The 55917-nt window shown below is 72.0% G+C and carries 49 protein-coding genes and 2 pseudogenes (2 of these 51 running past the window's edge); 22 read left to right on the top strand and 29 right to left on the bottom strand.

Annotated elements, in window-relative coordinates; all coding sequences use genetic code 11:
• A protein-coding gene (locus tag IEJ02_RS08260) for a DUF6010 family protein (RefSeq protein WP_317985764.1) crosses the window boundary here: on the bottom strand, positions 1-275 show its 5' portion. The gene continues 181 nt to the left of window position 1, outside the view; only the first 275 of its 456 coding nucleotides appear in the window; it begins with the start codon at positions 273-275; the stop codon falls past the left edge of the window.
• 282 nt (positions 276-557) lie between these two features.
• Here IEJ02_RS08260 and IEJ02_RS08265 point away from each other — a divergent pair, with 282 nt between their 5' ends.
• Positions 558-1295, top strand: coding sequence for a class I SAM-dependent methyltransferase (locus IEJ02_RS08265; RefSeq protein WP_191064137.1), 738 nt, complete (start codon positions 558-560; stop codon positions 1293-1295).
• Positions 1296-1485: 190 nt separating this feature from the next.
• On the opposite strand, the gene IEJ02_RS08270 is transcribed toward IEJ02_RS08265, so the two are convergent.
• Positions 1486-2232 (bottom strand): SDR family NAD(P)-dependent oxidoreductase, encoded by a 747-nt coding sequence (locus tag IEJ02_RS08270; protein WP_191064138.1) that lies wholly within the window; start codon positions 2230-2232, stop codon positions 1486-1488.
• On the bottom strand, positions 2229-2546 hold the full coding sequence (locus IEJ02_RS08275; RefSeq protein ID WP_137976510.1) for a hypothetical protein: 318 nt from the start codon (positions 2544-2546) through the stop codon (positions 2229-2231). The genes IEJ02_RS08270 and IEJ02_RS08275 overlap by 4 nt, the downstream gene beginning before the upstream one ends.
• Before the next feature lie 70 nt (positions 2547-2616).
• Here IEJ02_RS08275 and IEJ02_RS08280 point away from each other — a divergent pair, with 70 nt between their 5' ends.
• Both IEJ02_RS08280 and IEJ02_RS08285 read left to right on the top strand, forming a co-directional pair.
• Positions 2617-3516, top strand: a complete 900-nt coding sequence (locus IEJ02_RS08280) for a LysR family transcriptional regulator (RefSeq protein ID WP_191064139.1) — start codon at positions 2617-2619, stop codon at positions 3514-3516.
• 36 nt (positions 3517-3552) lie between these two features.
• Positions 3553-4407: a hypothetical protein gene (locus IEJ02_RS08285; RefSeq protein WP_191064140.1), complete on the top strand. Its 855-nt coding sequence runs from the start codon at positions 3553-3555 to the stop codon at positions 4405-4407.
• 147 nt (positions 4408-4554) lie between these two features.
• On the opposite strand, the gene IEJ02_RS08290 is transcribed toward IEJ02_RS08285, so the two are convergent.
• Positions 4555-6201 carry a glycoside hydrolase family 43 protein gene (locus tag IEJ02_RS08290; protein ID WP_370467008.1) on the bottom strand — a complete coding sequence of 549 codons (1647 nt, stop codon included), beginning with the start codon at positions 6199-6201 and terminating at the stop codon, positions 4555-4557.
• Positions 6202-6557: 356 nt separating this feature from the next.
• On the opposite strand from IEJ02_RS08290, the pseudogene IEJ02_RS08295 reads away from it, so the two are divergent.
• Positions 6558-7619, top strand: a pseudogene (locus tag IEJ02_RS08295) (pectate lyase family protein); the annotation flags it as partial.
• A 19-nt stretch (positions 7620-7638) separates the two neighbouring features.
• Here IEJ02_RS08295 and IEJ02_RS08300 read toward each other — a convergent pair.
• The gene (locus IEJ02_RS08300) at positions 7639-8850 is read right to left on the bottom strand and encodes an FAD-dependent monooxygenase (protein WP_191064142.1); all 1212 of its coding nucleotides are present in this window, start codon (positions 8848-8850) and stop codon (positions 7639-7641) included.
• On the opposite strand from IEJ02_RS08300, the gene IEJ02_RS08305 reads away from it, so the two are divergent.
• Complete coding sequence (locus IEJ02_RS08305) at positions 8849-9301, top strand: MarR family winged helix-turn-helix transcriptional regulator (RefSeq protein ID WP_191064143.1); 453 nt, start codon at positions 8849-8851, stop codon at positions 9299-9301. The two genes, IEJ02_RS08300 and IEJ02_RS08305, sit on opposite strands and share 2 nt — an antisense overlap.
• A gap of 49 nt (positions 9302-9350) precedes the next feature.
• Here IEJ02_RS08305 and IEJ02_RS08310 read toward each other — a convergent pair whose 3' ends face one another.
• Positions 9351-10856 (bottom strand): FAD-dependent monooxygenase, encoded by a 1506-nt coding sequence (locus tag IEJ02_RS08310; RefSeq protein WP_191064144.1) that lies wholly within the window; start codon positions 10854-10856, stop codon positions 9351-9353.
• 107 nt (positions 10857-10963) lie between these two features.
• On the opposite strand from IEJ02_RS08310, the gene IEJ02_RS08315 reads away from it, so the two are divergent.
• On the top strand, positions 10964-11665 hold the full coding sequence (locus tag IEJ02_RS08315) for a TetR/AcrR family transcriptional regulator C-terminal domain-containing protein (RefSeq protein ID WP_191064145.1): 702 nt from the start codon (positions 10964-10966) through the stop codon (positions 11663-11665).
• A gap of 12 nt (positions 11666-11677) precedes the next feature.
• On the opposite strand, the gene IEJ02_RS08320 is transcribed toward IEJ02_RS08315, so the two are convergent.
• From IEJ02_RS08320 to IEJ02_RS08340, 5 genes are all read right to left on the bottom strand, one after another.
• Positions 11678-12151 carry an SRPBCC domain-containing protein gene (locus tag IEJ02_RS08320; protein ID WP_191064146.1) on the bottom strand — a complete coding sequence of 158 codons (474 nt, stop codon included), beginning with the start codon at positions 12149-12151 and terminating at the stop codon, positions 11678-11680.
• Between the two features lie 165 nt (positions 12152-12316).
• On the bottom strand, positions 12317-13063 hold the full coding sequence (locus tag IEJ02_RS08325) for a succinate dehydrogenase/fumarate reductase iron-sulfur subunit (protein ID WP_137976501.1): 747 nt from the start codon (positions 13061-13063) through the stop codon (positions 12317-12319).
• Positions 13060-15018, bottom strand: a complete 1959-nt coding sequence (locus tag IEJ02_RS08330) for a fumarate reductase/succinate dehydrogenase flavoprotein subunit (RefSeq protein WP_191064147.1) — start codon at positions 15016-15018, stop codon at positions 13060-13062. The genes IEJ02_RS08325 and IEJ02_RS08330 overlap by 4 nt, the downstream gene beginning before the upstream one ends.
• Positions 15019-15020: 2 nt before the next feature.
• Positions 15021-15749: a succinate dehydrogenase gene (locus IEJ02_RS08335; protein WP_223863572.1), complete on the bottom strand. Its 729-nt coding sequence runs from the start codon at positions 15747-15749 to the stop codon at positions 15021-15023.
• A gap of 135 nt (positions 15750-15884) precedes the next feature.
• Positions 15885-16466, bottom strand: coding sequence for a TetR/AcrR family transcriptional regulator (locus IEJ02_RS08340; RefSeq protein ID WP_191064148.1), 582 nt, complete (start codon positions 16464-16466; stop codon positions 15885-15887).
• A gap of 242 nt (positions 16467-16708) precedes the next feature.
• Between IEJ02_RS08340 and IEJ02_RS08345 the strand changes: the two genes are divergently transcribed.
• From IEJ02_RS08345 to IEJ02_RS08355, 3 genes are all read left to right on the top strand, one after another.
• Complete coding sequence (locus IEJ02_RS08345) at positions 16709-18535, top strand: flavin-containing monooxygenase (protein ID WP_191064149.1); 1827 nt, start codon at positions 16709-16711, stop codon at positions 18533-18535.
• Positions 18536-18571: 36 nt separating this feature from the next.
• Positions 18572-20179 (top strand): NHL repeat-containing protein, encoded by a 1608-nt coding sequence (locus tag IEJ02_RS08350; protein WP_191064150.1) that lies wholly within the window; start codon positions 18572-18574, stop codon positions 20177-20179.
• Between the two features lie 131 nt (positions 20180-20310).
• Positions 20311-22776 (top strand): Orn/Lys/Arg family decarboxylase, encoded by a 2466-nt coding sequence (locus IEJ02_RS08355; RefSeq protein ID WP_191064151.1) that lies wholly within the window; start codon positions 20311-20313, stop codon positions 22774-22776.
• A gap of 49 nt (positions 22777-22825) precedes the next feature.
• Here the strand turns inward: IEJ02_RS08355 and IEJ02_RS08360 are convergent, their stop codons facing one another.
• A complete protein-coding gene (locus IEJ02_RS08360) occupies positions 22826-23788 on the bottom strand; it encodes a zinc-dependent alcohol dehydrogenase (protein WP_191064152.1) in 963 nt (320 codons plus the stop codon).
• 437 nt (positions 23789-24225) lie between these two features.
• Between IEJ02_RS08360 and IEJ02_RS08365 the strand changes: the two genes are divergently transcribed.
• Both IEJ02_RS08365 and IEJ02_RS50730 read left to right on the top strand, forming a co-directional pair.
• Entirely contained in the window at positions 24226-24381 is a 156-nt protein-coding gene (locus IEJ02_RS08365) for a hypothetical protein (RefSeq protein ID WP_191064153.1), read from the top strand.
• Between the two features lie 58 nt (positions 24382-24439).
• Positions 24440-24802, top strand: a pseudogene (locus IEJ02_RS50730) (LLM class flavin-dependent oxidoreductase); the annotation flags it as partial.
• A gap of 147 nt (positions 24803-24949) precedes the next feature.
• Here IEJ02_RS50730 and IEJ02_RS08375 read toward each other — a convergent pair.
• From IEJ02_RS08375 to IEJ02_RS08395, 5 genes are all read right to left on the bottom strand, one after another.
• A complete protein-coding gene (locus IEJ02_RS08375; RefSeq protein ID WP_137976495.1) occupies positions 24950-25648 on the bottom strand; it encodes an alpha-ketoglutarate-dependent dioxygenase AlkB family protein in 699 nt (232 codons plus the stop codon).
• Between the two features lie 39 nt (positions 25649-25687).
• On the bottom strand, positions 25688-26416 hold the full coding sequence (locus IEJ02_RS08380; protein ID WP_191064154.1) for a 2OG-Fe(II) oxygenase: 729 nt from the start codon (positions 26414-26416) through the stop codon (positions 25688-25690).
• A gap of 74 nt (positions 26417-26490) precedes the next feature.
• The gene (locus IEJ02_RS08385; RefSeq protein ID WP_191064155.1) at positions 26491-26997 is read right to left on the bottom strand and encodes a methylated-DNA--[protein]-cysteine S-methyltransferase; all 507 of its coding nucleotides are present in this window, start codon (positions 26995-26997) and stop codon (positions 26491-26493) included.
• Between the two features lie 354 nt (positions 26998-27351).
• The gene (locus IEJ02_RS08390; protein WP_191064156.1) at positions 27352-27972 is read right to left on the bottom strand and encodes a hypothetical protein; all 621 of its coding nucleotides are present in this window, start codon (positions 27970-27972) and stop codon (positions 27352-27354) included.
• Positions 27973-28109: 137 nt separating this feature from the next.
• Entirely contained in the window at positions 28110-30785 is a 2676-nt protein-coding gene (locus IEJ02_RS08395) for a SpoIIE family protein phosphatase (RefSeq protein ID WP_191064157.1), read from the bottom strand.
• A 182-nt stretch (positions 30786-30967) separates the two neighbouring features.
• On the opposite strand from IEJ02_RS08395, the gene IEJ02_RS08400 reads away from it, so the two are divergent.
• Complete coding sequence (locus tag IEJ02_RS08400) at positions 30968-31891, top strand: S1 family peptidase (protein ID WP_191064158.1); 924 nt, start codon at positions 30968-30970, stop codon at positions 31889-31891.
• Between the two features lie 174 nt (positions 31892-32065).
• Here IEJ02_RS08400 and IEJ02_RS08405 read toward each other — a convergent pair whose 3' ends face one another.
• Complete coding sequence (locus IEJ02_RS08405) at positions 32066-33106, bottom strand: NAD(P)/FAD-dependent oxidoreductase (RefSeq protein ID WP_317985765.1); 1041 nt, start codon at positions 33104-33106, stop codon at positions 32066-32068.
• Between the two features lie 304 nt (positions 33107-33410).
• On the opposite strand from IEJ02_RS08405, the gene IEJ02_RS08410 reads away from it, so the two are divergent.
• Together IEJ02_RS08410 and IEJ02_RS08415 are read left to right on the top strand one after the other, a co-directional pair.
• The gene (locus IEJ02_RS08410; protein ID WP_191064160.1) at positions 33411-34106 is read left to right on the top strand and encodes a hypothetical protein; all 696 of its coding nucleotides are present in this window, start codon (positions 33411-33413) and stop codon (positions 34104-34106) included.
• Between the two features lie 237 nt (positions 34107-34343).
• Entirely contained in the window at positions 34344-35012 is a 669-nt protein-coding gene (locus tag IEJ02_RS08415) for a sigma-70 family RNA polymerase sigma factor (protein ID WP_223863573.1), read from the top strand.
• Positions 35013-35128: 116 nt separating this feature from the next.
• Here IEJ02_RS08415 and IEJ02_RS50340 read toward each other — a convergent pair whose 3' ends face one another.
• The 5 genes from IEJ02_RS50340 to IEJ02_RS08435 all read right to left on the bottom strand — a co-directional run bounded on the left by IEJ02_RS50340 (position 35129) and on the right by IEJ02_RS08435 (position 38993).
• Positions 35129-35344 (bottom strand): hypothetical protein, encoded by a 216-nt coding sequence (locus IEJ02_RS50340; RefSeq protein WP_317985756.1) that lies wholly within the window; start codon positions 35342-35344, stop codon positions 35129-35131.
• 14 nt (positions 35345-35358) lie between these two features.
• Entirely contained in the window at positions 35359-35637 is a 279-nt protein-coding gene (locus tag IEJ02_RS50345; protein ID WP_317985757.1) for a hypothetical protein, read from the bottom strand.
• A gap of 210 nt (positions 35638-35847) precedes the next feature.
• Entirely contained in the window at positions 35848-36531 is a 684-nt protein-coding gene (locus IEJ02_RS08425; protein WP_223863574.1) for an HAD-IA family hydrolase, read from the bottom strand.
• A gap of 174 nt (positions 36532-36705) precedes the next feature.
• Complete coding sequence (locus tag IEJ02_RS08430) at positions 36706-37830, bottom strand: Gfo/Idh/MocA family protein (RefSeq protein ID WP_191064161.1); 1125 nt, start codon at positions 37828-37830, stop codon at positions 36706-36708.
• Complete coding sequence (locus tag IEJ02_RS08435; RefSeq protein WP_191064162.1) at positions 37827-38993, bottom strand: DegT/DnrJ/EryC1/StrS family aminotransferase; 1167 nt, start codon at positions 38991-38993, stop codon at positions 37827-37829. Before IEJ02_RS08435 ends, IEJ02_RS08430 begins: the two co-directional genes overlap by 4 nt.
• Positions 38994-39220: 227 nt before the next feature.
• Here IEJ02_RS08435 and IEJ02_RS08440 point away from each other — a divergent pair, with 227 nt between their 5' ends.
• From IEJ02_RS08440 to IEJ02_RS08450, 3 genes are all read left to right on the top strand, one after another.
• The gene (locus IEJ02_RS08440; RefSeq protein WP_137976488.1) at positions 39221-39655 is read left to right on the top strand and encodes a type II 3-dehydroquinate dehydratase; all 435 of its coding nucleotides are present in this window, start codon (positions 39221-39223) and stop codon (positions 39653-39655) included.
• Positions 39656-39731: 76 nt separating this feature from the next.
• Positions 39732-40625 carry an ROK family protein gene (locus IEJ02_RS08445; protein WP_317985758.1) on the top strand — a complete coding sequence of 298 codons (894 nt, stop codon included), beginning with the start codon at positions 39732-39734 and terminating at the stop codon, positions 40623-40625.
• Between the two features lie 53 nt (positions 40626-40678).
• Positions 40679-41503 (top strand): MerR family transcriptional regulator, encoded by an 825-nt coding sequence (locus tag IEJ02_RS08450; RefSeq protein ID WP_191064163.1) that lies wholly within the window; start codon positions 40679-40681, stop codon positions 41501-41503.
• Between the two features lie 132 nt (positions 41504-41635).
• On the opposite strand, the gene IEJ02_RS08455 is transcribed toward IEJ02_RS08450, so the two are convergent.
• The 4 genes from IEJ02_RS08455 to IEJ02_RS08470 are packed head-to-tail and all read right to left on the bottom strand — an operon-like array spanning position 41636 to position 46106.
• Entirely contained in the window at positions 41636-43057 is a 1422-nt protein-coding gene (locus IEJ02_RS08455; RefSeq protein ID WP_191064164.1) for a hypothetical protein, read from the bottom strand.
• Between the two features lie 43 nt (positions 43058-43100).
• The gene (locus IEJ02_RS08460; protein ID WP_191064165.1) at positions 43101-44627 is read right to left on the bottom strand and encodes a hypothetical protein; all 1527 of its coding nucleotides are present in this window, start codon (positions 44625-44627) and stop codon (positions 43101-43103) included.
• Positions 44602-45423 carry a hypothetical protein gene (locus IEJ02_RS08465; RefSeq protein ID WP_191064166.1) on the bottom strand — a complete coding sequence of 274 codons (822 nt, stop codon included), beginning with the start codon at positions 45421-45423 and terminating at the stop codon, positions 44602-44604. The genes IEJ02_RS08460 and IEJ02_RS08465 overlap by 26 nt, the downstream gene beginning before the upstream one ends.
• A complete protein-coding gene (locus IEJ02_RS08470) occupies positions 45420-46106 on the bottom strand; it encodes a hypothetical protein (protein WP_191064167.1) in 687 nt (228 codons plus the stop codon). Before IEJ02_RS08470 ends, IEJ02_RS08465 begins: the two co-directional genes overlap by 4 nt.
• Positions 46107-46440: 334 nt before the next feature.
• On the opposite strand from IEJ02_RS08470, the gene IEJ02_RS08475 reads away from it, so the two are divergent.
• Positions 46441-47148, top strand: a complete 708-nt coding sequence (locus tag IEJ02_RS08475; RefSeq protein WP_191064168.1) for a 4Fe-4S cluster-binding domain-containing protein — start codon at positions 46441-46443, stop codon at positions 47146-47148.
• A gap of 406 nt (positions 47149-47554) precedes the next feature.
• Here IEJ02_RS08475 and IEJ02_RS08480 read toward each other — a convergent pair whose 3' ends face one another.
• Complete coding sequence (locus IEJ02_RS08480) at positions 47555-48712, bottom strand: macro domain-containing protein (protein WP_223863577.1); 1158 nt, start codon at positions 48710-48712, stop codon at positions 47555-47557.
• Between the two features lie 242 nt (positions 48713-48954).
• Between IEJ02_RS08480 and IEJ02_RS08485 the strand changes: the two genes are divergently transcribed.
• From IEJ02_RS08485 to IEJ02_RS08500, 4 genes are read left to right on the top strand one after another with little or no spacing between them, the layout of a single operon-like run.
• A complete protein-coding gene (locus IEJ02_RS08485; protein WP_191064170.1) occupies positions 48955-51432 on the top strand; it encodes a protein kinase domain-containing protein in 2478 nt (825 codons plus the stop codon).
• Positions 51429-53069 (top strand): hypothetical protein, encoded by a 1641-nt coding sequence (locus tag IEJ02_RS08490; protein ID WP_191064171.1) that lies wholly within the window; start codon positions 51429-51431, stop codon positions 53067-53069. The genes IEJ02_RS08485 and IEJ02_RS08490 overlap by 4 nt, the downstream gene beginning before the upstream one ends.
• Before the next feature lie 2 nt (positions 53070-53071).
• On the top strand, positions 53072-55168 hold the full coding sequence (locus tag IEJ02_RS08495) for an AAA family ATPase (RefSeq protein ID WP_191064172.1): 2097 nt from the start codon (positions 53072-53074) through the stop codon (positions 55166-55168).
• On the top strand, positions 55165-55794 hold the full coding sequence (locus tag IEJ02_RS08500; RefSeq protein WP_191064173.1) for an FHA domain-containing protein: 630 nt from the start codon (positions 55165-55167) through the stop codon (positions 55792-55794). Before IEJ02_RS08495 ends, IEJ02_RS08500 begins: the two co-directional genes overlap by 4 nt.
• A gap of 54 nt (positions 55795-55848) precedes the next feature.
• On the opposite strand, the gene IEJ02_RS08505 is transcribed toward IEJ02_RS08500, so the two are convergent.
• Positions 55849-55917, bottom strand: the 3' portion of a protein-coding gene (locus IEJ02_RS08505; protein ID WP_223863578.1) for an RES family NAD+ phosphorylase. The gene runs 558 nt beyond the window's last position; only the last 69 of its 627 coding nucleotides appear in the window; its start codon lies off the right edge, out of view; its stop codon occupies positions 55849-55851.

A 55917-nucleotide genomic window follows, 5' to 3' on the forward strand; every position in this document is an offset into this window, starting at 1 on the left:
ATGGGGTTGCCCTTGATGTGATGCACGATGTCCCACGCGGTGTGCAGCAGCCAGCCGACGCCGATGAAGGTCCACGACTCCAGACCACGGTAGGCCACGTAGGTGGCGACCACGGTGAAGGCGAACTCCCAGCCGTCCAGGCCGCCGCCGCTGAGGTAGGCGGCGCCCGCCCCGCCGACCATGATCGCGTTGAAGCGCCGGCGGTGGGGTTCGCGGATCAGGGACATCAGCAGCGCGTAGAGGAGGCCGATGAAGACCGGAGCGATGTATTGGATCATTGCGGAAGAACTTCCTGCGGGTGACGGAACGTTGGCCGCCCGGCACGGCGAAACGCACCGTCCGCGCCACCTCCACGGACGGCTCGGTGGCGCGACCGGGAACCGGCGCGGCGACGGTTCACCACGCTAGATCCGCCCCCGGCCGCCCCACAGGGCCATTCCCGACACGTTCCAACGGATAATCGCCGGGCGGGCCGGATCATCGCCGGAACCGGGCCATCGCCGTGGCCACGGCCTCCGCCCGGCCGCCCTGCCCCGGTGGGCTCTATGCTGAGCGCGATGTCCGCACCTCAGGGCCAGGGCCCCACCTTCCGTGAACTCGTCGTCCAGGCGCTGTCCTCCGTCGAGCACGGCTACGATCTGCTGGCCCCGAAGTTCGACCACACCGCGTACCGGACCCCGGCCTCGGTGCTGACGTCCGTGACCGGCGCCCTGCGCCCGCTCGGGCCCTTCGACACCGGCCTCGACGTGTGCTGCGGAACCGGCGCGGGCATGGGCGTGTTGCGGCAGGTGTGCCGGGAGCGGATCACCGGCGTCGACTTCAGCGCGGGCATGCTGGCCGTGGCCCGGGACCGTACGCGGGCGGTGCCGGACGCCCCGCGCACGGACTGGGTACGCGCCGACGCGCGCGCCCTTCCGTTCGGGCCGGTCTTCGACCTGGCGGTGAGCTTCGGGGCGTTCGGCCACTTCCTGCCGCGGGAGCGGCCCGGGCTCTTCGCCCAGGTCCACTCCGTGCTCCGCCCGGGCGGCCGGTTCGCCTTCCCGATCGTGGCACCGGCCCGCCCGGGGTCCCGCCCGTACTGGTCACTCCTGGCGTTCGACACCGCGATGCGGGTGCGCAACGCGGTGTGGCGGCCGCGGTTCGTGATGTACTACCGGACTTTCCGGCTCGGGGATGTGTGGAAGGAGCTGATCGGGGCCGGGTTCGAGGTCGAGCTGCGTCCGCTGGAGGACCTCGGCCGCCGGGCGGAGGGCAGTCCGCGCTGCCGGCTGGTGGTGGCCACCCGGCCGGTGTGAGCGGGCCGCACGCCATGGAGCCGTTGCCCGGCAGGACGTCCAGGCCGTGCAGAACCGTTGCCCGGCACGATGTCCACGCCGCGCGCCAGGTGTCGTCCGGCACGGCGTCCAGGCCCTGCGCGACGCGCGGGAACGCCTCGGTGGCCATGTGCTCCTCGACCCCGACGGCTCCGACGGCCCCGACGACCCCCTACGCCCGCCGCCCGCCGTCGACCGACAGCGCGATCCCGGTGACGTAGGACGCCGCGTCCGAGCAGAGCCAGACCGCCGCGGCCGCGGCCTCCTGCGGGGTGGCCAGCCGGCCGAGCGGTGTGATGGCCTCCTGCATGGCGAGCATGTCGGTGCCGGCCACCACCCTTTCGAACCCGGGAGTGCGGGTCGGGCCGGGGCAGACGGCGTTGACCCGGATGTCGCGCGGCGCGTAGTCGACCGCGGCGACCTTGGTGAGCCCGACGATGCCGTGTTTGGCGGCCACGTAGGCGGGAGCGGTCGGGATCGCGTACAGGCCTCCGTTGGAGGCGATGTTGACGATCGCGCCGCCGCCTTCGAGCAGGGGCAGCTCGTACTTCATGCACAGGAAGGTGCCGGCCAGGTTGACGTGGACCACGCGCTCGAACTCGTCCAGGGGCATCTGGTCGAGCTGCCGGTGGTGCGAGGCCAGGCCGGCGTTGTTGACGGCGAAATCGAGCCCACCGTAGGCCGCGACCGTGCGCTCGACGGCCGCCCGGACGGAGTGTTCGTCGGCGATGTCGACGGGAACGGACAGTGCCTTCCCGCCGTCCTTCCTGATCATCTCGGTGGTCTCGGTCGCCGTGCTCTCGTCGATGTCGAGCACGGCGACCGCGGCGCCGGCCCGGGCGAACTCCAGCGCGGCCGCGCGGCCGATCCCACTGCCGGCGCCGGTGACCAGACCCACCTTTCCGGTCATGTCGCTCATACCAGCGGCTCGTGGTTCGCCCAGGCGACCTTGTACGGGTGCCGCGCCTGCCAGTGTTCGATGACCTCGTGCATGCCGGGCGCGGTGAACGCCTTCGCCAGCGCCTCGGTGTCGGCCACGGCCACTTGCACGATCGCGGTCGCGATCAGCGCCGGAATGGCCTCCTCGCCGGGGATGGGAAGGTGGCGCCGGGTCACGACCGACCGCACGAGACCGGAGTCGAGCATGACGCGTTCGATGTCCGTGAGGTATTGGTCGAGTTCGGTGTCGGGCAGCGGCTGATCGAAGGAAACGATCATCGTGTGGTAGATCATGCCTCGATTCTTGGGGGCGCACTCCACCGGTGTCCAAGACCGGTTGGGAATCCGGCGATAACCTGGAGGCATGATCGAACTGGAGACCCGCGAGCTCGAGTACTTCCTGGCGGTCGCCGACGAGCTGCACTTCGGCCGGGCCGCCGTCCGGCTCTCGATCGCCCAGCCGGCGCTGTCGAAGGCGATCCGGCGGATCGAGACCCGGCTCGGTGTCCCGCTGTTCCTCCGCTCCAGCCGGCGCGTCGAGCTCACTCCGGCCGGGGAGGCGTTGCGGGAGCACGGGCGGCATGCGCTCAACGCGGTCGGTGCCGCCGTCCGGAACGCCCGGCGCGCTGGAGACACCCAGGCACAGCTGCGGCTCGTGCTCAAGCCCGGTGGCGACGCCGGCCTGCTGTCCGGGATCCTGGCCGAGTACGCCCACACGCCCGACGCACGCCGGGTGGACATCCTGTTCAGCGGCCCCGCCGACCGCTCCGACATCCTGCGCGACGGCCGGGCCGACGTCGGCCTGCTCTATGCGCCGTTCGACGATCTCGACGGCCTGGCCCACGAGACGTTGCACACCGAGGACCGCGTGGTCATCGTCCCATCCGGGCACCGACTGGCCGGGCGCGCCGCGGTGCACATGTCCGACCTGGAGGGTGAGACGCTGCCGCCCTGGAAAGGGGTCCCCGGGGGCGACGGCACCGGGCCTGACGTCGCCGACGCGGTCCAGCTGCTGCACATGATCAGGGTGCGCCGGATGATCGGGGTGCTGCCCCGCTCGCTGGTCGAACCGGTCCCGGCCGACCTGGTCTGCGTCCCGGTGGCCGACGCGCCGCCCAGCCGCCTCGTGCTCGCCTGGAACGAGCGGGACCGCCGGCCGCTGGTCGCGTCGTTCGTGGCCGCCGCGCTCACCGCCCATGTCCGTACCGACACTTCCCGAGGGCCACACACGACGGCAACCGATGCGGCCGTGGCGACGACCTGAGGCTGACAACCCGTCAGCTACTCAAGGGAGTTCACAGTGCGCTCATTCCTCGCGCGCCTGGCCACCGTGCTGGCCGCCTTGGCCGCGCTGGTCGCCGCGCCCGGTGTCGCGACGGCCGCCCCGTCGCGGGTCGCCGACGACTGGAACCCGCCCGCGCACCTCGTCCAGCCGCTGGGCGAGGTGTGGAACCACGTCGAGTCGACCTATCCGGACCTCTACGGCTTCCGCAACTACGGCTGGGACCAGGTCATGGCCAACAGGGGAAGCGTCAACTACTGCGTCCGCTGGGAGTCGGACGCCCCGGTCAGCGCCGCGCTGCGCGACCAGATCCACGCCGCGCTGAAGAAGCAGTTCGCCAAGTGGATGGCGGCCATGGTGGAGAACGGCAAGGGCCACAACGCCTGGCCGTACACCAACGTGCCGGTCAACATCGTCGGCTGGGCGGTGAAGAACCGCTCGACGCTCCAGTGGACCGACAACTCGGTCGACATCTACGCCGGGAACCTCGACAGTGGCGGCGCCCCGCAGTGTTCCCCCGACTGCGGCCGCTTCTTCCACCAGGACGGCGACTACTCGCGCTGTCCCGGCGGTGCGGCCCGCCACTATGACCAGTCGCTGTGGCTGACGAAGGGGTTCCAGGGCGGGGCCGGCGGGGACTGGGGCCAGCGCGTGGGGCAGGAGTACTTCACCGGTGCGCTGGACCAGGAGAACATCCACATCTACCTGCATGAAGTCGGCCACACCTTCGGGCTCGACGACTTCTACGACTGGAGCCCGACCGGCCAGTGCTGCTTCCTCATGAAGGCGGGAAGCGCCACGCAGATCACGGAGTTCGACAAGTGGATGCTCCGTGACTTCTGGCGCCACCTGAAGAGCCGCTACGGCCTCTGAGCGCTTCCCCTGCCCGGCCGGGCAGGGGAAGTAGGCCCGCATGGTGTTCCTCCCGGCTTCCGCGGGGCGCCCTCCTGGGTGCCCCTTCCGGCAGACAGGGCACCACAATCCGCGGGGACTGGTTCCGAAGCGCCCGTCATCGGCGATCTACGAGGAAATCGGACCCACCCGGAACCAGTCGAACTCCGCCACGCCACCCGTGCGTCCGTCCGCCACGCCACCCGTGCCGTCGGCCGCCACATCGTCCATGCCCCCGGCCCCCACGCCACCCGTGCCGCCGGTCGCCGGACCGGTGGCGAAGAGTCCCAGCGTCGCCCCGATCCACTTGCCCGCCGTCGCCGGGAACGGCGCCCCGAGCGGCCTGAACCCCCGCCCGTCCACATCGGCCGCGAACTGGCACACCGCGCCCGGCCGCACACTCACCCGCAGCCGTACGGCCGAGCGCCCCCTCCGCGGCGGCACCGGCGCGACGGCGTCCACCTCGGTGGCGTCCTGCGCCGCCGTACGGCATACGAGGACGATCCGGTCACCGTCGTGGCACAGGCCCACCCAGGCGTAGGTCTCACCCAGGACCACCAGCCCGGCCCGGGACCCCGCCGTCGCGGTGGACAGGCTCATCGAGGTCGTCGCGGTGAACGACTCGGCGGGCAGCCGCTGGCCCAGCACGTTGGGCAGCAGCCGGAGGTCATGGGCGACCGGGCTCGGCCGGCAGACCAGCGCGAGCCGGCTCGGGAAGCGGCGCAGCGACCACCACGCCGGATCGGCGTTCGCCTGCCACATCCACTGCTTCCCCAGCTCCGCTCCGGTGAACTCGTCGCTGGTGGCGGGCGCGGTCACCTCCGTCGGCCCCTTCACCCGCGGCTTGGTGTGCACCAGCACCGGCGCGCCCCGGCCGCTGCCGTCGTCGGTGCCCATCACCGGCCAGCCATCGGTGCGCCACCGCATCGGCTGGAGGTGCACCACCCGTCCGTAGGCCCCACGGTCCTGGAAGTGCAGGAACCAGTCCTCACCGCTCCCGGTGGTCACCCATGCCCCCTGGTGCGGCCCGTTGACGGGGGTGTCGCCCTGCGCGAGGACGATGCGGTCCTCGTACGGGCCCCAGATGGAGCGGGAGCGGAACGCCGACTGCCAGCCGTTGGTGACGCCTCCGGCCGGAGCGAAGATCCAGTACCAGCCGTCCCGCTTGTAGAGTTTCGGGCCCTCCAGCGTGGTGTAGCCGGGGAGGTCGTCGCCGTTGATCACGATCCGGCCCTCGTCGAGCAGAGCGGTCCCGTCCGGGCTCATCCGGTGCAGGGTGAGCCGGTTGTTGATGCCGCTGCGGCTCTTCGCCCACGCGTGGACCAGATATGCCTGCCCGTCGTCGTCCCACAGCGGACACGGGTCGATCAGCCCCTTGCCCGGCTTGACCGGACGCGGTGTGCTCCACGGTCCTCGCGGGTCGGTGGCGGTCACCATGAAGATCCCGAAGTCGGGGTCGGGGTAGAAGATCCAGAACTTGCCGTCGTGATGGCGCAGGGCCGGGGCCCACACCCCTTCGCCGTGCCTGGGCTCGCTGAAGTGGTCCTTGGGCAGCAGCTCGGTCAGGGCGTGTCCGATGACGGTCCAGTTGACCAGGTCGACCGACCGCAGCACGGGCAGTCCGGGAACGCGGTTGAAGGTGGAGGCCACCAGATAGAAGTACGGGCCCACCCGGATCGCGTCGGGGTCGGACCAGTCGGCGTTGAGCACCGGGTTCTGATAGCGCCCGTCGCCCAGGTCGGCCACCCACGGCAGGTCCGCCCGGGCCGATTCCAACCCACCTCGGGTCACCGCGTCATCTGCCCCAAGTGGCCCGTCGGGCCGTGGTGTTGTTGCCGAAGCCGGGGTGGCGCCGCCGATGGCGCCGAGCACCGTCGATCCGGCGACCGCGCCGAGGCCGGTCCGTAACACCTGCCTGCGACCGTGTTCGCTCACTGTTCCCTCCGGGGCGGCTCATGGGTGTGGTGCGTCCGTCGGTAAGCGCTTGCTGCCGGAGTCTGTCAGCGGGTCGCGGCGTGGGCAAGACGGGGTGGGAATCCACCACAGGACGATGGGGCCGCCCCGGCAACCTCCTGGTGCGCGGTGACGACAGTCGCACGGCAGGAGCCGTCGAGCAGTGGGAGTGAGGGGCCATGGAAGCCGAACGTCGAGGGGTGGGACACGGCAGGCGTCGTGTGCTGGGGGTGGCCGTCGGAGCTCTGGCCTTGGCCGGTGCGGTCGCCCAGCCGGGGCAGGGGGCGTTCGCCGAGGGCGGGCGGGGGCCGGCCGCCGCGTCCTGGAGGGCCGATGTCGCCGACGGTTTCGCGTCGGTCGACGCACTCGGGCAGAACGGTACGTACGGGGGCCGGGACGGCCGTACGGTCACCGTGCGCACGCTCGCCGACCTCGAGAAGTACGCGACCGCATCCGAGCCGTACGTCATCGTCGTGGCCGCGGCGATCACCATGGACCCCAAGGGCAAGGAGATCAAGGTCGCCTCGGACAAGACGATCGTGGGCTCGGGCACGTCGGGCCAGATCGTGGGCGGTGGCTTCTTCCTGGGCCAGGGCGTGCACAACGTCATCCTCAGGAATCTGACGATCCGCGACTCCTACGAGGGCACGTGGAACGACAAGGAGCACGACTGGGACGCCATCCAGATGGACGGCGCCCACCACGTGTGGATCGATCACAACGATCTGCGCCATATGGCCGACGGGCTGATCGACAGCCGTAAGGACACCACCTGTCTCACGGTGTCCTGGAACCGGCTCCAGCAGAACAACAAGAGCTTCGGCATCGGCTGGACGGAGAACACCACGGCCGACATCACGATCCACCACAACTGGTTCCGCGAGAGCGAGCAGCGCAACCCGTCCGCCGACAACATCGCCCATGCGCATCTGTACAACAACTACCTGCAGGACGACCCCGGCACGGACATCAACTCCTCCTACGGCAACTACGCCCGGGGGAACACCAAGATGGTGCTGGAGAACAGCTACTTCCAGGGCTTCAAGAACCCCGTCATCAAGGACAGCACCGCCACCCTGGTCCAGCGCGGCAACGTCTTCGTCAACACCTCCGGCCGCAACGAGAGCGGTGGCACCGCGTTCGACCCGAAGGCGTACTACTCCTACTCCCTCGACCCCGCCGACCGGGTGCCGTCCATCGTGAGCTCCGGCTCGGGCCCCACCTCGGCCATCGGCGCCACCGGCTGACGCGGCGCCGCCCTCACGGGGCGTCGGGGGCGCCGGAGCCGTCGTAGCCGGGGAGGGCCAGCGCCGAATGCGTTTCCCGGCCTGCGCTGTTGAGCACGGCGGCCGGATCGCGCAGCGCCTTGTTGCGCCGGGCCAGGTCCTCGGTGGTGCGAGGGGAGAGGCCGGCGCTTCCCTCGCCGGCGAGGGCCTGGTTCCGCTCGGCGAACGACCGCAGGGTGCGCTCGTACCCCGCGAAGGCGTCGTCGTGGCGGGCGTGTGCGGCCAGTTCGCCGGCGAGGACGTACGCGCCGACCAGCGCCAGACTCGAGCCCTGGCCGGAGAAGAACGACGGCGCGTAGGCGGCGTCGCCGACCAGCCCGACCCGGCCCGTGGACCACCGTGGCATATGGATCTGGCTGACCACGTCGAAGAAGAGGTCGTCGCTGTCGCGCATGGCGGCGACCATGCGCGGGACCTCCCAGCCGTACCCGGAGAACACCTCGGCCACGAGGTCGCGCTGGGCGGTGGGGTCGCGGAAGGCGTCGAAGGGCGGTTCGGGGCGCAGGAAGCTGAGGAAGGCGTGGACCCGGTCGTCGTCGCGGGGCGCGTAGAGGACGGCGGTCCGGCCCGGGACGTTCCAGGTGAGCCCCTCGTGTGCGAGCCCCAGGTGGTTGGGCATGGTGAATCCGGCGAAGCAGTGGTCGAGGTAGCGGTGGTAGCGCTCCTCGGGGCCGAACGCCAGGCTCCTGGTGTGCGAGTGGATGCCATCGGCGCCGATGACCAGGTCGAAGGTGCGCCGGGCGCCGCCGCGGAAGGTCACGTCCACCCCGCCGTCGTGGTCGTGGAGGGTGGCGATGGAGTCGTTGAAGAGGATGTCGACGTCGTCCCGGATCGCGCCGTAGAGGATCTCGGCCAGCTCTCCGCGCGGGATTTCGATGTCATGGCCTTCCTCGCCGCCGGAGATGGCCTCGGGCCGGACGGCGGCGATCGGATCGCCTTGCTCGTCGAGGAAGGAGATCCGGCGGATGCCGACGTGGGCGTCCCGGAGCCGGGGGAGCACCCCCATCCGCCGGACGACCTCGACCGCGGTGCCGCGGATGTCGATGGGGTAGCCGCCACCGCGCAGTGCGGCCGCCTTCTCGACGAGGGTGACCGCGAAGCCGTACCGGCGGAGCCAGTAGGCCAGCGCGGGACCGGCGATGCTGGCGCCGGAGACCAGGACCGTACGCCACGGTGCGGTGTTCATGGCGCCCCGTCTGACGCAGCTCAGCGGCGCCCTGAACCGAGGCCGGGCGACCGAGCGCGCCATGGAGGCCGCCGGCGTATCCGTGGACCGCCCCGGGATGTCGGTGCTGGTCGCCCTGCATCTGGCGGGCACCCCACTGCGCGTGGGGGAGATCGCCGCGCGGCTGCAGGTGGTCGGGCCCCATGTCACCCGGCAGGTCAACGAGTTGGCGCGGCGGGGGCTGGTCCGCCGGGTCACCGATCCGGACGATCAGCGGGCCCGGCTCATCGAGCCGACCGCCGAGGGAGCGGCGGCCACCGACCGCTATATGCGGACCGTCCTCGGATGGTTCAGCGACGCCCTCGCCGGCTGGAGCCCCGATGACCGCGAGGTGTTCGGCCGCCTTCTCGCACGCTTCGTCGACGACCTCACCGCCCACCTCAACGCCTTCGGCGACGATCGGCCCGCATGAGCTGATACCGGGGCGGTCCGCGCTGCCCGCGCGGCCTATGGGAAACGGCCTAGGGGAAAGGGGGAAGGACGGGGCGAAGGTAGGCGTCGATGGCCGCCTGATCGTGGCTGCGGATGGCGATGTGCCCGTCGGGGCGGACCAGGACGCACTCGCCGTCGGTGGCGGCGTACGCCCGCCGGGCGTGGCCGCCGGTGTCGGTGATCTCGCCACCGACATCGCCACCGATCTCGCCGTCGATGGCCACGGCGCGGACCGCGGGGTGCGGTGGCCGGGGCCGTACCCCGAATCCGTAGAGCGTCCAGTGGCCGCCGCGCTGGAGGTCGAACAGCCGCACCCGCCGCCCGTCGGCCCGGTGGCAGGGAGCGTCGGGTGCGCGGTCCCCGGCGCTCGGCCCCTCCGCCTCCGCGGGCCCGGCGGGGGCGAGGGGCCCACCACGGTAGGTGTGACCCGTCTGCAGCATCCGCTCGGTGTCCTCGCCGTGCTCGCCGACGCCCTGTCCCATGAGGCGGGAGGACAGGCCGAGCACGGCCGCCGCCACCGGAAGCCGCTCGGCCTGGTAGGTGTCCAGGAGTGACTCGTCGGCGCCGTGGAGCACGGCGGCCAGCTTCCAGCCGATATTGACGGCGTCCTGGATGCCGGTGTTCATACCCTGGCCGCCGGCGGGGGAGTGGACGTGTGCGGCGTCCCCGGCGAGGAAGACCCGGCCCACGCGGTAGCGGTCGACCATACGGACGTTCAGCCGCCAGCGCGAGAGCCATGTGGCCTCGCGCAGCCGCACCGCGTCCGGCCCGATCAGCGTGTCCACGATGCGCTGGAAGGTCTCGAGGGTCGGTTCGCCGGTGTCGCCGGGGGCGATGGGCGCCTGGATCTGGAAGGTGTCGGTGGCCGGCAGCGGACACAGCGCGACCGAACCGCCCTGGGGGTCCTGCCAGATGTGCCAGTGGTCGCGGTCCAGGCCGTCCAGCCGGACATCGCCGAGCAGCATCCGCTCGTCCTCGTCGGTCTCGCCGAGGAACGCGACGTCCAGCAGGCGGCGGACCGTCCCCGAGCCGCCGTCGGCGCCGATCGCATAGCGGGCCGTGGCGCGCGCACCGTCGGCGAACACCACCTCGACATGGCCGGTGTGCCGCACCAGATCGGCGACCGGGCTGTTCCACTCCACCTCGGTGCCCAGCTGGTCCAGGCGCTCGCGCAAGGTCTCCTCCACCCGCCACTGCGGGATCAGCAGGGTGCGGGCGTACGGGCTGTCGGGCGTCGGCTCGGCGCCGCCGCTGAGGTCCACGTCCCGGAAGGTGCCGTCGGCGTCGTGGAACCGGACCGGCATGCGGAAGCGGCCGAGGGTGATCAGGCGCCCCGCCACCCCGAGGTTGTCCAGGACTTCCAGGGTGCGAGGTTGCAGCCCCTTGCCGCGCGAGCCGTTGAAGGGGGCCGCCGCACTGTCGGCGACGCGGACGCTGACACCGCGTCGGGCGAGTTCGCAGGCGGCGGTGAGGCCGGTCGGACCGGCGCCCACGACCAGCACATCGCAGTCGGTGGCGGGGGTGGTGGTGTCCATGGTGGCGCTCCAGATGTCGGGACGGCGCGGGGCCGAGGAGGGCACGAGGTAGGTCGCGTACGTCGTACGTGAGGAGTACGGCGTACGCTAGCGTACGATCACTGCCCATGGTGAACTGGGAGAAGGTCGCGCAACCGGCGAAGGCGGCACGAGCCGCGCTGTCCTACGAGGCCATCGCGGTCGCCGCGATCGAGGTCGCGGACGCCCAAGGGCTCGACGCGGTGACCATGCGGAAGGTCGCCGAGCACATCGGCGCGGGCGCCATGTCCCTCTATCGCTATGTCGACAGCCGTGACGACCTGATCACCCTCATGGTCGACCGGGTCAGCGCCGAGGCCATCGCCCCGCCCCCGACCGGCGACTGGCGTGCCGATCTCACCGAAGCGGCCCACCGGATCCGCCAGGTGACCCTGCGCCATCCCTGGCTGGCCCGACACGCTCTCAATGCCGAGGACTTCGGGCCGGGCACGCTGGCGATGACCGAGTCCACCCTGGCCCTTCTGGACGGCCATGGGCTGGACACCGGCGACATGCTCGACGCCTGGCGGACCCTGCTCGCCTTCGTCCAGGGCCATGCCTTCGCCGAGGCCCGCCGGCACGAGGCCCGACAGCGCCTGGCCGACGGGAGCGAGACCGGGCCCGGGCCCTCGTTCCTGGACCAGGCCGCCGAGAGCGGTGAGTACCCGCTCTCCGCGCGCGCCCTGCTGGAGGCCGTTCGGCACACCGATCCGCAGGACGCCTTCGACCGCCGCCTGGGACATGTACTCGACGGCCTGGCCCAGGCGTTCTTCGAGCGCGGCCGGCGGTAGCCGCGGGGCCTCTTACCGAGGCGCTCCGCCCGTCTCGACCAGCTCGGCCAGCTTGTCCAGGGCCATGCGCTGCCCCAGCTCGTTGTCGGCGGCCGGTACGGCGTCGGGGATTCCCTCGTGCAGGAGGTGGACGTCCGTGCCGCCGCCCTCCGCGTCGGTGAGCGTGGTCGTCATCGTCATCGTGGAGCGCAGCGCGGGGTCCGCGCTCTCGAACTCGAGCACCTCGACCACCCGCTCATCCGGCACCAGCCGGGTGAAGCGGCCGTGGTGGGTGTCCGTATGGCCACCCGACTTGCCGGTGCTCGCCGGGTCGTCGTAGACGAGGGAGATGCGGAAGGTGCCCCCTTCACGGGCGTCGAACTCATGCACCCGGCTGGTCATGCCCTCGGGCACCCGCCAGGCCGCGACGGCGCTCGCGTCGAGGAGCGCGCGGTAGACGGCGGAGCGGGGGGCGTTCACCCGCCGGGAGAGACGCATGGCGTACATGCGCTCAACCTAGCGGCCGGACGGCGGGTATATGAACCGATGGCACCGGAGTCGTCGCCCCGGATGTGCGGGGGCGGCGGAGGTCTAGCGTCCGGAAAGACCTCCGCCGCCGGGACACCCCGTCCACGGAGCGTTGTCGAGGGGTGCCGTTCCGGGGGAGTGGGGTCAGCGCTTGACCTTGCGGGTCGCCCGCAGCCACTCCTTGTTCATCGCGGTGATGGAGAACAGCGGGATGCCCTTGGGGCAGGCCGTGGCGCACTCACCGGTGAGGGTGCAGCCGCCGAAGCCCTCGGCGTCCATCTGGGCCACCATGTCCAGCACCCGCGTCTCCCGCTCCGGAGAGCCCTGGGGCAGCACATTGAGATGGTTGACCTTGGCCGAGGTGAACAGCATCGCCGCGCCATTGGGGCACGCCGCCACGCAGGCGCCGCAGCCGATGCACTCGGCATGCTCGAACGCGTAGTCCGCGTCCGCCTTGGGCACCGGAGTGGCGTGTGCCTCCGGAGCGGACCCGGTCGGGGCGGTGATGTAGCCACCGGCCTGGATCACCCGGTCGAACGCGGAGCGGTCCACCACCAGGTCCTTGATGACCGGGAAGGCGGAGGCGCGCCACGGCTCGATGTCGATGGTGTCGCCGTCCTGGAAGGACCGCATGTGGAGCTGGCAGGTGGTGGTGCGCTCCGGGCCGTGGGCATCACCGTTGATCACCAGGCTGCACGCACCGCAGATGCCCTCACGGCAGTCGTGGTCGAAGGCCACCGGCTCCTCCCCCTTGACGATGAGCTCCTCGTTGAGGACGTCGAGCATCTCCAGGAAGGACATGTCCTGGGAGACGCCGTCGAGCTCGTAGGTGGCCATGGCACCGGGGGTGTCGGGGTTCTTCTGGCGCCAGACGCGCAGGGTGAGCTTCATGCGTAGCTCCGCTGGGTGGGGTGAACGTACTCGAAGGTCAGCTGCTCCTTGTGGAGCACGGGGGCGGCGCCGGTGCCGGTGAACTCCCAGGCGGCGGCGTAGGAGAACTCTTCGTCCCGGCGGGCCGCCTCACCGTCGGGGGTCTGGGACTCCTCGCGGAAGTGGCCGCCGCAGGACTCGGCCCGGTGCAGGGCGTCCAGGCACATCAGCTCGGCCAGCTCCAGATAGTCCACGATCCGGTTGGCCTTCTCCAGCGACTGGTTGAACTCCTCGCCGGTGCCCGGCACCTTGATCCGCCGCCAGAACTCCTCGCGGATCTGCGGGATGCGGTCCAGCGCCTTGCGCAGCCCCTCCTCGGTGCGGGCCATGCCACAGAACTCCCAGACCAGCTCGCCGATCTCGCGGTGGAAGGAGTCGGGAGTGCGGTCGCCGTCCACGGCCAGCAGCCTGGCCAGCCGGTCCTCGGTCTCCCGCACGGCCTCCACGGCCGCCGGGTGCGCGGCGTCGACCTCGTCCTTGTGCGGGTTGCGGGCCAGGTAGTCGTTGATGGTCGACGGCAGCACGAAGTAGCCGTCGGCCAGGCCCTGCATCAGCGCGGAGGCGCCGAGCCGGTTGGCGCCGTGGTCGGAGAAGTTGGCCTCGCCGATCGCGAACAGCCCCGGCACGGTGGTCTGCAGGTCGTAGTCGACCCACAGCCCGCCCATCGTGTAGTGGATCGCGGGGTAGATGCGCATCGGGACCTCGTACGGGTTCTCCGCCGTGATCCGCTCGTACATGTCGAAGAGGTTGCCGTACTTCTCCTCGACCGCCTTGCGGCCCATCCGGGCGATGGCGTCGGCGAAGTCCAGATAGACGCCCTGGCCGCCGGGGCCGACGCCACGGCCCTCGTCGCAGACGTTCTTCGCGGCCCGGGAGGCGATGTCGCGCGGCACCAGATTGCCGAACGACGGATAGATCCGCTCCAGGTAGTAGTCGCGCTCGTCCTCGGGGATCTCGGCGGGCGGACGGGTGTCGCCCTTCGCCTTGGGCACCCAGATCCGGCCGTCGTTGCGCAGCGACTCGCTCATCAGGGTCAGCTTGGACTGGTGGTCCCCGGAGCGCGGGATGCAGGTCGGGTGGATCTGGGTGAAGCAGGGGTTGGCGAAGTACGCGCCGCGCCGGTGCGCCCGCCAGATGGCGGTGGCGTTGGAGTTCATGGCGTTCGTCGACAGATAGAAGACGTTGCCGTAGCCGCCGCTGGCCAGCACCACCGCGTCGGCGAAGTACGTGGAGATCCGGCCGGTCACCAGATCGCGGGCGACGATGCCACGCGCCCGACCGTCGACCACGATCAGGTCCAGCATCTCGGTGCGCGCGTGCATCTCCACGTTGCCCGCCGCGATCTGGCGGGACAGCGCCTGGTAGGCGCCGAGCAGCAGCTGCTGGCCCGTCTGGCCGCGGGCGTAGAAGGTGCGGGAGACCTGCACACCGCCGAAGGAGCGGGTGTCCAGCAGACCGCCGTACTCGCGGGCGAAGGGCACGCCCTGGGCCACGCACTGGTCGATGATCTCCACCGAGATCTGCGCCAGGCGGTGGACATTGGACTCGCGGGCGCGGAAGTCGCCGCCCTTGACGGTGTCGTAGAACAGCCGGTGGATCGAGTCGCCGTCGTTGCGGTAGTTCTTCGCCGCGTTGATCCCGCCCTGGGCGGCGATGGAGTGGGCCCGGCGCGGCGAGTCCTGGTAGCAGAACTGGACCACGTGGTAGCCCTGCTCGGCCAGGGTGGCGCCGGCGGCGCCACCGGCCAGCCCGGTGCCCACCACGATGATGGTGTGCTTGCGGCGGTTGGCGGGGTTGACCAGCTTGGCCTGGAAGCGGCGGGTGTCCCAGCGCTCGTTGACCGGCCCGGAGGGGGCCCGGTCGTCCTGGATCGGCTCGCCGACGGTGTACTCGGTGTATTCGCTGTACGAGGTCATGGTCAGCTCACCACTCCGGTCATGACACCGACGGGTATGGAGATGAACCCGGCGGTGAGAACGATCGCCAGGGCGTTGGCGATGGCCTTGAGGGCACGGTCACGGGTGTGGTTGCCCGCGCCGAGGGTCTGCGCGGCGCTCCAGAAGCCGTGCCGGACGTGCATGCCCATGGCCAGCATCGCCACGATGTAGATGACGTTCCCGTACCAGGTGGAGAAGGTGTCCACCACGTTCTGGTACGGATGGCCCTCCTGGAATCCGCCGGAGTGCGTGGTGCCGGTGGTGAGGTCCAGGATGTGCCAGACGATGAACAGGCCCAGGATCACCCCGCCCCAGCGCATGGTCCGGGTGGCATAGCTCATCCGTGGCTTGGTGTGGACGTACTTCTGCGGGCGGGCCTTGATGTCGCGCCGGCTCAGCTGGTAGGCGGACACGGCGTGCAGGATCACCGCGGCCAGGAGGACGATACGGGCGATCCACAGCCCCCACTCATGGTGCAGAACGGGGGCTCCCATGACACGCAGCCAGTGTCCGTAGGCGTTGAACTCCCCGGGACCGAAGAAGATCTTCATGTTCCCGAGCAGGTGGGCGCAGAGATAACCGATCATGATCAGACCGGTCACGCCCATGACGATCTTCTTGCCGAGGGTCGATTGCCAGAAATTGAGCGCCATGGACGGCCGCCGCTCCGCCCGCGTCGGACGCTGCTCCGGCCGCGTTGTCAATGCCATGAACACGACGGTAGAACCGGGCGGGTCAAAAGGGCCAAGATATGATTCTGATCATCTCGATAGGCGATGCCTATCGAGGGCCGCTCGGATCCGGCCACGCTTGACATCGTCGTCCGCGCGGCCAGGGAAATCCGGTCAGCGGAAACCCTCGTGGGTGATGGCGAGCGCCTGGCGGAGAAGGTCCACGACGTCGTGCTCGCGGCGTTCGAGAGCCGTCTGCCCGACGACGCGGAAGGCGGCAAGGAGGGTCGCGGCGAGGACCTGGGCCCGCAGGGGCGTGTCCGGCCCGGCGGGGAGGCGCTCCTCGACGGCCACGGCGAGATCGCGCTCGGCGGCGGCGTAGGTGGCGACCAGCTCGGGCAGCAGCGCCGGGTGCAGGCGCAGGGTCCGGTAGCGCTCCTCCTGCTCCGGGTCGTCCGCGAACTCGGTGGCGTGCCGCTCGGCGGCACCGATGACCGCCGCCATCAGGGATTCCCGCGCCGGGCGGGCGCGGATCAGCTCGACCAGCCGGACCGTGCGCGCCCGGTCGTGGTGCAGCAGCGCCTGCTCCTTGCTGGCGAAGTAGTTGGAGAAGGTGCGCCGGGAGACGGTGGCGGCATCGGCGATGGCCTCCACCGTGAGGCTCTCGACGCCGTGCTCGGCGGCGAGGCGTACGGCGGCGTCGTGCAGCGACTGGCGGGTCGCCGCCTTCTTGCGCTCGCGCAGGCCGGTAGTCATCGCGGATGAGCATACGGGAGAAGGCTGATTCTTGCCCACTGGGAAAGGTTGCGCACTGGGAACGTTTCTGTGAGGCTGAGCCCGCGCCGCCGATCAGCGGTCGGCCGAGCGGCCGTGGCCGGTCAGTCGCCAGTCGACCAGCTGGCCGACCAGCCGCCGGTCGACGCTCCCGGATGCCATCCGAGCTCCGGACGGCATCCCAGCCCGCACACCTTCCGACGCCAGAGGCCCGAGGACCCCCTATGCCCACCCCCCATCGCCCGCCCACCGCCACCACCTCCACGGACACCGAGGAGCTGGGATTCGACCCGGACGCCCTGCGGGCGAAGTACCGGGCCGAGCGCGACCGCCGGATCCGCCCCGACGGCAACAAGCAGTACCGGCGCATCGCCGGGGAGTTCGGCTCGTACGCCCAGGACCCGTATGTGAAGCCGGGGTTCACCCGGGAGCCGCTGAACGACCGGGTCGAGGTGCTGATCATCGGGGGCGGATTCGGCGGTCTGCTCGCCGGTGCGCGGCTGCGGCAGGCCGGTGTGCGGGAGATCCGGATGATCGAGCAGGGCGGTGACTTCGGCGGGACCTGGTACTGGAACCGCTATCCGGGCATCCAGTGCGACATCGAGTCCTACGTCTATATGCCCCTGCTCGAGGAGGTCGGCTACGTACCACGGTGGCGCTACGCACCCGGCGAGGAGATCAGGCAGCACGCGCGGGCGATCGGGCGCCACTTCGACCTCTACCGCGATGTCTGCTTCCAGACCCAGGTGACCGAACTCCACTGGGACGACACCGAGTTGGTGTGGACCGTGCACACCGACCGGGACGACCGCATCCGGGCGCGCTATGTGGTCATCTCCAGCGGAACACTCAGCCAGGCGAAGCTCCCCGGCATTCCCGGGATCGAGACGTTCCAGGGGCGTACGTTCCACACGAGCCGCTGGGACTACGACTACACCGGCGGTGACGCGACCGGTGGTCTGCACAAACTGGCCGACAAGCGCGTGGCCCTCATCGGCACCGGCGCGACCGCCATCCAGGCCGTGCCACACCTGGGACGGGACGCCGAGCACCTGTATGTGTTCCAGCGCACGCCATCCTCGGTCGATGTGCGCGGCAACCGCCCCACCGATGAGGGGTGGGCCGCATCGCTCACCCCCGGCTGGCAGCGGCGCCGCAGGGACAACTTCCTCGCCATCGTCACCGGCGGCCAGGTGGATGAGGACCTGGTGGACGACGGCTGGACGAGCACCGCCCGGCTGCAGCAGAAGCTCATCCCGACCGACAGCTACGCGGACCTCCCGGCCCAGGAGCGCGAACGCCTCTACGAGCTCGCCGACTTCCAGAAGATGAACGGGATCCGCGACCGAGTGGACTCCATCGTCGAGAACACGGCGACGGCCGAGGCGCTCAAGCCCTGGTACCGCTATATGTGCAAGCGCCCCACGTTCAGCGACACCTATCTGGACACCTTCAACCGGCCCAATGTCACGCTGGTGGACACGGCCGACCACGGGGGAGTCGAGCGCATCACCGAGAACGCGGTCGTGGTGGGCGGCGTCGAGTACGAGGTCGACTGCGTCATCTTCGCCACCGGTTTCGAGGTCGGCCGCTCCGGGGTCACCTCCGGGTTCCTCCCGGTGTACGGCCGGGGCGGCGTCACCCTGACCGAAGCCTGGAAGAACGGCCCGAGGACGCTCCACGGGTTCTACAGCCACGGCTTCCCGAACCTCTTCCAGCTCGGCCCGCTGCAGAACGCCAGCGCCGTCAACTATGTGCACATCCTCGATGAGCAGGCCGTTCATGTGGCGGAGGTGCTCGCCGAGGCGCGCAAGCGCGGGGCCCGGTATGTCGAGCCGACCGCCGAGGCCGAGTCGGCGTGGCGCGCCACGATCCGTGAGAAGGCGGCGGACCTGTACGCCTTCCATGCCGAGTGCACCCCCGGCTACTACAACAACGAGGGCATGCCGAGGGAGCGCAGCGAGTCCTTCGGCGACGGGCCGATCGCCTTCCACGAACTGCTCAGGCACTGGCGCGCAAACGGCGGCATGGACGACGTCCTGGTCGTCTGACAGACGATGTGTGCCACTTACGTACAAGGAGCGACCATGCACCCCAGCCGATTCGACGACACCGGCCGTACGCAGGCCACGAGCGACCGCCTTCAGGTGCGACGACTCACCCGGGCGAACCGGCTGTGGGGTTCCAACGGCGTCACCTTCGGCCCCGACGGGCGGCTGTACGTGGCGCAGTTCCTCGCCGGACAGATCAGCGCCGTGGACCCGGCCTCGGGTGACATCGAGGTGGTGGTGCCGCTCGACGGTCCGGTGGAGGCGCCGGACGACCTGGCCTTCGGGGCGGACGGCTCGATGTACATCGCCGATCTGACCCCCGGCCGGGTGTGGCGGCGCGGCTCCGAGGGCGCGTACACGCTCGTCTCCGACCAGGTGTCGGTGCCCAACGGCATCACCTGCGTCGGCGACCGCCTCTTCGTCAACGAGATGAAGATGAACGGCCGCCTGATGGAACTGTTCCCGGACGGCGGCGACCCGGCCGTGCTGACCGACGGCCTGGCCCTGGGCAACGCGATGCAACTCGGCCCGGACGGCTGTCTGTACTACCCGCAGATGATGCGTAACCAGGTCTGGCGCATCCCGCCCGACGGCGGGGTGCCCGAGCTGGTGGCCGAGGAGGTGGACGACCCGGTCGCGGTGCGGTTCGACCGGGGCGGCGTCCTCGTCGTCCTGTCCCGTGGCAGGGCCGGACTGGTGACCCGCATCGATCTGAACACCGGGGCCCGGTCGGTCGTCGCCACCGGTGTCGTGGGGCTGGACAACGCCGCGTTCGACCACGAGAACCGGATGTTCGTGTCCAGCTTCGCCAGTGGCGGGATCGCGGAGGTGCACACCGACGGCCGGACCCGGGTGGTGGTCCCGCAGGGGTTCGACGGGCCCTTCGGCATCACGGTCGACCTCGGTGGCACGGTGTACGCGGCCGACCACTTCCGCCTGGCGAGCCCGGATGACACCGGCCACGACGGGCAGGAGCCCGGTGTCGTCACCCATGAGCTGATGTACGCCGTGCACAACGTCACCGCCGACGACGGTCTGCTGCACCTCACCTCCCAACTCGGCGATGTGCGCACCCACGACCCCGAGAACCGGACCACGCGGATGCGCGCGACCGGGCTGGACCAGCCCACCGGAATAGCCGTCGCGCCGGACGGGGCCCTCGTGGTCGCCGAGACCGGTGCCGGCCGCATCCTGCGCATCGATGACACCGACACCCTCAGTGTGCTCGTCGAGGGACTCGACCACCCCCTGGACGTCGCCTACGACGGCCGAGGGCGCTGCTACGTCAGCGACGACCGGCGCGGCGCGGTGCTCCGGCTGGAGGACGGCGAGGCTGTGGTCATCGCGGACGGGCTCGGCGAACCGCAGGGGCTGGCGGTGCGGGGCGACGAGTTGTTCACGGTGGAGGTCGCGCACCGGCGGCTGCGGGCGATCTCGCTCACCACGGGTGGGAGCAGGATCGAGGCCGAGGACCTGGCGGTCGGCCTGCCGCCCGGCATCACCCGCACCGAACCCGAGCCGATTCCCGGAGTCCCCGGCCGCCCGCGCCAGTTCGCCGGGCTCGCCGTCGCACCGGACGGGGCCCTCCTCGTATCGGCCAACGGGGAGGGGAGTGTGCTGCGTCTGGACGCGCGAGCCGAGTGAGCCGCCGCGGCTCCAGGATCCCATCCCGGGTGATTTTCCCTCCTTCGTGTGGTCTTCCAGTTGCATCCCCCCATGTGCCGGTCCGTTCCTGAACACTGGACGGACAGGGGAGGCACGCCGAGGAGGGGGATATGGCGGGCAACACGGTTCTGTTCGCGGTGCGGGAGCACCCCGGGGACGACACGGTCGGAGCGGAGCAGCTGCGCAGGATCCGCAAGGAGCTGGAAGCCGGCGGTTTGGTGGTGCGGTGGGCCGGCACCGGAGCCGATGCCCGGACGGTGTTGCGCACCGAGGCCGGTCTGGCCGCCGCGCTGGTGGACTGGGGGCTCGACTCGCGCGGCGGCGCGGACGGCGGACCGGGCGGTCCACCGCGCCACGAGCCGGACGGCGAACCGGGCGGCGAGCCAGGTGGAGAGCCGGGTGGCGCCGCGGTGCTGCGCCAGGCCGGCCGGCGGTTCCAGAATCTGCCGGTCTTCCTGATCGCGGCCGATGAGGGCCTTGAAGAACTGCCGCTGTGGGTGTCGGAGACCGTGGTCGGCTATGTCTGGCCGACGGAGGACACCGCCGCCTTCATCGCCGGACGGATCTCCAGCGCCGCCCGCGCCTACCGCGAGGCCGTTCTGCCGCCGTTCTTCAAGGCGCTGCGCCGCTTCGACGACACCCATGAGTACTCGTGGCACACCCCGGCCCACTCCGGCGGCGTCGCCTTTCTGAAGTCACCGGTGGGCCGGGCCTTCCACGACTACTTCGGGGAGCGGCTCTTCCGCAGCGATCTGTCGATCTCGGTCGAGGCGCTCGGTTCGCTGTTCGAGCACACGGGCCCGATCGGCGACGCGGAGCGGAACGCCGCCCGGGTCTTCGGCGCCGACCTCACCTATTTCGTCCTTCACGGCGACTCCACCTGTGACCGCCTGGTCGGCCACTTCAGCGTCACCCGGGACGAGATCGCCCTGGTGGACCGGAACTGTCACAAGTCGGTGCTGCACGGTCTGGTCGTCTCCGGCGCCCGGCCGGTCTATCTGATCCCCACCCGCAATGGCTACGGACTGTCCGGGCCGCTGCCCCCGGACGAGATCCAGGCGGGCACGGTGGCCGCCCGGATCGCGGGAAACCCGCTGACGCGCGGCGCGCTCTCCGCCGAGGCCCAGTACGCGGTCTTCACCAACTCCACCTATGACGGGCTGTGTTACGACGCCGTGCAGGCCGCCCGAGGGCTCGCGGCCAGCACCCCACGGGTCCACTTCGACGAGGCATGGTTCGCCTACGCCCGTTTCCACCCCCTCTACGCCGGGCGCTATGGCATGTCGGTGGGGCCCGACACCTTCCCCGGCCCGGACCGGCCCACCGTCTTCGCCACCCAGTCCACCCACAAGCTGCTGGCCGCGCTCTCGCAGAGCGCCATGGTGCACATCAAGCCCGCGCCCCGGGCCCCGGTGGAGCACGACCGGTTCAACGAGGCGTTCATGATGCACGGCACCACCTCGCCGCTGTATCCGATGATCGCCTCCCTGGATGTCGCCACCGCGATGATGGACGGGCCACAGGGCCACTGGCTGATCGACGAGGCGGTGGCCGAGGCGGTCCGCTTCCGCCAGTCGGTGGTGCGCATCGGGCGCCGTATCAAGGCCGCCGGGGACCGCCCCACCTGGTTCTTCGGAATCTGGCAGCCGGAGACGGTGACCGACCCGGCCAGCGGTGAGCGACTGCCCTTCGACGAGGCCCCGGCCGAGCTGCTGCGCACGGACCCCTCGTGCTGGGAGCTGGAACCGGATGCCGAGTGGCACGGTTTCCCGGGGCTCAGCCAGGGCTACTGCATGCTCGATCCGCTCAAGGTGACCGTGACCTGTCCGGGAATCGACGCAAGTGGACGGATGGCCGATTGGGGCATCCCCGCGCGGGTCCTCACCACCTATCTGGCGACTCGGCACGTGGTGGTCGAGAAGACGGACAGCTACACCACCCTGGTCCTGTTCTCCATGGGCATCACCAAGGGCAAATGGGGGACGCTGCTGGACGCCCTGATGGACTTCAAGGCCCTCTACGACGAGGACGCACCGCTGGACCGCGTCCTGCCCGACCTGGTCGCCGCGTACCCCGGCCGCTACACCGGCCGGACCCTGCGTGAGCTGTGCCAGGAGATGCACGACCAGCTGCGTGAGGTGAGCCTGGTCCAGCTGCTGGACACCGCCTTCCAGGAGCTCCCGGAGCCGGTCGTCCCGCCACAGCTCTGCTACCAGCGACTCATCCGTGGCGGCACGGAGCGGGTGGGGCTTTCCGAGGCGGCGGGACGGGTGGCTGCGGCCATGGTCACCGTCACTCCACCCGGTATTCCGGTGCTGATGCCCGGCGAGGGCATCGGCACGCCCGACGGCCCACTGCTGCGTTATCTGACCGCGCTGGAGACGTTCGACCGGCGCTTTCCCGGATTCCGCAGCGAGACCCATGGCGTGACCCTCGACCCGGAAACCGGCGACTACCTGATCGAGTGTCTGTCCCGGGGCGAGGAGGTTCCCCGAGCGGCCCTGGGCGATGCGCGCGAGCTCGCTGTCCCGGCTCCGGCGGCGGCTCCGGCCACCGCCCCGGCGGAGCGCCCCTGAGTCCGTCGGCCGGGCCCGCCGCCAGAGCGGCGGGCCCGCCCCGACGGACTCAGGACAGGTCGACCCACACCTTTCCCGACGCGGTGTACGCGGCGGTGAACGCCTCTTGGACGTTGTCGAGGGGGTAGCCGTCGCTGACCACCGCGCCGAGCCGGGGTGGGGTCTGGGACTCCAGCGCGCTGACGGTCTGTGCGAAGTCCACCGGATGGTCGTAGATCATGCTGCCGATGAGGGTGATCTGCCCCGCCACCAGATCGCGCGGCGAGACCCCGAGCGGGGCGGTGTTCATCCCGATCAGCACGGCCGTGCCGTGTTTGGCGAGCCGTCGCAGCCCCTGCTCGACGACGCCGGGGGCTCCGGAGGTCTCGAAGAGACAGGGGAGCCCGTCCGCGTTCGGTGGCAGGGGCGTCGCGCCGAGGGAGCACGCGCGGTCCAGCCGGGCCTCGTTGGGCTCCTGGACGAACACCGCCACCCCATGGCCGACCAGCGCCTGGCACAGCAGCAGACCCTGGGAACCGGCCCCGATCACCAGGCAGCTCTGCCCGGGTGCGATCCCCGAGCGCCGCATCGCCGCCCGTGCCACCGTCGCGGGTTCCACACAGACCAGGTCCTCGAGGGGCAGATGCGGAGCGACCGGCCATACGAACGCGGCCGGGGCCACCACGTAGTCGCTCAGCAGACCGGGGACCGTCAGTCCCACGGCGGCCCGGCCCTCACAGGCCGACGTCCGCCCGGCGTGGCAGGGTTCGCACGTCAGACAGCAGTAGTCCGGTTCGATGACCACGTCCTGGCCGATGCGCAGACCGCTGACCGCACGGCCCAGCTCGACGATCCGCCCCGCCCCCTCGTGACCCAGGACCCAGGGCAGGCTCGGTGGTCGCCGGCGTCCCGCGTGCACCGCGAGGTCGGAGCCGCACAGCCCCGTGCCCCGCATGCGGATCAGCACATCCCCCGGTCCGCAGGACGGCTCCGGCACGGACACCACGGACAGCGCACCCGGCTCCGTCAGCACGGCGGCCCTCAAGAGAACGCCTGCTTTCCGATGGGACGCGCCGTCGGCATCATGCCAAGAGCGTGCCACACATGATCCGCGCGGCGGTAGACCACGCCACCTGCCCCGCACCACCTGCCCACCTGACCGAGTCCCTGGCCACCGCACACCTCGTACGCGTACGCTGTGTGCGCAATCGCCCTACCCGACTGTGGAGTTGGAACGGCCATGTACACGGGCATCGGCACGGCGCCGGTGCCACCGGCCGGGGAGGACCCGCGACGCCGTGCTGTAGGGCTGTGCGTTCCGGCTGATCCGGCGGGACGGCCATCTCGTGTCGCAGAACCAAGACCCTGGACCACGACTGGTGTACCACCTACCGCTTCACCACCGAACCCAGAACCTATGACGCCTGGGCCGGTGTCGGTGAGGGCAACGGTCCGGCCATCCTGGCGGCGATGCGCCGGCGCAGGCGCGCCATCGACAAGGGGCAGGTCTTCCTCACCAACAACATGTTCACGATCGTGGAGGACGGCCATGAGAAGGTCACCCTCCTCGTCGATCCGGAACAGCGCGCCCAGGTGCTCGACACGTACTGGGGCGCTCGCGACTGACGGAACCAGTGCCGCCACCTCCGTCCCGGCCCGTAGCCCGTCCGGCCGGACCCGGCCCATGGCCCGTCCCCGCCAACGGTCCCGACCAGCCCGCCGCCGACGACCAGCAGATGAGAGTGATGATGCGGCACGGGTGGCCGAGCGGATCGCCACGCTGGATCTGCTCTCCGACGGGCGTGTGGACTTCGGCACGGGCGAGTCCACCACCCCCACCGAGCTGGGCGCATTCGGAGTGGAGCGTTCCGCCAAACGGGACCAGTGGGCGCAGGCGGTGGACGCCGTCGCCCGTATGTTCGTCGAGGAGCTCTTCGCCGGGTGCGGGCGCGTACGTGTCCGCTCCGGTCCGCGATGTGCTGCCCAACCACGGCAGAAACCACATCCGCCGATGTGGATGGCCTGCGGAAACCGGGACGCGATCCGCATCGCGGCCACCAAGGTCGTCTCCCGCTACGAAGAGGTCCGGGCGGCGCTTCCCCGGCCTTCGGCTGGGCGTTCCCGCCTCCGAGATCGGCCACAGCGAGAACCCGTTCATCCGCTCGCTGACCGCGTTCCCCGTCGAGTTCGAGGCTCAGCAGCCCGCGGGCGCGGGGTGATCGCGGGACGGCGCCGGATCGGCCAGGCCGGTGACCCGCATCGTGATGTTCAGCCGGCCGGACTTCAGTCCGGTGGCCGGGTCGCCGGTTCCCGGCAGGATCTTGGGGACGGCGTGGTAGGCGTAGCGGGAGGGGCCGCCGAAGACGAACAGATCCCCGGAGGCGAGTTCGAGGTCGGTGTACGGCTTGGTGCGGGTCTCGGTGTTGCCGAAGCGGAAGACACAGCTGTCGCCGATGGTGAGCGAGACCACCGGGGCGGATGATCGCTCGTCCTTGTCCTGGTGCATGCCCAGTTTCGCCTGGGCGTCGTAGAAGTTGATGAGTGCGGTGTCAGGGGTGTAACCCTCACCGGCCGTTTCGTCGTCGTATGCGTCGGCCAGGGCGCGACGGCCCAACTCGACCATCCAGCCCGGGAATTCGGCCACCCGCGCGCCGTTCACATCGTCGGCGGTGCGGGTGTACGCATAGGGCTGCCAGTGCCAGCCGATGCACACCGTCCGCACCGACATGACGCCCCCGCGCGGCAGCTTGGTGTGCCGGATCGGGACCGGACCGGTGGCCCAGCCCCGGCAGGCGATGACCAGCTCCCGCTGCTGCTCGAGGGTGAGCCAGCCCGGCACATGGACGGCGCCGGGGGCCACCTCGAGGCGTGGGCGGGGGATCAGGGCGTTCATACGGGGGATTCTCCGCGGACGAGGACTGGATGAGGGACATCACGTGGCGTCGTGGAAGACCAGCCCCAGCGCGTGGCGCCGCCCCGACCGCACCGTGCTGACCCCATGCCGCATGCCCCCGGCCGACCAGCCGCGCTTGGTGGCCACGGGACGGTCACGGGTGGTGAAGATCAGGCCGTGGCCCTGCTGGAGGACGGTCGTGGTGCCTCGGGACTGGGCCCGGGGCCGCTGCTCGACCAGCAGGAACTCCCCGCCGGTGTAGTCCGTGCCGTAGGCGTCCAGCCCGATCACCACCTGGAGCGGGAACAGCATGTCGCCGAACACATCCCGGTGCAGGGCGTTCCAGTCGCCGGGGCCGTAGCGCAGCAGGATCTGCGCGGAGCGGCCCTGCCCGGCCTCATGGCACATGGCCAGCCACTTCTCGAGGCTGTCCGGCCAGGGCGCCGGGCGGCCGAGCCGCTCCGCCCAGTCACGGGCAATGGTCAGCAGCCGCGGATAGAGCGCGGCGCGCAACTCGGCGACCGGTTCCGGCAGGTCATGCGTGAAGTAGCGGTACTGACCGGAGCCGAAGCGGTGGCGGGCCATGTCGATCGTGCTCCGGAACTGCTCGTCCCGCTCATAGAGCCCGGCGATGCGGGCGCACTGCGCGGGCGTCAGCAGCCGTGGCGTGAGCGCGCACCCGTAGGTGTCCAGCTCCTCGGCCAGCTGTGTCCAGTCGGCCCCGGCCACGCGCTGGTGGAGGCGTGCGGTATCGGTCGTGGTGCTCATCGGTGTGCTCCGGGTTCTCCGGGATCCGGGAAGGGTGCGGTACGGGCCCCGGCCGCGGGTGCGAGGCCCGTGGCTCAGGCCGTCTGGAGTGCGCCTTCGTGGACGAGGAGCCGCTCCTTGCGTTCCAGCCCGCCCGCATAGCCGGTCAGCGCGCCACTGGCGCCGATGACACGGTGGCAGGGTCGGACCACCAGCAGCGGATTGCGGCCGATCGCGGTGCCGACGGAGCGGACCGCCGTACGCGGGGCGCCGATCTGCCGGGCGATGTCGCCGTAGCTGACGGTGGTGCCGTACGGAATGGACTCCAGCGCCTGCCAGACCCTGCGCTGGAAGTCCGTACCGCCTTCGACGCACTCGATGTCGAAGCGGGTGAGCTCGCCGCCGAAGTAGGCGCGCAGCTGGGAGACGATCTCGGTGAACGCCTCGGCGTCCTCGCTCCAGCCGTCCTGGACGACGGCTCCGCCCTTCTGCCCGGGCACGGACAGGGAAACGAGCGCGGTACCCCCCGCCGCGGTGGCGGACCTCTCGCCCACCAGTAGCAGCTCGCCGAGCGGGCTGTCGATCGTCGTGTGGACCGTCATGGCCGTGGTCCCTCTCTTCTTCTCGCCGTTCTGTCTTGCGCTGCTCCCAGCATGCGTCTTTCGGACACGGAAAGCTGGCGGAATTCGGACATGGCGCTTCGGGCGCCCCTTCCGTTGCTCCCGCCCGATGACGCGGGTGGCGGTGGTGAACCACGTGCTCCGCTGCAGGGTGTGGAACCAGGTTCGCTCCCCGTTGACCGAGTCGTAGATGGCCGTTGCCAGCCACAGGACGAGGATGGCCGTCCCGGCGTAGGCGTAGGCACGCATCAGACGGCCGAAGGTGGGCCGCTCATTCCATGAAGCCCACCCGTGGAACAGCCTGCAACGTGGCCCGGTGCGCCCCGTGCCCTCGCGTCAGCGGATGCCGATTCGCCCGTTCGAGAAGTGGCCGAGTGCCTGGTCGATGTCGCTGAGGGGCTCGCGGAGGGCGTAGATGGCGAAGCGCAGCCGCGTTCGGCCCTTCCAGGTGCGGCGCATGCGCGTGCGGGTCTCGGGCTGGTCCAGTCCGCTGACGCCGGGGGTGGTGGCGGATACGCCGGGGGTGAGGTCGACCCGGACCGCGCTGAGGCCCTGGCCCGTGACCCGCATCCGGTCGATCGCGGACCAGGGGAGGACGACGGGCTCGGGGGCGGCGTCGATGGTGCAGCGCAGGCCCTCGGGGGAGAGGCGCATGGCCACGGGGGATACGTCCTTCACCGCCCAGGTCCGCTTCAGGCGCCGTAGGGCGGCGAACCGGCGCCTGGCGTCGTAGAGGAGGAGCGCCGCAGGCCAGGCGAACACCAGGACCCAGAGCTGGGAGGCGCTGGGGCCGAGGGCGATAAGGAGGAGGACCACGGCCGCGACGATGACGGCGGCACCGGCCACGCCGGCCCACGCGGCCACCGGCAGGGTGCGCAGCAGGGAGGCCCGCACACGGGACACCGCCTCGGGGTCGGACGTCACGATGTACTCCTGGCGGCCCTGTCCCTGGTGCATGATCACAGTCTCGATCACCGGGTGGGGAAAGCCAAGCCCCTCCCCGCTGGTTGTCTGCCGGGCTCGCCAACTCATGGCTTGGCTGCGTGGAGTTGGTGCTCGGCGGTCGTTGCCGGGGCGTGCGTGGTCTGCTGCGCTCAGCGGTCGTCCAGGGCCGTCTCGGCCCAGATGACCTTGCCGTGCGGGGTGTAGCGGGTGCCCCAGCGCTGGGCGAACTGGGCGACGAGGAACAGTCCGCGCCCGCCCTCGTCGGTGGTCGCGGCGCGGCGCATATGGGGTGCGGTGCTGCTGCCGTCGGAGACCTCGCAGATCAGGCCGCGGCCCCGCAGCAGCCGTAGGTGTACGGGAGGGGCGCCGTATCGCAGGGCGTTGGTGATCAGTTCGCTGATGACCAGTTCGGCGGTGTACACGGTGTCCGCCAGGCCCCATTCCCGTAGTGTCCGGGCACAGGCGTCGCGTAGCGGGGCGACGGCCGCCAGGTCGAACGGCATATCCCACTCGGACACGTTCTCCGGGGCGAGCAGGCGGGTGCGGGCCACCAGCAGGGCGACATCGTCGCTCGGGCGGGAGGGAAGCACGGTCTGGAACAGGCTCCGGCAGGTCTCGTCCGGGTCGAGGCCCGGCTCGGCCGCGAGGGTGCGGCGCAGCAGGTCCAGGCCGGTGCCGGTGGTCCGGCCGTGGCCTTCGAGGAGACCGTTGGTGTACAGCACCAGGCGGCTTGCGGCGGGCAGCGCGAGGGCGACCGCCTCAAAGGGGCCCCCGCCCAGGCCCAGGGGCGGCGAGACCGGCACCGCGGGGATGTCCACGGTGCCGTCGGGGCGGGTCAGGGCGAGGCCCGGATCGCCGGCCCGGGCCACGGTGCAATGGCCCGACACCGAGTCGTGGATCGCGTACAGGCAGCTGGCGCCCGTGATGCGGATGCCGTGCGCGTCGGCGTCATGCTCCAGATCGAGACGGGCGACCAACTCGTCCATATGGGAGAGGAGCTCATCCGGTGGCACGTCCAGAGCCGAGAAGTTCTGCACCGCGGTGCGCAGCCGGCCCATCGTGGCCGCGGCGTGCAGGCCCTGCCCGGCCACCTTCCCGACGACCAGCGCGACCCGGGCGCCGGGAAGAGGGATCACATCGAACCAGCTTCCGCCCGTCCCGTCCGGCGCGGGCAGATAGTGGGCCGCCACCTCCACGGCGTCCTGATCGGGCAGACCGCTGGGAAGGAGGGTGCGCTGGAGGGCGGTGACCATGGCGTGTTCGCGGGCGTAGCGGCGGGCGTTGTCGACGCACGCGGCGGTGCGCACGGCCAGCTCCCCGGCGATCGCCAGGTCCGCTTCGTCGAACGGCGCACGGTGCCGGGTCCGCCAGAAGGTGGCCAGGCCCAGGGTGACACCGCGGAACCGCAGGGGGACGGTGATCAGCGAGTGGATCCCGTGGTCGAGCAGGCGCCGGGCCTCGCCGGCCGGCCACTCGCCGGTACCGGCCGGATCGGCCCGGAGGAGGACGGCGGCTCCGGTCCGCACGGCCCGGCTCTGCGGTGTGGAGGGGGCGTAGACGACCCGCTCGCCCACATGGAAGAGGGGAGCTTCGGCGGGTGCCCCGCCGACGGCGGTCCGGTGCGGTGCCAGGAGCTCGTACGGCGGCTTGGGCTCCTCGCCGCGCAGTACGGGGTCCAGCAGTTCGACGGCGACGATATCGGCGAACCGGGGGACGGCCACGTCCACCAGCTCCTCGGCGGTGCCCGTCAGGCCCAGGGCGGAGCTGATCCGTACACCGGCGTCGGACAGCAGCTTCAGCCGCTCGCTCGTCTCCACCGCCCGGTCGGAGAGCACCCGCAGCGCGGTGGTGTCCCGCAGCGTCACCACGCTTCCGGCGGGGGCGCCCGCACGGCCCGTGGACCGTACGTTCACCGACAGTAGCCGCTCCCCGCACGGGTGCACCTCGTCCGTGACGCGCCGTCCCGACATCAGCAGCTCGGTCAGGTGGGGCTCGAGGCCGAGCGCGCCGACGTGGCGCCCCTCCGCGTCCGGAGCCAGCCGGAGGAGCTCCCGGGCCTCGTCGTTGACCAGCAGCAGCCGCTTGTCCGCCGTCAGGACCAGCACCCCTTCGCGGACCGAGTGCAACACCGCGTCATGGTGTTCGTACATCCGCGTCATCTGCGCGGCGCCCAGGCCGTGGGTCTGCCGCCGCACCCGCCTGTTCAGCAGCGCCGCCCCGCCCGTGGCCAGGGTCAGCGTCCCGGCGCCGCTGCCGAGCAGCATCGGCAACCGGCGGTCCACCTCGCTGTTCACGCTATGGATCTTGACCCCGACCGACACGCCGCCGAGGAAGGTGCCGTCGGCCCTGGTGACGGGGACCGCCGAGACGACGGACGGGCCCTGGCTGGCCCGGAAGGTCTGCGTGATCGTCTTTCCGTGTAGCTCGTCCCGCACCAGCCCGGCGGGTCCGACGATCCGCTTGCCGATCAAGCGCGTCTCGGGGTGGGTGAGGCGGATGCCACGCGTGTCGAACACGACGACGCTGTCGACGCCGGAGCCCTTCCGTGTCGCCTCCGCCCGCGACTTCAGCTCGGATGTCGGTTTGTCGCCGCTCATGGCCCGGGCCATGCCGGGGGCGTGCGCGAAGGTCTCGGCGACCGCGAGCGACCGCCGACGGGCGTCGACCGTGCTGTGGGCCCGGGCATCCGCGGCGACGGCCGCCACCGCGGCGGCCACCAGAACCAGGATCAGCAGAAGCTGCAGGAGGAACGCCTGCCCGGCGACGCTGCGCAGATGCGGCAGGGGCCCCAGCCACCTGCGGGCCGGACGGGCATGTCTGCTCATAACGGCATTTATAACACTCCCCTCGTCGCATTCGGCGGGGGAGTCCGCGGCATCGTTTGATCGATCAGTGTGCTGATCAAGGGTGGGTCCGCGAGGGCGCGGGGAGGTGGGTTACGCGTCCGCCCGGCCACGGGCACAATGAGGCGGCTGGACCAACTACCGCCCCTTTCCAGGAGGTTCGGGTGAGAACAGCACGCCGCACCAGAAGACGTGGTCGGTTCCGGACGATCGCCGCGGTGTCCGGTCTGTTCGTCACGGCAGCCCTCGCCACGGTCGGCACGAGTGCGGCCGCTTCCTCCGTGCCCACCGCCACGTCCCCTCCCGCGTTATCGTCCACGTCCCCTTCCGTGTCCGCTGCCGCCGCGGCCGTGGAGTCCCTGGATGCCTCGGGCACCGCCTGGACCGTGGACGAGCGCACCGGAACGCTGCGCGTCCTCGTCGGCTCCACGGTTCGGGGCGCCGACCTGGCCAGGATCGACCGCACCGCCGAGCGCTTCGGTGGCGCCGTCACCGTCGAGCGGCTCGACGGCCCGCTGCGGACCCTCCTCTCGGGTGGCGACGGGATCTACTCCTCCACGGGGGTGCGCTGCTCCGCGGGGGTCAATGTGCAGAGCGGCGCCACGTATTACTTCGTCACCGCCGGCCACTGCACCGATGGCAACGCCACCTGGTACACCGGCTCCGGTGCGACCACCCCGGTCGGCCCGACCACCGGCACCAGCTTCCCGGGCAATGACTACGGCGTCGTCCGGTACACCAATACGGCCGTTCCGCACCCCGGGACCGTGGGGACCGTCGACATCACCGGGACCGCCACCGCCCACGTCGGCCAGCAGGTCTGCCGCCGGGGTGGCACGACCGGTGTCCGGTGCGGTGTGGTCACCGCGCTCAACGCGACCATCAACTACGGCGGCGGTGACATCGTCTACGGACTGATCCAGACCAATATCTGCGCCGAGCCGGGCGACAGCGGTGGTCCGCTCTACGCGGGCGACAAGATTATCGGCATTCTCTCGGGCGGCTCCGGGGACTGCACCTCCGGAGGCACCACCTACTACCAGCCGATCCAGGAGGTGCTGAGCGCCTACGGCCTCACCGTCTACTGACGCGGCCCATCGGCTGTGGTGGCTCGGTGATGCGTCACCTGGCCGGGACCGCCCGCCGGCGGTCCCGGCCCCGCTGGGTGTGAGTGGTGCGGGCGCACTGAGGGGCGCCTGCCGCACACCGCCCGCCGTACGCCACGGGCCGCCTGCCGTACGCCGCGGGCCGCCTGCCGCGCGTCACAGGCCGTGGCGGCGGTCACCCAACACCGCTTCGCAGACCCGCGATTCCACCTCCGCGGAGAACGCCGCCTCGTCGCGGGCCCGGGCCGCGGCGACGGCCTGTCGGGTCTCCTCGGCGACCAGATCCGCGTTGATATGGGCGGCCGCGGTCGCTCCCGCCGCCGCGGCGGCACCCACTTGGGCGGACAGATCGGTGACATTGCCCGCGACCCACACCCCGGGCACATCGGTGCGCCCGGTCGCGTCGGACGGGATGTGCTCACCGGCGCCACTCGGATGTTCCACCGGTCGCAGCCCGAGCGCCGCCAGGAAGCCGGTGCGCGCCACCATCCGGGGCGCGACGGCCAGCGCCTCGCGCTCGACCAGGCTGCCGTCGCGCAGGCGCACACCGACGAGACGGTCCTCGGCGATCTCCAGGGACGCCACCTCGGCGTCCATCACGCGGACGCCACGGGCGGCCAGCCGCTCCGCCTCCTCGCCGGTCGGCACCGGCAAGGTGTGGGAGAAGAAGGTGACGTCGTCGCTCCACTGCCGGAAGAGCAGCGCCTGGTGCACCGACAGCGGCCCGCTGCCCAGTACGCCGATGGGCCGGTCGCGGATCTCCCAGCCGTGGCAGTACGGACAGTGCAGCACATCCCGGCCCCACCGGGACCGCAGCCCGGGGACGTCCGGCAACTCGTCGACCAGCCCGGTGGCCAGCAGCAGCCGGAGTGCGCGGACGGTCCGGCCGTCGGTCAGGGTCACCTGGAACCCGGGCTCCTCCCGGGCCACGGCGCCCACCTCGCCGGACACCACCTGACCGCCGTAGCCGCGGACCTCGGCCCGGCCCCGCTCCACCAGCTCGGCCGGGGGGATCCCGTCCCGGGCCAGCAGTCCGTGCACCCCCGAGGCCGGGGCGTTGCGCGGGGCGCCCGCGTCGATCACCGCCACCGAGCGCCGCGCCCGGGCCAGCGTCAGCGCCCCGCTCAGCCCCGCGGCGCCGCCGCCGATCACCACCACGTCGTAGGTGTTCTCCAGCACATCGGTCACCTTGACCACCTCCACGGCCCACCATGCGAGCCTGCTCCGGAGACAGGCAAACCGCCTTGCCGAGATGGCAAATAGCGGTCGGCGGCTCAGTGGACATGGACGACTCCTGGTTCGGGGGCAACGGCGGGGGCGGCCGCATGGCCGACCGCGCCGGTTGAGTCGTCGGCGGAACACGCGGACGCGTTCCGGGCATCTTCTGTGAGCCGGCCCACAGGGGCCAGGCGGAGGCGATTCACGGGCCACGCTTGTCACCCGCGTGATGAACATTGAGCCACCGTCACGCCCGCCGGCCACGGCTGGCACCATGGCTGCCATGTCCGCCCGGCCACCGTTCCGCCTCGCACGAGCCGCCGTGTTCGCGGCGGTGTGCGTCGTGGTGACGGCGCTCGGACACGTGCTGATGTCCGGTGACACCCTGCCGGTGTGGGCCGTGGCCGCCGCGTTCGCCGGGACGACGGCCGCCGCGTGGTGGATCACCGGGCGCGAGCGCGGTGCGTTGGTCGTGACCGGTGCGACGCTGGTCGCGCAACTCGGCCTGCACATGGCGTTCCGGTTCGCGGAGGCGACAGTCGCCCCCGTGGCGGGAAGCGCCACGGGCGACGGGAAGCCCGGCATGCGGGACATGGACGCCGGACCAATGAGCGCCGCCGCCATGGGCCATATGCACCACGGCGCTGACGCGATGTCCGCCGCCACGCCGTCCATGGGCCATCTGCCCTGGCCCTGGGCGGGGCCGGGCGGGCCGGGCATGGCCACGGCCCACCTTCTCGCCGCGCTGATCTGCGGGTTGTGGCTGTGGCGCGGTGAGCGCGCCGCGTTCCGGCTCGGCCGCGCGCTCGCGGCCCTGCTGTTCGTCCCGCTCGTTCTCGCCCTGCGCGTTCTGGGTGCGGGCGCCACTCCGCTGCCCGCGTGGCCGTCCGCCCCGGCCATCGCCCGCCGGTTGCGCGGAGTCCTGCTACGGCACGTCATCCTCCGCAGAGGGCCACCGGCGCGGTTCGCCGCCTGCTGAACCGCCCGTCCTTCCCCTGCCCTGGTGTGGGGTCCCGCCCCGCCGTGGGGTCCTGACCCGACCTGGGGCACCGCCCCGATCCGGGGCGGACGCCGGTGACGGGCGGAGTACCGGCGCCTGCCCGGCGTCGGCCCCATCCGTCGGCACCGCCGGCCCCGCGCCGCCCCGCCGCGCCTCGCGCGTCGGTGGCGCCTGCCGGTATGCCGTTCATCACCGCCTTCCGAAGGACGTTTGACGATGCCTTCCCCCACGCTGTCCGCCACACCGAGGAGAGCCGTGCAATCCGCTGCCGTGCAGCCCGCTGCCGTGCACGGGCACGGCTCGGCCACCGCGGCGAACGACCGCCAGGTCACCGAATGGGCGCTGGCCGCCCGTGACGGCGACCGCGACGCGGTCGACCACTTCATCCGCGCCACCTACCGCGATGTGCGCCGCTTCGTGCTCCATCTCAGCGCCGATCCCCACGGCTGTGAGGACCTTGCCCAGGAAACGTATCTGCGGGCGCTGACCGGGCTGTCGCGTTTCGCGGGCCGCTCGTCGGCCCGCACGTGGCTGCTGTCGATCGCCCGCCGTGTGGTCGTCGACCGCTACCGCATGGCCGCCGCCCGCCCCCGCACGCTGGACGCCGACGACTGGCAGGAGGTGGCCGAACGGGCGCAGCCCGTCGGGCTCCCCGGGTTCGACGAGGGGGTGGCGCTGATGGATCTGCTGGCGGCGCTCGCCCCGGCGCGCCGTGAGATGTTCCTCCTCACCAAGGTGCTGGGCCTGCCGTACGCGGACGCCGCCACCGCCACCGGCTGCCCCATCGGCACCGTACGTTCCCGCGTGGCCCGCGCCCGCGAGGACATCAACGCACTGCTGGCCGCGGCCGAGAAGGCCGCGGAACCGGTGCGGTTGGCGGGCTGAGCCCGCGCGATGGTGCGGGGCGCGGCGGGCGGCAGGTCTCAGCGGCTGCCCGCCGCGCCCTGTACGTCACCGCTCGCCCGGCTGGTGCGTAACGCGAGCCCTACAGGACGCGAGCCCTACAGGACGCGGGCCAGCCGGGCGCACCGGCGGCAGGCGCGGGCCGAGGGAGCGACGACCGCGTGTGATACGGCGGCGAAGGCCCCGGCCAGAGCGAGCAGCGGCCAGTCCGTGGCCAGGAGGGACGCGACGGTGAGCGTGAGCGTGGCGACCCCGATGGCCACGCCCGCCGCGGTACCGGCCCAGGCGATCGCCAGGGGCAGTCGGGGCGGCACGGGCAGTCGACGGGTCAGGTGCCGGTGGCGGCCAGTGCCAGCGCGGCGAGCAGCGACTCCCGGAGCACGTCGTCCGCCGCCCGGGTGGGTGTGCTTCCGCCGCGGATGTGCGCCGCCACCGTCTCCGTGAGGCCGTCGCGTATCTCCTCGATCATCCGCGCCTTGGCGCGCGCCGGACCGTGCAGGGCGGCCGTCAGGTCGGCGATGTACTTCTTCACGGGATCGGCTTCGAGGGGATCGGCCGTGTCGGGACAGGCGTCGACGGGACCGGTCTGCCGACCGTGGGCGCTCATATCGTGGACCGGGGCTCTGCCCCCGGGTGCAGAACGGAGCCGATCGCCATGGTGAACTCCCGCCATGCGGTGTGACGTTCGTCCCCGCGTGACGCCACGCCGGGGCAGTCGTTCCGGAGGGCGGTCGAGTTCCCGGAAGGTACGAGCCGGGGCCCGGGCCCTGTGCGGGGACCCGGACCCCGGGCGGAGGCATCGGTCGGTCGGACGGGCCTATGGAACCGTCAGCGACAGCAGTTCGGACGGCTTGTGCAGGATCACATCGGGCTCCGCCGCGAGCAGGGTCTTCTCGTCGGTCTCGCCCCACATCGCGGCCACGGCGGTGATCCCGGCCCCGCGCGCGCTGGCCAGGTCGGTCACCGCGTCCCCGACCATCACGGTGCGGTCGGGGTCCGCGCCCATGATGTCCATCGCCTTCAGCACGATGTCCGGCGCGGGCTTGGGCCGGGCCACCTCGTCGGAGCCGAGGATCACCTCGAACTGCCCCTGGATGCCGAGGGTGTCGAGCAGCGAACGCGCCCGTGGTCCGCTCTTCCCGGTGGCCACGGCGAGCCGGATGCCGCGGTGGCGCAGCTCCGACAGCAGCTCGGGCACACCGTCGAACATCTCCACCAGGTGGGCGAGCCGGTAGCTCTCGCGGACGAACGGGCCCTCCATCTCCAGCGGCAGACCCATGATCCGCATGATGTCGGGGAAGTAGCGGCCCAGATGGCGGTTGTACTCCTCGAAGGGTGGCTCACCGTCGCCGACGACCTCGGCGTAGGCGAGGGTGAACGCCTCGCGCATCACCGCGAAGCTGTTGACGAGGACACCGTCGAGGTCGAAGACCACCGAGGTGACCGGGGCGATACCCGCGCCGGAGAGCGGGCCGCCGTGACTGATCGGATGGCTGGTCATTGAGCACTCCCGTAGTGCGGGCAGGGCCGGAACGGCGGACCGCCGGTCCGGGTCTCGGACGCGGTCCGGAGAACGCGGTCCGGAGAACGCGGACCGGACATCGCGGTCCGTGGAACGGAAATGACGACGGCGGAGCCGAGGAGGCGGTGAGGCGGCGGCCGGTGCCGGCGCGGTTCACACCGGTGCCGACTCCCGGACCTCCCGGGGGATCCTGGCCGAGGTGTAGACCCGTTCGATGGCGCCGATGGTCCGGCGGACCTCCTCGATCACCCGCCCCCGCCCCGCCGGATCGCGCAGCTGCGCGGGAAGCATGTCGAGCTGCCGGTCGTACTCGGTGCCGATCGGTTCGGTGGGTACGGCCACCGGGCGGGTCGTACCGTCGACGGTGCGGGTGAGGGTGGACTTCTCGAGGCGGTTCGGGCTGAACCCGAAGGTGCAGCGCAAGGTCGCGCTGCCGCCGCTGCCGTCGATCGTGACCCGGGTGGTGTCCAGCGCCTCGTGCGAGGCCCAGCTCGCGTGCAGCACGACCGAACGGCCGTCGTCGGTGATGAGGAATCCGCGCGCGGTGTCCTCGACATCGGTGGCGCCCGGGAGCGCCGGGCCGCCGTCGTCGCCGCGCCACGCGGCCCGCGAGGACCGCTGGGCGATGAAGTCGGCGGACACGGTGCCGATGGCGTGCCGGAACGCGGCGGTGCCCAGCAGCGGAACCGCGATGTCGAACAGATGCCAGCCCAGGTCGACCAGCGCCCCGCCGCCCGCGAGCGACCGCTGGGTGAACCAGCCGCCCCGGTCGGGTACGCCGCGCGCCCGCACCCAGGCGAGTTCGACATGGCGGATGTGGCCCAGCCGGGCGGCGATCCGGTACAGCCCGCGCACATCGGCGCGGTAGCGCGCCGCGCTGCCGGCCAGCAGCACCGCGCCACCGGAGCGCTCCGCGGCGGCCAGCCGCTCGGCCTCCTCCGAGGTCAGGCACACCGGCTTCTCCAGGAACACCGGAATGCCCTTGGTCAGCAGCTCGCCGGCGACCGCGCAGTGCAGATGGTTGGGGACCGCGACGACCGCCAGATCCACCTCGGCGGGGTCCAGGTCGTGGACCGCCGCCAGCAGCGGTAACCGGTCCGCGCCCTCCGGCTCGGCCTCCGCCACGGCCGCGCGGCCGCGCTCGTCGGGATCCACCGCGGCGGTCACGGTGAAGGCGGGGTTGCGGCGGAGCCGGGGCAGCCAGATCGAGCGGGCCGCCCACCCCAGCCCCACCACGGCCGTCCGGATCGGCCTCTCGCCGATGTCCGGGGCGCTCATGCGTTCGCGAGCACGTCGGCGACGACGGCGGCCACTTCGTGCATCTGCTCCTCGCTGCCCAGCAGCACCCGGTGGTGCAGCCATACGCAGTCGCGGGTGAGCGCCTCGGAGTGCGGGCAGCGGCGGGCGAGCTCGTCCACCGTCAGATCCGGCGCCGCGACCTCCCAGAAGGCGTCCGTGCGGTAGATCGCGCGGAAGGCGACGAACGCGGGCACCCCGCGCTCGATGAGCATGTCGACGACCTTGGCGCGGCGCTCCTCGCTGATGCCCGGCACCCGGAACATCGCCATGTAGTGCGGGTTGCGGTCGCCGCGGTCGTCGCGCGACTGCGGTACGACACCGGGGATCTCGGCGAGCAGCCGGTTCAGCACCGGCCAGCGCTGCTCACGCGTGGTGATCTGGCCCTCCAGACGGGCGAGTTGGGCGCGCAGCACCGCGGCGGAGAACTCGTTCAGCCGGAAGTTGGAGCCCGAGGTGCGGTGGAAGTAGCCGCGGTCGGTGCGCGGACGTCCACAGCTGTGCCGGACGAAGCCCTTCTCGTACATCTCGGCGTCGGGGAAGAGCACGGCGCCGCCCTCACCGGCGGTCATCAGCTTGCCGTTCTGGAAGCTGAACGCCGCGACCGAGCCCAGCTCGCCGACCCTCTTGCCGCGCCATCGCGCCCCGTGGGCGTGGGCCGCGTCCTGGATCAGCGGCACCCCCGAGTCGGCGGACAGCTTGTCCAGCGCGTCCATGTCGCACATCTGCCCCGCCATGTGCACCGGCATGATCGCGCGGGTCTTCGGGCCGATGGCCGCCTCGACCGCCGACGGATCGATGCAGTACGTGTCCGGATCCACGTCCACGGGAACGGCCACCGCGCCCAGCCGCTGCGCGGCCTGCGAGGAGGAGATGAAGGTGAACGCGGGAACGATCACCTCGGAGCCGGCGCCGACGCCGAGCACCTCGAGGGCGAGCTCCAGCGCGTGCGTCCCGTTGGTGACCGCCAGGGCGTGCTCGCTGCCATGGGCCGCGGCGAACTCCGCCTCGAAGGCATCGACCTCACCGCCCCCGATGCGCCACCATTGCCCCTGCTCCAGGGCCCGGATCAGGGCCTCGCGCTCCTCGTCGCCGTAACTCGGCCATGCGGGCAGCTCGGATCCCAGTCGCACATCATTGCTCATGATTTCCCTACTCCCTTAATGCGTTATGGAGGCAGGTCCGCGGCGGACGCATTAGCACGCTAACCGGACGGCGGGCGAAACGTCATTCCCCCTCAGCGCCCCCCTATAGCCCCCTTAAAAACGCGGTCGACCAAACTCCCGCACCGAGGCCAAGGGCGCCGTGCTATAAATGGCACTTCCGTGATGAGCCGCTGTAATTCAGCCGACCCCACATGGTGAGGTGCGCAGTGAGCAGGCTGTTGTTGGTGAACGGGCCGAATCTCGGCATCCTGGGGAAGCGCCAGCCCGAGATCTATGGCACGGATACGCTGCAGGACATCGAGCGCTGGGTCGGAGAAGAGGTCGCGGAGCGCGGCTGGAAAGTGGATTCCTACCAGTTCGACGGCGAAGCGGAGATCATCCAAACCATTCAGGGGAACTACGACACGGTCGGCGCCATCATCAATCCGGCCGCCCTCATGATGGCCGGATGGGGCCTTAGGGACGCACTGGCCAACTATCCGCGGCCTTGGATAGAAGTGCATCTGTCGAATGTCTGGGCCCGCGAGCAGTTCCGCCATGAGTCGGTGACCGGACCGCTGGCCACGGGGGTCATCTTCGGGCTCGGCGCCGTGGGCTATCGGCTCGCCGCACGCGCCCTGCTCGAAAAGGTGCCGGACTGAGCGCCCACCCCTCCGTCACCCCTCACCGCGAAGGCTGACGAGCCGGGAGGCGACCATCAGTCATCTGGGAATCGACGTGGGCGGCACCAAAGTGGCGCTGCGCCTCGAACGCGACGACCTGGGCATCCGCGAATCCTCCTTCCGCTGGCCAGAGCCCGACGGTACGGGCGCCATCACGTCCGGCGGCGCCACCCGCGACCTGGAGCTCCTGGCGCGGCACATCAGGGAGCTGTGCGCGGGCCACCCCGGGCGGCTCACCGGCGTCGGGGTCGCGCTGCCCGCCACCCTCGACGCCACCGGCACGGTCACCGCCTGGCCCGGCCGCCCCGGCTGGGCCGGAGTGGACCTGCGGGCCGCGCTGTCCGCGCTCTTCGGCGAGGCCGAGGTGCGCTGCGCGGACGACGGAGATCTGGCCGCCCTCGCCGAAGCGCACCAGGCGGGCTGCCCCGACCTGCTCTACCTCGGCGTCGGCACCGGGATCGGCGGTGGCATCGTGCTGAACGGGCGACCCGTCCCCGGCGTGGGCCGCGGCTCCTGCGAGGTCGGCCACCTGATCGTGGACCGCGACGGCCCGCTGTGCGACTGCGGACGGCGCGGCTGCGTCCAGGCGGTGGCCTCGGGCCCGGCGACCCTGCGCCGCGCGGCCCGGCGGCGGGGCGAGGAGGTGGCCTTCACCGCGCTGCGCGAGGCCGTGCGGGACGGACAGCAGTGGGCCGTGGCGGCGCTGCGGGAGAGCGGCCGGGCCCTGGCCGCGGCCGTGACCGGGGTGTGCGAGCTGGTCCATCCCTCGCTCGTGCTGATTGGCGGAGGGTTCGCCGCGGCGATGCCGGAGCTCGTGGCGATGGTGGCCGAGCGCACGACGGCGCTGGAGCGGCCGGGGCATCCGCTGCCACCGGTCCGGCCTGCGACACTGGGTGGGCTGTCGTCACTGCACGGCGCCGTTCTGCTGGCCAGGGGGTTGCCGGACTGATCCGGCCGCCCCTTGACCCTCACACCGTGTCAGGCGCTGAACTCGGAGCCATCATGTTCACCATCGGAGACTTCGCCCGGCACGGCCGTGTCTCGGTCCGGATGCTGCGCCACTACGACGCCACCGGACTGCTGCGCCCGGCCCATGTCGACCCCGCCACCGGATACCGCCACTACGCGGCCGCCCAGCTCAGCCGGCTGAACCGGATCATCGCGCTGAAAGAGCTCGGCTTCACCCTCCAGCAGGTGCGGGACATCGTGGACGACAAGGTCGGCACCGAGGAGCTGCGCGGCATGCTGCGGCTGCGGCGGGCCGAGCTGGAGGCCACGGTGGCCGCCGCGGCGGCACGGCTGGTGCAGGTCGAGGCGAGGCTCCGGTCGATCGAGAGCGAGGGGCACATGCCCACGAACGACGTCGTCATCAAGACCCTCCCCGCGGTGCGGGTGGCGGAGCTCACCGCGACCGCCGCCGGGTTCGACCCCCAGGACATCAGCCCGGTCATCACACCCCTCTACAAGGAGCTGTTCCGGCGCCTCGACGCGGCGGGCATCACCCCGACGGGCCCCGGTGTCGCGTACTACGAGGACGCCCCGGAAGGCGGTGGCGCCGTGACCGTCCACGCCGCCGTCCAGGTCTCCGCCCCGCTCCGGGACGGTGCGGACCTGCGGATCCTCGATCTGCCGCCCGTCGACCAGGCCGCGACCATCGTCCACCGCGGCCCGATGGACGCCGTGGTGCCCACGGCCCAGGCCCTGGCCCATTGGATCGACGGCAACGGCTACCGGTCGGCCGGCTACCCCCGCGAGATCAACCTGGAGTGCCCGGAGAACCGCGACGAGTGGGTCACGGAACTCCAGGCACCGGTGGTCCAGATCTGACGACGGGCCGCGACGGTACGGCGGGCCCGGCCGTGCGAAGGGCGGCCACCGGACCGGTGGCCGCTCGGCAGGCGGGCCCCCGGCAGGTGGCCGCTCAGCCGGACGAAGCGGTCAGGAAGCCGGACGAGGAGGTCAGGAAGCCGGTGAGCGGTTCCTTCCGCGGAGGCGGCCCGCCCTGGGCGGTTCGGTGCGCGGGTCCACCCCCAGTTGCTTCAGCTGCTCGAAGTCGGCCGTGTCCATCTTCTCCAGTATCTCCAACTGCCGTGCCAACGCGTCGGTTTGACCATCGACATCGTCATGCCGTCTGAGCGCGGCCGCCGTGGTGATGTGGAAGCGGGCCAGGGCCACCTTCAGACTGCGGCTCTCCAGGATCATCCGGTAGCGGGTCTCCTCCGCCAGCGCGTCCTGCACCGATCGGACCGGCCGGGCGAAGAACAACGTGACGATCTGCCCCACCCCGAGCGCGCCGAGGACGGCGGGGCTCTGCCACCCGATACGGTCCGGCAGGAAGACGCCGACGAGCGACAGCAGAAGCGCGCTGGCCAGCAGACAAGTGCCCAGCCCCAGAAGGAACTTGCTGGCGAAGCCCACGGTGTGCTGCGCTCGCCGGAGGCGTTCGGCGGTCTGGATGCGATAGTCCCGCATCCTGGCGTCCTCGTAGGACAGGATGCCCTGCTTGTCCTGGATGTACGAGGAGTAGCCCACGAACTCCGCGTCCCCGCCACGCGACAGCCGCCGGTCGTCGTCCGGCCGCGAGCCCAGGAAACGGGCCAGTTCCGCCAGACCGGTCATCACCTCGGTGCGCAGCACACGCTGGCAGAAGTCCAGGGCCGTCAGATGGCGCTCCAGGGTCCTGCTGGCGGTGAGCGCGTCGGAGACGACGAGCTGCCGCACATCGTAACGGGAGCGGATACCGGTCAGCAGCAGCTGGACCTTGATGTCGGTGAGCACACCGATCACCACGACATGTGTGGTCTCCTGTTGTCCCTCGCCCAGCAGACCGTCCAGCAGCGTCGTCAGCGGCGCCGGTTCGCTGAGGTCGGGGCGTCCGCCGGAGCTGTGCTGGAAGTCGAAGAGGGTGTTGGACCGCACATGGTGGACACGGAGTTTCCCGCCCCAGCCGTTCTCGGCGTCCGCGGGCGCGCGCAGATCCGGGGCCAGCACGTCCGTGAGCCCGTCGACGTACGCCGCCCCCCAGGTGTCGGCCTCGCAGTGCGCCCCGTACTGCCTGCGTTCCAGGTCGTAGGTCTCTCCCGGGACATGCCAGTCACGGATGTTGATCAGATGCAGGACCCCGTCCCCGTGTCCGCGCATCCGGGAGCCCACGGTGGCGTCGAGGAAGCGGGCCAGTGGCGAACGGCGCAGCTCCGCCTCGGACAGAACGCGGCGGTGGCCCTCCGCGCGGAGGGACGCACCGCTCTCGCTGTCCAGCAGCAGCTTGGAGACCGCGCTGTCCGGCAGGGACAACTGGCAGTCCAGGTTCAGGAAGAAGTCGTTCTGCAGACACTGTGTGATGAGTACGTACTGCGACGGTGCCGTCGGCTCCATCGCCACCCCCCGTGGGTCTCCGTATGCCCTTTCGGCGTGCCGCACGCCCTCAGTGCGGCAGCAGTGGCCACTGACTGGACAGCCGCATGGCGGCCTCCGTGACCGCCGGATCGCCGGACTCCATGGCCACGCCGTCCAGGTAGGCGTGGGCCGCCGCTTCGTACAGCTCGTCGACCGCGTAGAGCCGCGCCTCATGGGCCGCGCGGCGGGCGCCCGCGCGGGCGCCCACGGTGGCCTCGGCCTCCCTGGCGCGCTCGGAGCCGGCGAGATCCGTCTCGATGTCCTGCTCCAGCTTCCGCAGCCGCTCGGCCGTGGTCCGGTACGCCGCCAGATACGGGTGCTCCTCGCCCAGCCCGATCAGGAAGGCGATGCCACCGGAGAGCAGCAGCAGCGCGACGAACATCCAGGACACGCTGTGCGGGTCCAGGTGCAGGGACTCGATGAGGCTCGGTGGGTCGCTCACGCTGTCCCCGACAGCCGCTTTCACATCGGGCGGCAGATCCAGCGGAGGCTCCTCCCGGAACGCCACCTTGGCCCGCAGATCCCCCAACGCCCAGGCGCCGTACGCCCAGATGCCCAGCAGGGCGAGGGCGGGCACGGACGACAGCCGGACCGCGCCGGTGGCGGAGCGGCGCCGCAGGATCCAGCCCGCGATATGCGGGGCGAGGATCATCGCCACCGCCACGGCCACCATGAGGCTGTAGGAGAGCAGATCGGCGAACCGCCCGACACCGTGCAGATTCTCGAACACCGAGTAGTAGACGGGCAGTTCCACCACGATCAGGGCGGCCAGCACCCCGAACTTCATCCAGCGCGGCATACCGGGGCGCGCCGCCGCGCCCTCCCACGCCGCCCTGGTGGCCAGGGCCCGCTCGGCCGCGTCCGCCTCCGCCACCGGATCGTGGTCGGACACCGCCTGCCAGCGGGTGTGGCCGCCGGTGCTCTCCGGCTCGTCCTCGCGCCGCGTGGCGCCCGGCCGCTCGGGACCGGTGGCGCCGCCTGCGTCGGTGGGCATACGGGCGCGCAGCCACCGGCGCTCGAAACCGCCCCGTACGGTGTCGCGGAAGGTCTGCCACCGATCGGCCCGCCGCGCCAGCCGGTCCAGCTGGTCGGTGGTCACCGCCTGCTGCTGCTCCAGGGCGGCCCGCCGCCGGCCCGCCCGCTCCAGCCGCTCTCCGGCGGCGGTGGCGGCCGCCCGCACCCGGCTCGCCTCCAGCGCGCCGTCCTCCTCGGCCCGCGCCTGCTCCTCGGCGAGCCGGTGTCTGACCTTGTTGCGCAGACTGGCCAGCTCGGCGAAGTAGGGCACCCGGTCGGGGCTGGCCAGCACCCACGGGTCGAAGACCTTGCGCGTGGCCGCCGAGGCGCCCTGTTTGCGCGCCCGGTCCAGCAGCCAGGCGCTGTCACCGGCCCGGATGAGATCCGAGGCGACGGGCTCGGGCTGCGGCAGCGCCCCGTCGGGGAACCGCCGCGCGGCCGTCCGCCCCCCGCGGCGCCCGCGGTCGGCGTCGGCCCTGCGGCGGCGCAGCCTCAGCCGCCGCGGTGCCTCGTCGTCACCGGCGATAGGTGGTGTGGACATGTGCCTTCACCCTCCCCTCCAGAAGCTCCGTCCAGAAGGAGTTGAACTGCTCGTACCGGGAGGTGTCGGTGCCGTACTTCATGCCGTAGCCCACCGGGTAGATGTCGGCGCCGGACAGCTCCGGTTTGCCGTGCGACTTCAGGAAACCGTCGATGACGGTCCGGCGGCTCGCGGCGGTGGACAGGTCCTGCCGCCCCAGCCGGAAGTCGGTGTCGCCCTGGTCGAAGTCGCTCACCACCAGGACGTCGAACGAGGCGTCGTCGCCCGACGGCTTGGACAGCGCGATGCGCGACAGCCCCCCGAGCACATCGGAGCCGGGCTCCTGCTCCTGGGCGCAGCGCAGCAGCTTCAGGGCGTTGGAGAGGGCCACCGCGCGCATGGTGGTGCGGGTCCGCTCGCGGTCGGCGGTCTTCGAGGTGTTCGGATCCAGGTCCAGCGGGCTGACCTGGCACTTGGACGCCTCGGACACCTTGGTGATCGGGGCGAAGGACGTCTTGCGGCACTTCTTGTCCGCCAGGAACGTCTGGAGGGTCGCCTTGAGCTTGGCCTCCGCGTCGAAGCCGGTGCGGGAGGCGTCCGCCGAGCCGGAGCCGTCGACCACGACGCCACACGTCTGGAAGTAGCGTGACGGCTCGTCGGAGCCGCAGGCGGTGCCGGCCGCCGCCAGGGCGAGCACCAGCGTGGCGGTGAGCGCGCGCCGCCGGTTCCGGCGCCGCCGGGCGCCCGGGCGCTCCGGAGCGGGGCTGTGGCCGGTGGGGCTGTGGCCGGTGGGGCTGTGGACGGTCTGGACGGTCATCGCGCGGTCCTCCCGTCGACGCGGTCGGTGTTCTGCCGTTCGAGTATGTGCAGCGCCCGTGAGGTGGCCGTCCGGGCGCTGTCGTCGTCGGCCAGCAGCCAGACGTCCGGCTGGTACCAGGACCGGTCCAGCTCCACCCGGCCGGGCAGCCAGTCCCCGGGCGGGCGCCTGGGGAGCCGGGAGAGCTGGGGGTGGGTCTCGCGCACCGCGTCCCAGTAGCAGGCCAGTCGCTGATTGGCCTGGTCGACGACGGCCTGTGCTTGCGACCGGCACCGGTCCACGCTGGTGCGCCACTGACCCATCCAGTGGCCGTACCGCGCGAGCGCCGCGGGCCGGGGGTCTTCGCGCACGTCGTACTGGGTGACCACGCGCACCGACTCCGCGCGCAACCTGCTGAGCAGGGCATGCTCCCGCCCGATGAGGGCGGCGCGCATCTGCTCGGTGGCCCGGCGGACGCCGGTGCGCACCTCCATCACATACGGGGTGATCAGCAGCTCGGGAGCCGGTGGCTCGATGGGCGGCGATGGCATCTTGTCCCGCTGCTCCTCGGGCGGCGCCGGGAGCGGGATGCGGGGGACGCCGTGGGCGCCGTCGCGCCTGCCCCGCCATCGGGCCGCGAAGCGGGCGGTACGGCCGAGCCTTCCCCGGCGCACCACCCCGTTGACACTGTCGGTTGTGATCATGGAAATGGATCCCCCGATTTCCCCGGTGCGGAAATTCCCGCTCCGGACAGCCGCATTGCGGACAGTGGAATTCCGCTTTCTCTCGCAAAGGGCTCGCAGTCGATGTGGATGACGATGGCGGTGTCGTTGTCGATTCGATTCCCTGTCAGACCGTATCGATGAGGTCGTACCCGGGAATGCTCCCCATAGGACACGATCCTGAAAACGCCCGGAAGTCGACCGGAGAACGCCCTCGTTGATGCCTGACGCCGGGTCATACTGGAACGGTTCCGGGGCCATGCCTCTTCGATCATGAATCTCGGAACACGACCTCGGGGGAATGGGAGATGGGTCGGTGGAGAACGTTCCAGAGTGCGCGGAGCCCAGCCTCCGGATCAGTCAGACGCACTTTCCGGTGGAGACCCTGGGCCCGGGGCGACGCCTGGGCATCTGGTCCCAGGGGTGCGGGCTGGCCTGCGCGGGCTGTATGTCCCGGCACACCTGGGATCCGCTGGGCGGCGCCTCCCGTACGGTGTCGTCCCTGCTCGGGCTGTGGCGCGAGGCGTTGGCCCGGGGCGCCGACGGGCTGACGGTCAGCGGCGGCGAGCCGCTTGACCAGCCCGCCGCTCTGGAGGCACTGCTGGCCGGGGCGGTGCGGGCCCGTGCGGAGGCGGTGGCACCGGGCGGCCCGGCGGCGGGCCGCGAGATCGACATCCTCCTGTACACGGGATACGAGGAGGAGGAAGTGGAAGCCGACGCGGCGCGCTCCGCCGCCGTCCGCCACGCCGATGTGCTGGTGACCGGACGCTTCCGGGTGGCCGAGCCCACCGCCCTGGTGTGGCGCGGCTCGGCGAACCAGCGCATGCGGCCGCGTACGGCGCGGGGGTGGGCGCGTTACGAGGAGCACCTGGCCCGGACGGAGAGCGGGCCGCGTCTGCAGATGGTCGAGGGGGACGGCGATGTGCGGCTCTACGGAGTGCCGCGGCGCGGCGAACTGGCCGCGCTGGAGCGTCGGTTGCGCCGGGCGGGGATCGCCCTCACCGGTGCGAGCTGGCGCCCCTGAGCGGGGGCGGCCGCCCGGTCGGCATGGCGTGAGGTGGGTCGGTGGGCGCTGTGTGCCTCCGGCCGGTGGGCATGGCGCGCGGTGGCACGGCGCGAGGTGGGTCGGTGGACACGCCGTGCCCCCGGCGGGGGGTCGGCATGGGGCGCGGCGAGCCCGGCGGCTGTGGCCAGGGCCGCAGCGGGCCGGGTGGTGGTGGCCGGGGCGGTTGCGGGCCGGGTGGTTGTGGCCCCGGGAGCTGTGGACCGAGCAGTTGTGGGCCGGGTGGTTGTGGCCGGGGCGGTTGTGCGCCGAGCGGCTGAGGCCGGAGCGGTTGTGGCCCCGGGAGCTGGGGTCCAAGCCGCGGCGGGCCGGGCCGCTGGGGCACCGGCAGTCGTGGTTCGGGCGGCCGTGGCGCCCGCCGCTGTGCTCACAGCGCGCCGACGGCCTCGGCGATCTCCCGGCTGCGCACCACCAGGTGCACCCGCCAGCGGGCGTCCCGGGCGAGCTCGTCGCGGATCGCCCAGCGCAGCCAGGTCGCGCTGACCGCCGGTGTCAGTCCGCCCCGGCCCGCGCCGAGCAGCGGAAAGCAGATGGAGGACAGGGCGGGCTCGTAGCGGTCGCGCTCGGCCCGGGCGAGCGCGAAGCACGCGCCGACCGCGCGGGCGATGCTCTCCGGGCGGACCTCGTACGTATCGTCCAGCGGTGTGGCCACCGCCGCGTGGTAGATCCGCCGGACGCCGCGCGCGGCGAGCGCTCCCGGCGAGGTGGGCACCACCGTGCCCGGCCGGATCGGCAGCCCCGGGCGGCCGTGGGCGCGCAGCCACGCGGCCAGTTCGCGGGCGAGCACATCGTCGACGATCTCCCCGGCGGGGTCGCGTACGGCGGCGGCCAGGCGCAGCGCGCCGGAGACGGTGGGGCGGAAGGTCTTGGACATCTCCAGGTAGACGTTCTCCGAGGAGACCAGCACCTCGATGTCCCGCAGCAGTTCGATGGGCGAGACATGCAGGGTGAGCGTGCTCCGCGCGTCGACCGGCACGCTGTCGACCCGCAGCGGAGGCTCCTGGCCGATCCGGCTCACGGAGGGGCCGCGGCCGCTGCGCGCGAGTGTGCTCTGCCCGGCCGCGCTCGGTCCGCCGGGGAGCTGGGCCCCGGCGCCCGGTCCTGGTCTCCGCCCCGTCGAGCCCTGTCCGCCGGAGAGGGCCGGCGGCTCGCGCAGGATGGTCAGTACCGCCTCGGCGAGCTGCTGGATGACCTGCGTTTCCTGGTGCTTGCGGAACCGCTCGGGGGTGACTCCGTACACGGCGGCGGCCACCTTGCGGCGGTCATGGGCGGGCGCGCCCCGGCGGTCGGGGAGCAGCCCGAAGGTGTGGGCCGCGGCCTGGCCCAGCAGATCCCGCTCGCCGAGGCGCCGTACCGCCTCCTTGAGCAGCGCCTCGATACCGGCCGGGGCGTCGTCGGAGCCATCGCAGAAGCCGCCCGCCACGGCTGCGGCGCGCAGCGCCGGCCGATCGATGCTGCGCAGATCTGGCAGTCCGGGTCTGCGTATGCCTTTGAGTTCTTCCAGGAGTTGATCGTATGTGGGCAAATTTGACTCAAATGGCTCCTGACTCATGGTTACCAGGCTAGCGACCGGCCGAGAAAGAGGAAATCGGTGTCCCGGCGGCCGTTCCCTGCCGGGCTTAGTACCGCCGGTAATTCACCCGTGCTGGAACAGATTTCCGATATCCGGGGTTCCGCTTTCTTGATCCACGGCCCGGCGGCCCCCGGCCGCCGTCGTCGTCGCCACCATGAATCCGACAACGCCCGCCCGTTCACGAGGTGACCTTTGTGACCCATCCGCACGAGCAACCGCCCCCCACGGAATACGAGGACGACGAGGAGTACGGGGTCCCCGGGGAGCCCGAAGATCGGCGGCGCGCGCACGACGCCGGGCCGCCGCCCACCGAACACGAGGAGCCGCCCCCGTCGGCGGCCGCCACGTCGGCCGGGCCCACCGAGGACGAGATCCCCTCGGCGGCGTCCGCGCAGGCCGCGGACGGGGGTCGCGACCTGCGCGGGGACACCGGAGCGCTGCCCGTCTCGCTGCGCGGCCGGTTCCGCCTGAGGGCCGTGCTGCGCCGCCCCGACCATCCGCACCAGGCGGCCGTCTACCGCGTCGAGGACGACCGCGGCAGCCACATCCTCAAGTGGTACCACCGCGGCCACGCCCCGGACCGCCGGGTGTGGGAGCTGCTGCGGGACCGGCCGCGCCGCCACCTCACCCACTTCACCGAGACCAGCGACACCGGGGCCGACGGCCACCCGTACGACCTGGCACCGTCCTACGGCGAGACCGACCTGGCCGGATATCTGAGGGACAATCCCGGCCCGGCCGACCCCGTGCTCATCCACAGCGTCGTACGGCAGCTGCACGAGGCCCTCACCACCCTGCACGAACTGAACATCGTGCACCGGGACCTCAGCCCCGCCAACGTCGTGCTCGGCAGCCTCGACCCGGCCGCCCCGGACCTCGTCCTCGTGGACTTCGCCGTCTCCGCCCATGAACCCGGCGAGCGCTACACCCGGGACGAGCGCTGGGTCGGCACCGCCCTCTACATGTCCCCGCAGGCGTCGCTGCGCCACCAGCTGATCCATCCGCCCGCCGACTGGTGGTCGCTCGGCATGATCGTCGCCGAGATGGCCGGCGGGCGCCACCCCATCCGGTTCACCGACAACGACTTCGTCCGGGAGGAGATCAGCTCCCGCGCCCCGGATCTGTCCCTGGTCACCGACCACCGGCTGCGGCTGCTGTGCCGGGGGCTGCTCACCCGCGACCCCGACCACCGCTGGGGCACCGACGAGGTGGCGCAGTGGCTGGTGGGCGGTGCGCCGCCGGTCGCCCCCTGGGAGACGGGCGCGGCCCCCGGCGCCTCGGATCCGGCGGACCAGCCGGACATCGAGCCGTTCGCCTTCCTCGACGAGCGCTACACCCGGCCGAAGCAGCTGGCCCGGGCGTTCAGCGAGAACTGGCGGCCCGCCCGGCAGCTCCTCTCCCGGCGGCGTGGCCGCGGTGAATTCACCCGCTGGCTACGGCAGTTCGAGGGCGCACCCGGCCGCGACGCCGAGGAGCTGACGGCGCTGCTCGGCCTCCTGGAGCCGCACCACGCCGCCGCGCCGCCGCGTGAGCCCAAGCCGGCCACGATGGTGCGGCTGATCTCCTGGCTCGGCCCCACCCTCGACGCCTCCTACCGCGGGGTGCCGCTGGACCACGCGGGGCTGGGCGATCTGCTGCGGGAGGCCGGGCGCGGCGATGAGTTCGCCCTCTCCGTCGTGGAGGACCTGCGGGACCACACCATCCTGCCGCTGCTGGACGCACGGCCCGGCGGCGAAGGACTCGCCGAGGTGCAGCAGCGCTGGCTGACGGCCCGCTCCCGCTGGCAGCACACCGTGGACGAGGCGCTCCAGGCGTCGCCCTGGCTGCGCGACCGCCGCGCCGAGGTGCGCGCCGCCACCCGGCTCGACCGCTCCCGGCTGGCCGCCCTCCTCTCGCTCGCCGCGGCCCCCACCGCGCACCGGCGCAGGCTCCAGGAGCGGACCGCCCGTATCCAGGCGGCGTTCCCGCAGCCGGTGGCCTGGTACGGCCGGTTGCTGCGCGACCCCGACGACCTGGTGCGGATGCAACTGGCCGAGTGGCTGGCCGGGTTCGCCGAGCAGGAGTCCACACAGGCGCAGGGCCGGGTGAACGACGAGCGCGCCCTCCTCCGCCAGGAGCGCGACCTGGACGTGGCCACGCTGTGGGTGCGCAGACAGGACATGCTGCCCACGCTCGGCTGGGCCCTCGGCGGAGCCGTCGGCCTCGTCTTCCCGTGGCCCCTGGTGCTCGCTCTGAGCGATCTGGCGGGATGGCCCGGTCAGCGCGCGGTGCTGACGGCATGGATGCTGACCGCCCCGGCGACCGCCGCCGTGCTGGCGCTGGAGCTGTGGACGGCGTACCGCATCGGCAGCCCCGGCTACCACCCCGACCGTTCCCTGGCCGGGCTGCTGATCGACCGTGCGCGGCCCGTGGCCCGGTTCATCCGCCGCCCCGGCTCGCGCTTCCCCGTCCAGGGCCTGCTGCTCCTCCCGGCCATCGCCCTGTTGTGGGCCACCGTGGCCTATGCCCCCTGGGCGTGGCCGATCGCCACGGTGGCCGCTCTTCTCTGGTGGACCTGGCACCGGACGCGGTGCTGGCGCCGCTATGTGGCGGAGCTGCGCGGCCGGGACGGCCGGGTCCGCCCCGGCCGGCCGAGGGTGGCCGCCCCGCCGACGTCAGGGAGTGTCACATGAGTTCAGGACAGGCGATCCCCAGCATCGGCGAAGTGATGCCGGATGTGTCCTTCCCCCAGCCTCCGGCCGCCGATACCCTCCAGCACACCGTTCAGAACACGGTGCAGGACACCGTCCAGAACACCGGGGTGCCGCACCACACGGTCCAGGGCACCGGCCTGTCGGACCACATCGGCACCGGCGTCGGCCAGCACATCGGCGACGCCGTGCAGCACGCCGGCGGCCATGCGCTGCACGCCGCCATGGACCAGTTGCACGACCTGATGGTGCCCGCCCTGATCGGCCTCGGCTCGCTCAGCGGGGCGCTGCTCGTCGGCCGCGCCACCATGGCCGGGGCGCAGGTGCTCGCGGCCGCCGCCCTCCGCGCCGCCGAGTACCAGGACGAGCTGCGACAGCGGCAGTTGGACGCCCGGCAGGCCGCCGAGTGCTGGCGGGACGCCGCCTTCGCCGCCGTCCGGGCCAACGCCCGCATCGACACCCTGCGCGCGCGCATCCGGCGGGCCGCCACGGCCGCCGGGCCCGACGGGCCGCCGGAACCGCCCGACCTGCCGCCGCCGCTGGCCCTGACCGGCATGAGCCTGGACGAGGTGTGGCGAAGGCTGGCCGACACCGACCGCCGGCTGCGCCACGCGGAGGCCGCGTACGCACGCGCCACCATGGAGGCCGCCGCCCGTCCGGTGGCCGGAGCACACCCCGCGGACACCGGCTGGCACGCCACCCTGCGCGCCCGCCGCGTCAAGGCGTTGGAGGCGTACGAGGGGGCCGCCACCGAAACCGAGGCGCGCGATGCGCTGCCGCAGCCGCCGCCCGCCGCCACCGCGGCGCCGAGTGAGGAGGAGGCGCTGCGGCTGGGCGCGGACCTGCTGGCCATGCTGCCGCGGAATGTGGCGGTGGCCGACTACCGGCTGGTGGAGGAGAAGGTCACCGTCGCCGCGGAAGTGGCCGCCCAGCGGCCCGCCGCGGCCAAGCGCCATCTGCGGGAGGCCGCCCGGTTCGCCGAGCGGGTCACGCGCGAGGCCGAGCGGCGGCAGGAGACCGAGGAGTGGGCCGCCCAGCAGCTCGCCTTCCTCCGCGCCGACCACCCCGGCACCCCCGTTCCGCTGCCCGACGCCGGGGCGGAGATCGCCGTCCTGGAGCGCTTCCTGCACCAGGGCGGAACGCTGGAGGAGGCCCAGCGCGCCCGCGTCGCGGCCCGCGTCGGAGAGCGGGTCGACGCGTATCAGCGGATGTACGCCGCGGAGGTGATCCGCGCGGCGGTCCAGCGGTCGGAGCCCGATTCGGCCGGATACGCCACCTCCGGAGCGGTGCAGTTCATCGACTGGGCCCCGCCGGGCTGGGGGGACGAGCACTGGCTGCGCATCAGCGTGGACGCCGGCGGCACCGCCCGGGTCGCCACCATGCACCGCGAGCGCGACCCCGCCGAGGAGACCGACGACGACCTGGACCTCGACTGGCAGCGGTGCGTCGAGGCCCCCGACCATCTGCGCGAGCTGCGCAAGCTGGCCGAACGGGCCGGGCTCAGCGTGCCGTTCGAGTTCGACGAGCCACCCGCGCGGCCGGTCCCGCGCACGGCGGCCCGGCCCGCCCATGACCACCGCACCGGACCCAAGGTCCGCTACCGTGACCAGGAGACGTGAGTATGACCGAGGCAGCCACCTCACCGGGCCGCGCGGACCGCAGCCTCCCGGCCTTCGCCGAGGAGCTGGTCGGCACGCTCAGCGTCCACTCCCAGTACGTCCTGCACGGCAGCATCCGGGACATCCACCTCGTCCGCCACGACAAGGACCCCGACGAGGGCGGCCCCGAGCGGACCTACGACGCCCACCACACCCTCACCGAGGTGCTGTGGAACGCCCTGTGGCAGGAGGGGTACGAGGCGCTGATCCGCTTCGACATCGCCGACGGCTTCACCGTCGTCGCGGGCCCGGCGGCCAAGGAGGTCCGCGAGCTGCTGCACGGGCGGGACGCGGCCAGACCCGGGCGCGCCCGCCGTGCCGACACCCCCGTCCACCTGGCCGACGCGGAGCGGATTCTGGGTGACATCATCACCGGCTGGAAGCAGCAAGGGCGGCAGCCGAAGACACCGGACGGTCGGCCCCGCACGGACACCGCTCAGCGCCAACGGCCCTACCGGGTGGTGGTGTTGATCGACTACGCCGCCCGGATCCCCACCGATGTCACCCGGCTCAGCGACGCGGAGCGGGACTTCTTCCTCAACTGCCTGAAGCTGGCCGAGGACGCACGGCCGATCTCCTCGCCGGACAGCGGACGGCGGCTGTTCAACCCCGTGATCTGGCTCGCCGACGGGGAGCGCGATCTGCCCACCTGGCTGGTGGCGGGCAGCGAACGGGTCCGTACCATCGGCATCCCACTGCCCGACCTGGGCAGCAGACGGCGCATGGCCGAGCTGCTGGCCGAGGAGCACACCGCCGCGTCCGCGTCGGCGCCCGCGGACAGCGGGGACAACGAGGACAGCGGGGACAGCGGGGACGACGGGCCGGTGCGGCTCGACAAGCGACGGCCGCCGGACGAGCACGACCTGGACACCTTCGCCCGCGCCACCGCCGGGCTGACCCTGCGCGCGATGCGGGAGAGCGCCCGGATGGCGCTCGACCGCGGGCTGTCGTTCGCCGAGATGCGGGACGCGGTCCGGGTCTACCAGCTCGGCGTCAAGGACAACCCGTGGCAGGCGGATTACATCCGCGAGCAGATCAAGAAGGGCGAAGCGGACCTGCGGGCGCGGGTGAAGGGCCAGGAGAAGGCGGTCGGCAAGACCCTCGACATCCTCAAGCGCGCCGCGCTCGGCCTCTCCGGCGCCCAGGCGTCCCACCCCGGCAGCCGGCCGCGCGGTGTGCTGTTCTTCGCCGGGCCGACCGGCACCGGCAAGACCGAGCTGGCCAAGTCGGTGGCCAAGCTGCTGTTCGGCACCGAGGACGCCTGTCTGCGCTTCGACATGAGCGAGTTCTCCGCACCGCATTCGGTGGACCGGCTGCTCGGCGCACCGCCGGGATACGTGGGTTACGAGGCGGGTGGCGAGCTGACCACGGCGGTGCGCAACGACCCCTTCCGGGTCGTGCTGTTCGACGAGATCGACAAGGCCGACAAGGGGGTGCTGGACAAGTTCCTCCAGGTGCTCGAGGACGGCCGGCTCACCGACGGGCAGGGGGTCACCACGTACTTCAGCGAATGCGTGCTGATCTTCACCTCCAACCTCGGGGTCAGGAAGCGGACCGGCGAGGGTGGCCGCGAAGGGCGGGTGGCCGAGCCCGGCATGCCGTACCACCAGCTGGAGGAGATCATCCTGGCCAATGTGAAGGAACACTTCGTCGAGGAGATCGGCCGCCCGGAGCTGATGAACCGGCTCGGCGGCAATGTGGTGGTCTTCGACTACATCGACGCCAAGGTGGCCGCCGAGATCTTCGACTCCCAGGTGGGCAACATCCAGCGGGTGCTGCGCGAGGATCAGGGGGTGCATCTGCGCCTCTCCGACGAGGCGCACCGGGCGCTGTCCTCCTACTGCACGGCGGATGTCGACAACGGCGGCCGGGGCATCGGCATGCTGCTGGAGACACATCTGATCAACCCGCTGGCACGGGCGCTGTTCGACCAGGAGCGACTGGCGGGCACGGCGGTCACCGTCACCGGTGTGCGGCCCGCCGCGGACGGGACGGTGGCGCTGGACCTGCGGGTGGTACGCGCCGGGGCCGCGGGTCCCGGCCCCGGCGGTGGCCGATGAGCGGTGGCGCCGCTCCGGCGGGCTGGTGGCGCGAGCCGGACGACGAGGAGGGGGAAGCACCGGCGGAAGTGGCCGAACCGGCGGAAGCGGCGGACCCGGCGGGAGCGGACGCGGCGGAGAAGGCGGACGAGGCGGACGCGGCGCGGGAGCCGGAGGCGCGGGCCGAATCCCCGTCCCGGCCCGCGCCGACCCCGGCCGGGGTCGAGGTGTCCGCGCCCTGCTGGAACTGCCGTAAGCCGGTGGCCCCCCGGGACACCCGCTGCGCGTCCTGCGGCCGTGCGCGCACCCATGCGCTGCTGGTCTGCACCGAGCCCTGTCTGGAGCTCCGGCACGGCCCGGGACCTCCGCTGCGCCTGGGCCGCCACCCGGACTGGGCGCCGCGGACGGCCGCCGCGTTCGACGGCTGGAACAAGGTCTCCCGGCGTCATGCCTCGATCACGGTGGAGCCGGACGGCACCGCCTGGGTCGAGGAGCCCGAGGAGGGCACCCGCAACGGCACGTATCTGAACGGCGCCCGGATCGCGGCGGGTGTGCGCACCCCCGTCCACGACGGCGACCAGCTGCGGCTCGGACTGCGGGTCAGCTTCGCCGTACGGCTGTACGGACCGGGGCCCGGCACCGACTGAGCGAGCCGGTGCCGGGCGGGGTCGCGGGGCGGACCCCCGTGCCGCCCCGCGCGCTCATGTCCGCATACCGGGCGGAATGATGACCGCCCGCAGCGGTGCCAGCAGCTGGTTGGCCTCGCCCGC

Source organism: Streptomyces sp. 5-10 (assembly GCF_014712245.1).
In the GTDB taxonomy this organism is placed as follows: Bacteria; Actinomycetota; Actinomycetes; order Streptomycetales; family Streptomycetaceae; genus Streptomyces; species Streptomyces violaceusniger.

What these genes read in the sequence shown, in the direction of transcription:
- IEJ02_RS08495 (WP_191064172.1), top strand. Translation starts at nt 53,072, where the DNA reads ATGACCGAGGCAGCCACCTCACCGGGCCGCGCGGACCGCAGCCTCCCG.
- IEJ02_RS08270 (WP_191064138.1), bottom strand. Translation starts at nt 2,232, where the DNA reads ATGAGCGACATGACCGGAAAGGTGGGTCTGGTCACCGGCGCCGGCAGT.
- IEJ02_RS08365 (WP_191064153.1), top strand. Translation starts at nt 24,226, where the DNA reads ATGCGCCGGCGCAGGCGCGCCATCGACAAGGGGCAGGTCTTCCTCACC.
- IEJ02_RS08340 (WP_191064148.1), bottom strand. Translation starts at nt 16,466, where the DNA reads ATGACTACCGGCCTGCGCGAGCGCAAGAAGGCGGCGACCCGCCAGTCG.
- IEJ02_RS08390 (WP_191064156.1), bottom strand. Translation starts at nt 27,972, where the DNA reads ATGCACCAGGGACAGGGCCGCCAGGAGTACATCGTGACGTCCGACCCC.
- IEJ02_RS08500 (WP_191064173.1), top strand. Translation starts at nt 55,165, where the DNA reads ATGAGCGGTGGCGCCGCTCCGGCGGGCTGGTGGCGCGAGCCGGACGAC.
- IEJ02_RS08380 (WP_191064154.1), bottom strand. Translation starts at nt 26,416, where the DNA reads ATGAGCACCACGACCGATACCGCACGCCTCCACCAGCGCGTGGCCGGG.
- IEJ02_RS08305 (WP_191064143.1), top strand. Translation starts at nt 8,849, where the DNA reads ATGGCGCCCCGTCTGACGCAGCTCAGCGGCGCCCTGAACCGAGGCCGG.
- IEJ02_RS08490 (WP_191064171.1), top strand. Translation starts at nt 51,429, where the DNA reads ATGAGTTCAGGACAGGCGATCCCCAGCATCGGCGAAGTGATGCCGGAT.
- IEJ02_RS08435 (WP_191064162.1), bottom strand. Translation starts at nt 38,993, where the DNA reads ATGAGCAATGATGTGCGACTGGGATCCGAGCTGCCCGCATGGCCGAGT.
- IEJ02_RS08320 (WP_191064146.1), bottom strand. Translation starts at nt 12,151, where the DNA reads ATGTACGCCATGCGTCTCTCCCGGCGGGTGAACGCCCCCCGCTCCGCC.
- IEJ02_RS08300 (WP_191064142.1), bottom strand. Translation starts at nt 8,850, where the DNA reads ATGAACACCGCACCGTGGCGTACGGTCCTGGTCTCCGGCGCCAGCATC.
- IEJ02_RS08430 (WP_191064161.1), bottom strand. Translation starts at nt 37,830, where the DNA reads ATGAGCGCCCCGGACATCGGCGAGAGGCCGATCCGGACGGCCGTGGTG.
- IEJ02_RS08415 (WP_223863573.1), top strand. Translation starts at nt 34,344, where the DNA reads ATGCCTTCCCCCACGCTGTCCGCCACACCGAGGAGAGCCGTGCAATCC.
- IEJ02_RS08330 (WP_191064147.1), bottom strand. Translation starts at nt 15,018, where the DNA reads ATGACCTCGTACAGCGAATACACCGAGTACACCGTCGGCGAGCCGATC.
- IEJ02_RS08310 (WP_191064144.1), bottom strand. Translation starts at nt 10,856, where the DNA reads ATGGACACCACCACCCCCGCCACCGACTGCGATGTGCTGGTCGTGGGC.
- IEJ02_RS08385 (WP_191064155.1), bottom strand. Translation starts at nt 26,997, where the DNA reads ATGACGGTCCACACGACGATCGACAGCCCGCTCGGCGAGCTGCTACTG.
- IEJ02_RS08465 (WP_191064166.1), bottom strand. Translation starts at nt 45,423, where the DNA reads ATGACCGTCCAGACCGTCCACAGCCCCACCGGCCACAGCCCCACCGGC.
- IEJ02_RS08350 (WP_191064150.1), top strand. Translation starts at nt 18,572, where the DNA reads ATGCACCCCAGCCGATTCGACGACACCGGCCGTACGCAGGCCACGAGC.
- IEJ02_RS08395 (WP_191064157.1), bottom strand. Translation starts at nt 30,785, where the DNA reads ATGAGCAGACATGCCCGTCCGGCCCGCAGGTGGCTGGGGCCCCTGCCG.
- IEJ02_RS08410 (WP_191064160.1), top strand. Translation starts at nt 33,411, where the DNA reads ATGTCCGCCCGGCCACCGTTCCGCCTCGCACGAGCCGCCGTGTTCGCG.
- IEJ02_RS08335 (WP_223863572.1), bottom strand. Translation starts at nt 15,749, where the DNA reads ATGGCATTGACAACGCGGCCGGAGCAGCGTCCGACGCGGGCGGAGCGG.
- IEJ02_RS08275 (WP_137976510.1), bottom strand. Translation starts at nt 2,546, where the DNA reads ATGATCTACCACACGATGATCGTTTCCTTCGATCAGCCGCTGCCCGAC.
- IEJ02_RS08460 (WP_191064165.1), bottom strand. Translation starts at nt 44,627, where the DNA reads ATGTCCACACCACCTATCGCCGGTGACGACGAGGCACCGCGGCGGCTG.
- IEJ02_RS08375 (WP_137976495.1), bottom strand. Translation starts at nt 25,648, where the DNA reads ATGAACGCCCTGATCCCCCGCCCACGCCTCGAGGTGGCCCCCGGCGCC.
- IEJ02_RS08425 (WP_223863574.1), bottom strand. Translation starts at nt 36,531, where the DNA reads ATGACCAGCCATCCGATCAGTCACGGCGGCCCGCTCTCCGGCGCGGGT.
- IEJ02_RS50345 (WP_317985757.1), bottom strand. Translation starts at nt 35,637, where the DNA reads ATGAGCGCCCACGGTCGGCAGACCGGTCCCGTCGACGCCTGTCCCGAC.
- IEJ02_RS08345 (WP_191064149.1), top strand. Translation starts at nt 16,709, where the DNA reads ATGCCCACCCCCCATCGCCCGCCCACCGCCACCACCTCCACGGACACC.
- IEJ02_RS08315 (WP_191064145.1), top strand. Translation starts at nt 10,964, where the DNA reads ATGGTGAACTGGGAGAAGGTCGCGCAACCGGCGAAGGCGGCACGAGCC.
- IEJ02_RS08325 (WP_137976501.1), bottom strand. Translation starts at nt 13,063, where the DNA reads ATGAAGCTCACCCTGCGCGTCTGGCGCCAGAAGAACCCCGACACCCCC.
- IEJ02_RS08355 (WP_191064151.1), top strand. Translation starts at nt 20,311, where the DNA reads ATGGCGGGCAACACGGTTCTGTTCGCGGTGCGGGAGCACCCCGGGGAC.
- IEJ02_RS08280 (WP_191064139.1), top strand. Translation starts at nt 2,617, where the DNA reads ATGATCGAACTGGAGACCCGCGAGCTCGAGTACTTCCTGGCGGTCGCC.
- IEJ02_RS08470 (WP_191064167.1), bottom strand. Translation starts at nt 46,106, where the DNA reads ATGATCACAACCGACAGTGTCAACGGGGTGGTGCGCCGGGGAAGGCTC.
- IEJ02_RS08265 (WP_191064137.1), top strand. Translation starts at nt 558, where the DNA reads ATGTCCGCACCTCAGGGCCAGGGCCCCACCTTCCGTGAACTCGTCGTC.
- IEJ02_RS08450 (WP_191064163.1), top strand. Translation starts at nt 40,679, where the DNA reads ATGTTCACCATCGGAGACTTCGCCCGGCACGGCCGTGTCTCGGTCCGG.